Consider the following 57671-nt stretch of genomic DNA (forward strand, 5'->3'; position numbering starts at 1 on the left):
TGCGTTATCGATGATTCCACTTGGCGGCTATGTCAAAATGATGGACAGCAAAGCCGGAGACGTTCCTCTCGAATTGCGTGGGCAAGATTTCAGTGCCAAATCGGTGGCGCAACGTGCGTTTGTGATTGCCGCCGGGCCGTTGGCGAATTTCCTGTTTGCGATTGCCGCCTATTGGCTGATTTATCTGATCGGCGTGCCGGCGGTGAAACCGGTGATCGGCTATGTCGAACCGGATTCGATTGCAGCGCAAGCGGGACTGCAACAAGAAATGCAAATTCGGACGGTTGACGGAAAAGCGGTGGAAGATTGGACCGCACTTAATATGCTACTGACCACTAAGGTCGGCAGTCCGGAAGTGATTTTGGGTGTTTCCGAGTTTAATCAACCGCAACAGCCGCTTCAACAAAAGCGCTTGAATCTCAGTCATTGGCAATATGATCCGCAGCAGCAAAGCGCATTCGGTTCATTGGGGATGATGCCAAAGAGCGGAGAAGTGGAGTTAACGGTCTCGAAAATCAGCGCCGATTCGCCAGCCGCGTTAGCCGGATTACAGGTTGACGACACGATTTTATCGGTCAACGGACAGACTTTAGAATGGCGAGAGTTAGTTTCCGTGATCCAAAATAATTTGCAACGTCCGCTGAATTTTTTGATTGCGCGCGGTCAGGGGCAAACGAGCCAACAGATCGAACTGTCGATTACGCCGCAACAGAACAAAGAAGGGCGGGTTTATATCGGATTTTCGCCGACTTTCCAACCGTTGCCGCAACAGTACCGCACCGAATTAAAATATGATATTCTAAGCGCCTTGCAGCAGGGAGTTGAAAAAACGTTCCAATTGAGTGGCGTGATTATCAAGTTGGTCGGGAAATTGTTGAGCGGCGACATTTCGCTAAATAATATCGGCGGGCCGATTTCGATTGCGCAAGGCGCGGGCATTTCGCTGGACAGCGGATTAGTGTATTACTTGAGTTTTATGGCGTTGATTAGTGTCAATTTAGGCATTATGAATTTATTTCCACTGCCGGTGTTGGACGGTGGACACTTGGTATTCTTGGCGCTGGAAGCGATACGCGGGCGCCCGGTGACGGAACAGGTGAGAGAGGTCTTTTTCAAAATCGGCGCGATGTTATTGCTGTTCCTAACATTTTTTGCTGTATTTAATGATATTATACGCTTTATTTGATTTTGAACGACCGTCAGACAATTAAACGAACTTTTATTTAACCCTATTGATTGAACAAAGGCTTATTAAACAGGAAAGCTACAATGAAAAAACTCCTAGTGATCAGTTTACTTTTAAGTAGTGCCGGCGTGTTGGCTGCGCCTTTTACCGTACAGGATATTCGCGTAGAAGGGACGGATCCGGTAACGGCTAACAATATTATTGCCGGATTGCCGGTTAAAGTCGGACAACGGGCAACCGATCAAGATTTGTCCCAAATCGTCCGTACGCTGTTTTTGCGCGGCGGCTATGAGAACGTGGAAGTGGTGCGCGAAGGAAACGCATTAGTATTGCGGATTCAAGCGCGTCCTTATATCACTTCCTTAGATATCGAAGGGAATAAACAAATTCCAAAAGACGCATTAGAAAGCAATTTGCGCGATAACGGAATTGCCAAAGGTGAAATTCTGGAACGTGAGAAATTGGCGTCTTTCCGTCAGGAATTGCTGAAATATTATCACTCGGTCGGTTATAGCAATGCCGAAGTGAATACCATCGTTGATGACTTGGGCGAAGGCAGAGCAGCCTTAAAACTGGAAATTAAAGAGAATGATCCTGCACTGGTGAAAGAGATTAAATTTGTCGGCAATAACGCATTTAGCGACAGCAAATTGTTGGATCAAATTGAAATTCAGCCGGATGTGTCTTGGTGGAATATTTTCTCTAGCAGCAAATTCTCCGAGCCGAAATACGATAAAGATTTAACCACGTTGCGTGATTTCTATTTAAATCAAGGCTACGCTAAATTTAAGATTGTGAACAACGACGTTCAATACAGCGAAGATAAAAAAGAAATCAGTTTAACTCTTACGTTGGACGAAGGTGAAAAATACACCATTAACGATGTGCGGATTATCGGTGATACCGCGGGCATGAGTGCCGATTTAAATCAGCTATTGGTGAATGTTAAATCCGGCGAGCAATTCCGTGGCAACACTGTACGCATGATTGAAGACGGCATTAAAAGCACCTTGGGTGCTCGCGGTTATGCCAATCCGCAAATCAATATCCAGCCGGAATTCAACGATGCCGAACATACCGTAGATCTGATTGTGGTGGTTGACGCAGGTCGTCGTTATTATGTGCGTTCAATTCGTTTTGAAGGCAATGACGTCAGCGCGGATTCAACATTGCGCCAAGAAATGCGTCAGCAGGAAGGCACTTGGTTGTCTACCGCCCTAATCGAACAAGGCAAATTGCGTTTGGAAAGAACCGGTTTCTACGAAACGGTTGAGAGCCAAACCTTAGCCGTACCGGGTGTTAATGATCAATTAGACGTGTTATACAAAGTGAAAGAACGCAATACCGGCAGCATTAACTTCGGTATCGGTTTCGGCAGTGAGAGCGGATTAAGCTATCAAGCCAGCGTAAAACAAGATAACTTCCTTGGTATGGGCTCATCAGTCAGCTTATCCGGTGTTAAAAACAAATACGCCACCAGTATCAATCTGGGTTATAACGAGCCGTACTTTACGCGCGACGGCGTGAGCTTGGGCGGAAATATTTTCTATGATACCTATGACTATAAAAACAGTGACACCACGGCATCTTACGCGCGGACGAGCTACGGTATCAACGGCACTTTAGGCTTCCCGGTTAACGAAAATAACTCCTATTATCTTGGCGTCGGTTATGTGTATAACAAACTGAAAAATATGTATCCGGAATACAACCGTGCGCTTTATTTACGTTCGATGGGCGCTGACGAGTGGCGGATTAAGAGTGATGATTTCGAATTCAGTTTCGGCTGGAATTACAACACCTTGAATCGCGGCTTCCTGCCGACCAGCGGCACTCGCGCCAGCATCGGCGGTAAAGTGACGATTCCGGGATCGGATAATAAATATTATAAACTCAGCGCAGATTTTGCGACCTATCAGCCATTAAACTACGATCAAACTTGGGTGTTGTCAGGGCGTGCCGGCTTGTCGTATGCCAACGGTTTTGGCGGCAAGAAATTACCGTTCTATCAAAACTATAGTGCCGGCGGTATTGGCAGCTTGCGTGGTTTTGCTTACGGTGCGGTAGGTCCGAGAGCGATTTATAACAATAAAGCCGGGGCGTCGATCAATGATCCGGCGAGCAGCTATGACAACATTAATTATGATGTGGTTGGCGGTAATGCCATGGCGACAGCCAGTATTGAACTGATTATGCCGACACCGTTTGTCAGTGATAAAAACCAAAACAGCGTGAGAACCTCACTGTTTGTGGATGCTGCAAGTGTATGGAATACCGAATGGAATAAAGATAAAGCCAAGTTATTTACCCAAGGCAATATCCCGCAGCGAATTGTGGATTACAGCGATCCAAGCCGCGTGCGCGCCTCTGCCGGGTTGGCATTCCAGTGGAATTCCCCGATCGGACCGTTAGTGTTCTCGTATGCTAAACCGCTGAAAAAATATGAAGGCGATGAAATTGAACAATTCCAATTCAGTATCGGCGGCAGTTTCTAATAATCGAATAATCAATGGACGGATTAACGGTTAATCCGTCAAATTTAATGACATCAAGGATATTTACATGAAAAAAGCATTAAAAATCGCAGGCCTTTCTTTAGCATTGGCGTTGACTTCTTCATTGGCAAGCGCGGCGGAAAATATCGCCTTTATCAATTCTGCCTATTTGTTCCAAAACCATCCGGATCGTGAAATTGCCGCTGCGAAAATCGATGCGGAATTAAAAGCGCCGGCAGAGAAATTGCAAGCTAGCGAAAAAGCGATCGTCGCAAAAATCGAAGCATTACAAAAAGAAGCACCTAAATTACGCGCGGCAGATATTCAAAAGCGCGAAGATGAAATCAATAAAATGCGTGACGCTTACCAAAAACAAGCGGAAGAGCTGCAAATCAAAAATGAAGAATTGCAATATCAAGAACGCGCTAAATTATTGGCCGGCATTCAAACGGCAACCAATGAAGTGGCAGCCAAAGCGAATTACAGCTATGTGATCGACGCCAATGCCGTGGTATACGCCGCTGCCGGTAAAGATATTACCGAAGAAGTATTAAGAGCGATTAAACCGGCTGCAGCCGCACCGGCAACCGAAGCTAAAAAATAAGTATATGGCACAGTATTCATTACAACAACTTGCCGAGCAGGTTGGCGGCGAGTTACGCGGCAATCCGAACGCGACGGTGGAGAGCATCGCCGCGTTGGATAAGGCGCAGGCGCAGCAATTGAGTTTTATCTCAAACGCGAAATTCCGTGAGTTGTTGGCAACCTCAGCCGCCGGCTGTTTATTGGTGAGTTCAAGTGATGTCGATTTTTGCCACCCAGACAGCAATTTGATTATCGTTAAAGATCCTTATATTGCTTATGCGTTGATTGCACAACTGATGGACGACACGCCGAAAGCGGCGAGCGGAATTGCCGCAAGTGCGGTCGTCTCCTCCTCGGCAATTGTCGGCAATAATGTCTCGATCGGGCATCATGCGGTGATTGAAGAAGGCGTTGAGTTGGGCGATAACGTGATTATCGGGGCGGGCTGCTTTATCGGCAAACACAGCAAAATCGGCGCCGGCACGCAATTGTGGGCAAACGTCACTGTTTACCATGAAGTTGAAATCGGGCAGAACTGCTTGATTCAATCCTCGGCTGTGATTGGTTCTGACGGTTTTGGCTATGCCAACGATAAAGGCAAATGGATTAAAATTCCACAGCGCGGACAAGTTATCATCGGCAATAGCGTTGAAATCGGCGCCTGCACTTGTATCGATCGTGGCGCGCTAGACGCCACGGTGATCGAAGATAATGTGATTATTGATAATCTGTGCCAAATCGCACATAACGTACATATCGGCACCGGCACCGCAGTCGCGGGCGGCGTGATTATGGCGGGCAGCCTGACGGTCGGCCGCTACTGCTTAATTGGCGGTGCGAGCGTGATTAACGGGCATATGGAAATCTGTGATGGCGTAACGGTCACCGGCATGAGCATGGTGATGCGTCCAATCACCGAACCGGGGGTGTATTCTTCCGGCATTCCGCTACAAACCAATAAAGAGTGGCGCAAAACCGCGGCACTTACGATGAATATTAATGAGATGAATCGTCGTTTGAAAGCATTAGAGCGAAATTACGATAAATCATAATTAACAGAACATTTTGCTGCCAACCGTTTTCGGCGGCAATGGGTACAATACTAAGGGAACTGACAACCGTGACAACTGAAAACAACCAAACCGAGTCGCAGACAAGAGAAGCGAAAATTGTTGATATTAACGAAATTATGCAGTTATTACCGCATCGTTATCCGTTTTTATTAGTGGATAGAGTGATTGATTTTGAAGAAGGCAAATGGCTGAAAGCCGTGAAAAACGTCAGCGTCAATGAGCCGTGCTTCACCGGACACTTTCCGCAAAAGCCAATCTTCCCCGGCGTGTTGATTTTGGAAGCGATGGCGCAAGCAACCGGCGTGTTGGCATTCAAAACCCTTGAACTGCCAAAAGACGAATTGTTCTATTTTGCCGCAATTGATAATGCACGCTTCAAACGTCCGGTTGAACCGGGTGACCAGATGGTTCTGGAAGTTCACTTCCTGAAAGAACGCCGCGGCGTAACGCGTTTCACCGGTGTTGCCACCGTGGACGGCAAAGTGGTGTGTGAAGCCGAATTAATGTGTGCCCGCCGTCCAATGTAACCCTCTTAACCCAGGATAGAACATGATTAATCCAAGTGCAAAAATTCATAGCCTCGCGATTGTTGAAGACGGCGCCAAGATTGGTGCGGATGTTGTTGTCGGTCCATTTTGTATTGTTGGTGCGGATGTCGAAATCGGCGAGCGTACCGTATTGCATTCCCATGTGGTGGTTAAAGGACACACCAAAATCGGGCGTGATAATCAGATCTTTCAATTCGCCAGCATTGGTGAGGTCAACCAAGATTTGAAATATAACGGCGAGCCGACCAAAACCATCATCGGTGATCGTAATCGTATCCGCGAGAGCGTGACGATTCACCGAGGTACGGTGCAAGGCGGCGGCGTAACGCGGATCGGCGACGACAACTTGTTGATGATCAACACCCACGTTGCTCACGATTGCCAGATTAAAAACCGTTGTATTTTAGCCAATAATGCCACTTTGGCAGGCCATGTCGAGCTGGATGATTTTGTGATCGTCGGCGGAATGTCGGGGATTCATCAGTTTGTGGTGATCGGTGCGCACGTGATGCTGGGTGGCGGTTCAATGGTCAGCCAAGATGTGCCGCCATACGTGATGGCGCAAGGCAACCATGCGCAGCCGTTTGGTGTGAACTTGGAAGGTTTGAAACGTCGTGGCTTTGACAAACCGGCAATGCACGCGATTCGCAATGTATATAAACTGATTTATCGCAGTGGAAAAACGTTGGAAGAAGTGATTCCGGAAATTGAGCGGATTGCCGAAACCGAAGCGTCAGTGAGCTTTTTCCTGTCGTTTTTCAAACGTTCAACCCGTGGAATTATCCGCTAACGGTGTGATTCCCTGCCCGCAGCTTATGCGGGAATGTGTTGTCACCAATCTAACCGCACTTTCAAAGTGCGGTTATTTTTTAAGGTATAGCTGATGAAAGCAGAAACAAACTCACCGCTTATTGCGTTGGTTGCCGGAGAAGTATCGGGGGATATTCTTGGTGCCGGCTTGATGAAAGAGTTACGCCAAATTTATCCGAATGCACGTTTTATCGGTATTGCCGGGCCGCTGATGCAAGCGCAAGGCGCAAAAAGTTATTTCGATATGGAAGAGCTGGCGGTGATGGGGCTGGTGGAAGTGGTGAAACACTTGCCACGCTTGCTGAAGATCCGTAAACAATTGATTCAGCAACTGTTGGCAGCCAAACCCGATATTTTCATCGGCATTGATGCGCCGGATTTCAATCTTGGCGTGGAACGCATTCTGAAAAAAAACAGGATCAAAACCATTCACTACGTCAGCCCGTCGGTTTGGGCGTGGCGTCAGAATCGGATTTATAAAATTGCTAAAGCGACCAATTTAGTGCTGGCATTTTTGCCGTTTGAAAAAGCGTTTTATGATCGCTTCAATGTACCGTGCCGTTTTATCGGACACACCATGGCAGACGCGATTCCGCTCAACGTGGATAAAACCGAAGCACGCCAAGCGCTAGGTTTGGATCCGGCGGCGCGCTATTTGGCAATTCTGCCCGGTAGTCGTGGTTCGGAGCTGGAATTTTTAAGCGAACCATTTTTACAAACCGCACTTTTGCTGAAACAGCGTTTCCCCGAATTAGAATTTTTAGTGCCGTTAATTAATGCTAAACGTCGGCAACAATTTGAACGTCTCAAGGCGCAAATCGCACCGGATTTGGCGCTACATCTGTTCGACGGACAAGCGCGCAATGTGATGATCGCCGCCGATGCTACGCTACTCGCATCCGGCACCGCCGCATTGGAGTGTATGCTGTGCAAATCGCCGATGGTGGTGGGCTACCGTATGAAACCGTTCACTTACTGGCTGGCAAAACGGCTGGTGAAAACGCCGTATATTTCGCTGCCGAATCTGCTGGCAAATGAAATGCTGGTGCCGGAATTGATTCAGGAACAGTGCAATCCTGAGAGCTTAGCGCAGGCATTGGCGGTCTATTTTGACGACAGTGAGAGCGCGCAAAACCGCACTTTAGCACTCAAACAGCGTTTCACCGAACTGCATGATCAGATCCGCTGCAATGCCGATCAACAAGCGGCACAAGCGGTGGTCGAGGTGTTAAATGGATAAGTTTATCTATCCGGAAAATGTCGGTTTGATTGCCGGTGTAGATGAAGTCGGGCGCGGGCCGTTAATCGGCGCAGTGGTGACCTCCGCAGTGATTTTAGATCCCGCTCGCCCGATTGCCGGGCTGGCGGATTCCAAAAAACTGTCCGAGAAAAAACGGCTGCTGCTGGCTGAGGAGATCAAACAAAACGCACTGGCATGGAGTTTGGGACGGGCGGAAGCGGAAGAAATCGATCAACTGAATATCTTGCAAGCCAGCCTGTTGGCAATGCAAAGAGCGGTTGAAGCACTTACCATTCAACCGCACTTCGTATTAGTGGACGGTAACAAACTGCCGCACTTGGCAATGCCGGCGCAAGCGGTGGTGAAAGGCGATAGCTTAGTTGCAGAAATCAGCGCCGCCTCAATCTTGGCAAAAGTCGCTCGCGATCTGGAAATGGCGGAATTAGACAAGCAATATCCGCACTACGGCTTGGCGCAACATAAAGGCTACCCGACCGCACTTCACCTCGAAAAATTACAACAATACGGCGTTTTGCCTCAACACCGCAAGAGCTTCGCACCGGTGAAAAGGTGTTTGCTGCAAGGGTAATTGGCACAGAAAACAGAGCCATAGTAGGAAATTGTTGATACTAATTTAATTAGTATTTTATATTTACTAGAAAGGCTCTATGATTCCTTTAATTCAAAATCATCACATCATTCGGCATTTCGCGGATTTTTTTCGGCAGATCACCGTTGATGCCTAGGGCTTGTGCTATCAGTTGATCTTTTACGAACGGTAGTTGATCGGTGAGGTTCATGCCGACGCCGCGCAGCAGTTTTTTCAGCGGGTTGCTGTCATTGAATAGCGATTTGAAGCCTTGCATTGCCGCCAGCATTTTTGTCGCTTCACTTTTACGCCAGCGTTCATAATGGCGCAGGTGGCGTAATTCACCAATATCGTTGCCTTGTTGTAGATTGTTTTCAATCGTTTCCGCCAGTGCCATAGCGTCCATAAAGCCGAGGTTAACGCCTAAACCGGCTAACGGGTGAATGGTGTGGGCGGCATCGCCGACTAGGGCGATGCGATTTTTCGCAAAATCACGCGCATAGCGGGCGGTGAGTGGAATGGTTTGGCGAGCACCGACCACGTTACATAAACCGAGCCGATTATCGAAAGCGATGGTTAACGCTTTATTGAATTCCGCTTCATTCATTTGTTGATGTTTTTCCGCCAGTTCCGGTGGCTGTGACCAAACAATTGAACACAAGTGCGGTTGGTGTAACGGCAAGAAAGCCAGAATCGAATCGTGACTAAAAATCTGACGGGCGCAATGTAAGTGCGGTTCAGCAGTTTCCACATTGCACACTAAGGCGCTATGTCCGTAGTCGCGGAAGGTCAGTGGAATATCTGCTTGTTGCCGTAACCATGAATTCGCACCGTCAGCACCGACCAGCAGTTTGCCCATTAATAACTCACCGTTTTCTAATGTCAGTAAGGCGCATTGTGTGTTGCAAACCGCACTTTTCGGCTTGCTATTGATGATTTCAACATTGGCTTGTTGCGCTACTTTTTGCCACAGTTGTGCGCGAATCAGGTTATTTTCGATAATATAACCCAGTTGATCCAAACCGAGTGATTGGCAGTCAAAGCTGATTTTGGCGAAGCTGTCTCTCTCCCACACCTGCATTTGTTGATAGCCGCAGTTGCGCCCCTGTTTTAATCCGTGCCATACGCCGAATTGATGCAGCATTTTTTGGCTGGCAAGGGTTAGTGCGCTCACGCGGTTGCTGACCGTTTCATTGGCTTGTTCGGTCGGTGGATAGGCTTCGATAATCGCAATTTGAATCGGGCTGTGTTCCAAGGCAGCTGCCAATGCCAGCCCCACCATGCCGCCGCCAATAATGATTATGTCTGTAGTTTTCATCTTATCTCCAGCCTAAAGTCGGTTTAATAATCTGTTGTCGTAACGCACGTTGATTGGCGAGCCCCAATAAGCCGAGATTGCGCCCGATTTGTAACGGCAGCAGATCGTTGGCAAAAGTATTGACCAAACTGTCGGTCAGATTGATGATATTTGCCTGATCGGCTTGGCGCCGCTGTTGGTAGCATTGCAATACCGCACTTGCGCCGAGATCTTGCTGTTGAGTTGCCGCTTCGCTTAACACCGCGGCTAAATCGGCGACATCACGCAGCCCTAAGTTAAAGCCTTGTCCGGCGATTGGGTGCAGCGTTTGTGCCGCATTGCCAATTAGTGCTAAACGATGATGAATTGTGCTAGTGGCTTTTTGCAACACGAGCGGATATGCCGCTCGTTTGCCGACGTCAAGAAAGCGCCCTAAACGCCAGCCGAATTGCTGTTGCAGGCGCTGTAAAAAGGTTTGGTTATCCAGCGCCATCAGTTCGTCCGAATCTCGAACGCACCAAACTAACGACAGTAAGCCGTTTTTTAACGGCAGTAGGGCTAGCGGCCCTTGCGCGGTGAAACGCTCAAACGCTTCTCCTTGGTGAGGCTGTGAGCTGCGCACATTGGCGATCACCGCACTTTGTTGATAATCGTTAATCATCTGATATTGAATACCGCACTGTCGGGCAATCATCGAATTTGAACCGTCAGCGGCAACCAGAAGTGCGGTTTGCAACCATGTTTGATTACTTAATTGTAGGCTAACGTGCTGCGTTGAACGCTGGAGCTGAATTACGCTTAGCGGTGCAATATAATCAATATTCTGCTGCTGTGCTATCGCAGTAAGTAAAATTTCACCCATTGCCGACAGTTCGACCACTGCGCCCAAACGGCTTAATTTCATTTCTTGCGCCGAGAGATTCACCAGCCCGGAATGCCCGCGATCGGAAATATGAATGCGTTGAATGTTTTCGGCGCACGCTTCGATTTTTTGCCACAGGCTGTGTCGGCTATCAAAGGCAATTTGTTGTAAGGTTTGGCAGCTGCCTTGCGCTAAGGCAATGCTGCGGCTGTCGAAACCGCACTTTTGTTCGTAGCGCTGAGAAGGGGAAGCATCTTGACGTTTGCGTTCGATAATCGCAATTTTCAATTCAGGGGAGCGCTGTGCCAGTGCCAGTGCCAGACAGCAGCCGCTCATCGCGCCGCCGACAATCACCACATCATAATTTTGAGTTTGCATTCTGTTTTCCCCTGACGTATTGGTTTAACCGAATTACTGTGCCTGTTGCATCACCGCTTCAATTTCATCAATTTCTTTCGGTACAGCACTGGTCAGCACTTTGTTGCCGTATTCGGTGATCAAAATATTATCTTCAATTCGTACACCGATGCCTTGGTATTGTGGCGGAATATCCAGCTTTTCGCTGAGGTATAAGCCCGGCTCGACTGTCAGCACCATGCCGACTTCTAACTTACGATCGCGCTGATTGCCGTAATCGCCGACATCGTGCACATCCAATCCTAGCCAATGCCCCAAGCCGTGCATATAAAACGGTTTATAGGCTTGTTGTTCGATTAACTGTTCAACCTCACCGTGCAAAATGCCGAGTTGCACCAAGCCTGCGACTTTAATTCTCAGCACCGCTTGATTGACTTCCGCAATACTAGCACCGGGTTTTAACAGCTCAAGTGCATGCTTTTGTGCTTGTAGCACCAGCTGATAAATCTCGCGCTGTTCCGGGCTGAATTTACCGTTCACGGGAAACGTACGAGTGATGTCACCGGCATACATTGAAAACTCACAACCGGCATCAATCAGCACCAAATCGCCGTCTTGCAGCAGCTGATCATTTTCGGTGTAATGTAAAATACAGGCGTTTTCGCCGCCCGCTACAATGCTGTTGTAAGCGGCAAAACGTGCGCCGTGGCGGCTAAATTCATGCAGTATTTCACTTTCCAGTTCGTATTCATAACGATTTGGGCGAGCCTGTTTCATTGCGCGCAAGTGTGCCAACGAGGAAATTTGCCCGGCTTGTTGCAATAATGCGACTTCATACTCAGATTTGAACAGTCGCATTTCATCGAGCAACGGGCGCCAGTCATGCCGTGGCGTAGCAGCGTCGGTAATCACTTGCAGGCGTTCATCGCCCCAGGGTTGCAAGCCGTCAGCGTGGTAAAGTGCGGTGGAGGCGTTTAGCCAGTTCAGTAATTCGGCTTGCAGCTTCTCAATCGCATGCGCCTGATCGACCCCAAGCACCTCCGGCGCGTTTTCTACGCCGAGGCGGCGGCCGTTCCAGGTTTCCATTAACGGATCGGACGGACGCACAAAAACCGCACTTTCAAGGCAGCCTTGTTGTTTACGCAATAACAAGGCCGAATCGGGTTCGTTAAAGCCGGTGAGATACCAAAAATAGCTGTCTTGCCGGAACGGATAGTGGCTGTCGGCATTGCGCTGTTTTTCTTGCGCTGAAAATACGATCAGTATGCTGTTGTCCGGCAGTTGTGCCGCCAGCTGTTGGCGGCGTTGCTGAAATGCTTCGGCGGGCAGTTGCGCTAAATAGGTTAAATCCATTGGCGATACCACACTTAGTGTAAGGTGGTTTGTTGCGGCTGTTGTTTGCGATTGAAATCGGAGTAGAAAAACATCGCAATCGCGCGCACATATTCGCTGATTTCGGTCAGCGCCACGTCTAATTCTTCTTGATCGTCATCTTCGTCATAGCCCAAATTGGCGATGTCGTTCAGATCGCCCACCGCTTCGCGGATTTCCTCGCTTGCTTGATCCAAGTGCGGTTGTGCCAGCCCAAGCCCCAACAGAAAATGGCTAACCCATTCCGACAGCGAATCGGCACGGCTGAACAGCGAATTTTCGTCCAACCAAAGTTCAAATGAGAAATCTTCGTCGTCGCCCAGTTCGTGGTTAATGGTTTGGTGCAGCTGTTCGACTTGCTGCATTAACGCCACCGGATAAGCGTGGCCGTCGTTGGTGAATTGATAAGTCAGGGTTTTCCAGCTGTTATCTTGCACACCGCCGCACAGCAAGCCGCTGAGAAAACCGTGTAATTCGGCGGCGTTCATGCCGATTTGATGCGAATGCAGTGCTTGGTTAAGGGTTTGATAATCGAGATTTGTTGTCATGTTCGGCTCCTGAATAGTTGCCGTTTATTTTAGCATTCAATCGGAATCACGACCAATAAAACAATCTTTGGCTATGGTGAAAATCACAGACTGTGGCATAATAATCAATACTTTTTACAAAATGGGTTACAGTCAGCACGGGGTCAGCAGATGTCTAAAAATATTGAATTACATATTTTTGGTCAGGTTTTACGATTAAATTGTCCTGAAGAACAACAAGATGCCCTACGGGCAGCCGCCTCTCAGCTGGAACAGCGAGTCGGCGAACTGAAAGAGCGCACCGGCATTCTGCAAATGGATCGCGTGTTGTCAATTGTGGCATTGAACCTGACATTTGAGTTGCAGCAAGAGAAACAAAAAAGCTCCGAGCAAGATTCGCTGATCAGCCGAATCCAGCAACTTGATGCTTCTTTAAGCAGCGCACTGGCGGAAATCGGCACGGACATACAAATTTTAGCCAGATAGGGCTAAAAATGTGCGGACGGGCACATTATCATTTTGTAACGCTGGCGCTTTTTCTGAAATTGAGCTAGTATTTAAATAACAAATTTCCTGGGGTGTGCGTCAGCGGATTAAGTCCCTGAGCCGATACTTTAAACTTTTAGAGTCGGTCCCCCACTGTCGGTGTGCATGCTCAGCTCGACTGAGAAGCCTTAAGGCGGTATGACTGGCTCCCTTGAACCGTAGGGTTCAAGGACCGATTATTCGCAACGGCACTCCGGGTTCCTCTCATTTTCGTCAGCAAGTCAGAACCGCACTTATGACAACTCTCAATCACACGCTTTCTCAACACGTTCAACAACAGCGCCAAGCATTGCGCAAAGAGATGCGCTTGAAACGCAGCCAACTCAGCGCGCAGCAACAGCAATTTGCCGCGCAGCAGATCACCCAACAAGCGCTGCAATTGATTGATCAGCATAATGTACAAACCATTGCGTTATATCTTGCATTTGACGGAGAAATTTCCACCGTACCGCTAATTGAATGGCTTTGGGCATTGGGTAAAACGGTTTGTTTACCGCGTTTGCATCCGTTTGCGGAAGGGCATCTGCTGTTTTTTCGTTACCAGCCGGATTCGGCGTTGCAGCCGAATCCGTTTGCGATTCCCGAGCCGCCGCTGGACATCACTATGCTGGTGTCGCAAAATGAGTTGGATATGATTTTCACCCCGCTGGTGGCATTTGACCGACAAGGCAATCGTTTGGGCATGGGCGGCGGCTTCTATGACCGCACTTTGCAGCATTCCATGCAAACGCCGCGTGAGAAAACCTTTATTTCGGTCGGGCTGGCACACCGCTGTCAGCAGGTCGAACAGTTGCCGATTGCCGAGTGGGATGTGCCGCTCGATCTGATTTTATCGGCATAACTGTGCCGTTTGCCGCTATTTTTCCCAAGACAGAAAAGCCCAGACTTTTTCGTTTGGACGAGCTTGTGCAGGCTGTTGCTGTGCAAAATAGGCTTTGAGTTTTTGTATTTCCTGTTCGCGGAGCTGCCCAAGCGACCACGCCACCGAGCGGATGAACGCCTCTTCGTTCCATTCACTCACGCGGCTCATGCCAGTTTGGGTGCAGATAAAATCCACGCTGACTCGATAGCCTTGTTGGTGCAAAATATTCAGCGCATAAATATAGCTGGGAAAGCCGATGCTGTCGCGCCCGATATGGCGTAAGACATCTTGTGCGATAAAATCTTTTTCGACCGTCATCGTCATATAAACCGCTCTTTTGGCTTTGGCGTTCAGTTTGTTCAACGCCGCTTCCAGATCGTCGACCATTGAGGAGCGCGACGACACGCAGACATCACATTCCGGCACCTCGTCCCAGTTGTCATACCACGATTTCAGTAGCGGTTGTAGGTTGTTGATTCCCAATTGCTGCGCGCGCTGTTGCACCACTTGCAGCATTTTGGGGCTGAAATCGAGCGCATAAACCTGCCGAATTGTCGGGGCGACCGATAACCCGATCGCACCGCCGCCACAGCCGATATCGAGCAAACTGTCGCTTGGCTTTAACGCCATTTTTGCGACGAATGCACGGCTGTAGTCGTCTTGAAAATCCGAACCTTGCGTCAACAGATTTTCCGCTTTCGAATCCCAATCTTGCGCGGTTTTCGGCTCGCGCGTCGCCAGTTGGATATGGTTGCGGTAGAGTGCAGCAAAATCAATATCGTTAATAATCGGGAAACCAGGCATCGTTCGCTCCAAAGTAAAATGAGAGTAGTGCTAATTTAGTGCATTAGGCAGGATTCACGAGTGCCAGAAAATCCGCTTCGGACAAAATTTGCACGCCCAATTCCTGCGCCTTGGTCAGCTTCGAACCGGCTTTTTCGCCGGCGATCAGGTAGTCGGTTTTGACGGATACGCTGCCGCTGACTTTGCAGCCGAATTGCTGCAGATAGGCTTTTGCCTGATCGCGCGTCATTTGGGTTAAGCTGCCGGTCAGCACCACACTTTTGCCTTTTAACGGATTGTCATCGATTTGGGTGTCTTCAATAGGATCCCAGTGAATACCTTGTGCCAGCAGATCGTCCATCACGCTGACGTTATGCTCTTCTTGCCAGAACAGGTAGATACGCATCGCGACCACTTCGCCGACATCTTGCACCTGTTTAAGCTGCTCTTGATCGGCACTGCGGATCGCATCTAAGGTTTTGAAATGGTTGGCAAGGTTAAGTGCGGTCGCCTCGCCGACATCGCGGATCCCTAACGCAAAAATAAACCGCGCCAAGCTGGTTTTTTTCGCTTTTTCCAGGCTGTCTAACGCATTTTGCGCCGATTTTTCGCCCATGCGTTCCAAACGCATCAGGCTGAGTTTATCCAGTCGGAACAGATCGGCGGGGGTGTGTAACAGTTTGCGATCGACCAGTTGCTCAATCAGCTTGTCGCCGACGCCGTCGATATCCAGCGCTTTGCGCGAAACGAAATGCTTTAACGCCTCTTTGCGCTGTGCATCGCAGAATAAGCCGCCGGTGCAGCGCGCCACGGCTTCGCCGTCAATCCGTACGATTGCCGAGTCACAAACCGGGCAATTTGCTGGAAATTCGATCGGTTTGGCGTCGGTAGGACGGCGTTCTAAAATCACGCCGGTGATTTGTGGGATCACATCACCGGCGCGGCGAATAATCACGGTATCGCCGATTGCAATACCTAAACGCGCAATTTCATCGCCGTTGTGCAGGGTGGCATTGCTGACAGTGACACCGGCAACAAACACCGGCTCCAGTTTGGCGACCGGGGTAATCGCGCCGGTGCGCCCGACCTGAAATTCCACGCTGTTTAACACGGTTAATTGCTCCTGAGCCGGAAATTTGTACGCAATCGCCCAACGTGGTGCTTTGGCGACAAAGCCTAACCGCACTTGTAGTTCGATGTCATTGATTTTCAGCACCGTGCCGTCGATGTCATAGCCCAGTTGGTCGCGTTTTTGCGCGATCGCTTGGTAATAATGCAGCACCTCTTGTTCGCCGTGGCAGAGGCGAATTTCCGGATTGATCGGAATGCCGATCGATTCCAGCCAGCGCAAGCGTTCATAGTGCGTCGGCGGCAGTTCGACGCCTTCGGAAATGCCGATACTGTAAGCATTCAGCTTCAAATGGCGTTGGCGGGTGATTTTCGGATCCAGCTGACGCAGCGATCCTGCCGCGGCATTGCGTGGATTGGCAAAAGTTTTTTGCCCGTGTTGCAGCGCGTCTTGGTTCAGTCGTTCAAAGGCTTGGTGCGGCATAAACACTTCGCCCCGAACTTCCAGCCGGGCGGGAGGATTGTCGCTCAACAGTTGCAGCGGAATGTTGCGAATGGTGCGGATATTGGCGGTAATGTCCTCGCCGGTGGCACCGTCGCCGCGTGTCGCCGCGCGGGTTAATACGCCGTTGACATACAAAATACTGACCGCCAGCCCGTCGAGTTTCGGTTCACAGCAAAATTCAAGCGGCTGCGCCGAACCTAACCGCTCTTGAATGCGGCGGGTGAAAGCGGCAAAGTCCTCGTCGGAAAACGCGTTATCCAGCGAGAGCATCGGCAGTTCATGGATGATTTGCTGAAAGCCCGCCAACGGTTTGGCACCGACGCGCTGGGTCGGAGAGTCGGGGCTGACAAATTCGGGGTGATCCGCTTCCAAGCGCTTCAGCTGGTTTAACAGACGATCATATTCGCTGTCGGGAATTTGCGGTTGATCCAACACATGGTATTGATATTCATGGTGGCGAAGTTGTTGGCGAAGCTGCTGAATGTGTTGGGAAACAGTTTGTGTAGTCATGGTTTGTCTGATTCTAAAAAAGACCGCACTTTGTGGTTAAAAGTGCGGTTTTGGTTAAATGCGGGATAGCCTGTTCGAGCTTAATTAATCAATTGTAAATAGTTGTTTTTGGAATTTTCGTCGAACGGCTGACGTTTGTCGTTTAAAACCTCTCCGCCTAGTTGCTGTGCCAGCGTTTGTGCGGCGCGCAGTAGCAAGCGGAAGTTAGCCAGATCACTGCCCGGTGACGGCAGGTGCATAAACAGCACCAAGCCGGCGGTGCGGAAATCTGCCAGATTCTCCGGATCAAAAATGCCCGGTTTCATCATATTGGCGGCGCTGAACAGGATCGGCGAGTTGCCGTCCAGATCCAGATGGCGGTGATATAAGCTGTGTTGTCCGAACAGGAAACCAAGCCCTTCCAACGATTGTACCACTTGCGAGCCTTGAAAGCCGTGGCTGCTAGGCGCAACAATATACAGCATTAAAGTTTTCGGTTTTTCTTGGGTATCGCTGGCGGCTGCCGGTTTTTCGTTTTTCGGCTCAAGGTGGTCGGCTTGCGGTTGTGGCTCCGGATTCAACTGCGCACGCATGCTTTCGGCGGCGCTGGTTGGTGCGGCAACGACTTCACTGTCGATAGTCGTTTCGGAAACGTGAATTTTTGCTTGTTGAGTGGCTCGCGCCAGTTCTTCGCGTAGAATACCGGACGAGGTGTTAATCCCTTCTTCGCTGTCGATTTCTTGCTCTAAATCGGCGATGGTGCGATTTAATAATGAAGAACGGGAAAGCGATTCGGTGCGGTTGGCTGGCTCGCTGACCGCACTTGGTGTTGCAGGCGAGGTGTAGGCGACGTGGCTATCCGTGCTTGCGGCGTCCGCTTGTTGCGGCAGCGTGATCCGAATATTGCTGACCGCCTGTTCAACCGAAACCGGTGTGCTAACCGGCTGTTGTGGCACTTGCGGAATCGGTTGTGTTTCAGGATAGTTGTGATTTGCCGCCGGCGGAGCGCTGCCATGATCGAGCGGCTGCGACGGAGACACGATTGGCTCAATGTCGCGATCTAACAGATCTTGCCCCTCGGTGCGGGAATCGTAAGTGAAGGTATTGGCGGATTTAAACATCTGCGACTTTTCCCGACGGCTCGACCACAGTCCGTGAGCCACCAGAATAAGCAAAATAAGTACGATGAGAATGATTAAAATAATATGTAAATCCATTATGAACCTATTCTTTTTTAACGTTGTTCCGGGTACATAAACGCTTGCGAACATCGGATGAAAACAGATAACGCTCACAACCAGAGATTGGTTTCGCTAGCTTATCATATTTTTTCGGCAAAGAAATCTAAAAGGCGGAGAAATTGTCGCGCCGAACAATATTTGCTTTAGCGCTAACAGTCACTTATAGTGAGCGGCATTAGGTTAGATGAACAAGTGAATAGGCAAAGGTTGTGAGTATGTTTGCATCGGAATTTAAGCAAGGTTTGGAATATTTTTTGTGCGGTTGGCACTTGATCACCCGTCCGGGATTGCGTCGATTTGTGGTGATGCCGATTTTGATTAATATCGTGTTGTTAGTCGTTATTTTTTGGCTGATGTTGGGGCAAGTCGGCGGCTTTGCTGCTTGGGCGGTGAGCTTTGTGCCGTCGTGGTTAGACTGGCTCAGCTATCTGATTTATGCGCTGGCGATCATCACGATTTTGCTGGTTTTTTTCTTTATTTTTAATCTGGTCGCCGGTTTTATCGCCGCGCCGTTTAACGGGATTTTAGCCGAGAAAGTCGAGCGAATGCTGACCGGAGAAGATCTCGATGAAATGGGAATGCTGGATTTGCTGAAAGATACGCCGCGGATTTTACTACGCGAATGGCAAAAATTTGTCTATTCGTTTCCGAAATTTATCGGGCTGTTTGTGCTGAGTTTCGTGCCGGGCATCGGACAAACCTTGATTCCACCGCTATTTTTCTTATATGGCGCGTGGATGGCGGCGATTCAATATTGTGACTATCCGTTTGATAACCATAAAATTTCCTTTATGCAAATGCGTTACCAACTGGCGGAAAAGCGCAACCTGAATTTGACATTCGGCGGGCTGGTGTCGATTTGTACCTTTATTCCGTTTTTGAATTTTATCATTATTCCGGTTGCGGTATGCGGCGCGACCGCACTTTGGGTCGATCACTACCGCGCCTTGTAAAATCAGGATTTCAGCGATTGGACGCAGCCTGGCAGCGAAGTGGCGAACCGCACTTCAACTGATGTTGCGCCACGTTCCGGAACGGATTTACAGGGTAAATAACCGCAGGTTATAAAGTATAACGATAAACCATTAATTTTTTATGCGAAAAGCGATTATGCTTTATTCATCAGGTTTATCACATCGGTTTATGACAACAGCAAGAGGTTAATATGACAATTTTTGCAGATAATTCCCAAACGATTGGCAACACCCCGTTAGTGCGTTTAAAACATTTCGGACACAATGGCAATCTGGTTGCCAAGATTGAAGCGCGCAACCCGAGTTTCAGCGTAAAATGCCGTATTGGTGCCAACATGGTGTGGCAGGCGGAAAAAGACGGGCTCTTGACTAAAGATAAAGAGATCGTCGATGCCACCAGTGGCAACACCGGCATTGCATTAGCCTATGTAGCGGCGGCGCGCGGTTATAAAATCACCCTGACGATGCCAGAAACCATGAGCTTGGAGCGCAAACGATTGTTAAGAGGCTTGGGCGTTAATTTAGTCTTGACCGAAGGCGCAAAAGGCATGAAAGGCGCGATTGCCAAAGCCGAAGAGATCGCCGCCTCGGATCCGAGTCGTTATATTGTGTTGAAGCAATTTGAAAATCCGGCGAATCCGGCGATCCACCAGCAAACCACCGGCCCTGAAATTTGGAATGCTACCGAAGGTGCGGTTGATGTGTTGGTTGCCGGTGTCGGCACCGGCGGCACAATCACCGGCGTAAGCCGTGCGATTAAGCAGGATTTCGGCAAAGCGATTGTATCGGTGGCAGTTGAGCCAACCGAATCACCGGTGATTACCCAAACCCGCAACGGCGAGGAAGTGAAACCGGGCCCACACAAAATTCAAGGCATCGGCGCCGGTTTTATTCCGCAAAATTTAGATTTAAGCTTAATCGATCGGGTTGAAACTGTGGACAGTGAAACCGCACTTGCAACGGCTCGCCGTTTAATGGCGGAGGAAGGCATTTTAGCCGGAATTTCATCCGGTGCGGCAGTGGCGGCAGCAGACAAAATTGCAAAACTGCCGGAATTTGCTGATAAATTGGTGGTGGTGGTTCTGCCTTCCGCTTCGGAGCGCTACCTCAGCACCGCACTTTTTGATGGAATTGAAGCCTAATTCGTTCCAGTTGAATGATGTTATTGAGCCCCGAATGGTCATTTGGGGTTTTTTATTATCTGAAGTTGTAAATAAGGTGAATAAATTGATCTGCATTGGTTAATGATATGTAACAAGTTGTGTTATTTGACTGTTTTTTTTGTTTTTTAATGATTGACTGTGTCAAAATTAGGTATAAGATTACAAACGATTTATATCATTTTGATAATTAATTTTATCAAAAAAATTTAGGGCATTTTACCCTATTCTTTGTATCAACCAAACCAATCAGGAACACGTTATGTCAGGTTTATTCACTCAAACTGATCCGGCTCGCCGCCGCTATGGCGTTGCCGTTTTTGTCGGTATCGTTGCCGGTATCATCTCTGCTTTTGTTAAATGGGGGCGGAACATCCGTTTCCACCGCGTAGTCCAATCGATCTTTTCGTTTCGGCTTGTCAAGATCCGTCACAAGCGTTGGAAGTTTGTTCACGCGCATTTTTGAATCCGCCGCACGTTTTCTTGCGCGACTATATCGGCATTGATCCGACAGAAGCGGTGTTCACCTTTGCCGACCACGGTTTTAACTGGATTGGCGTGACTCACATGATTTTCTCTTTGGTGTTCGCGATTGGTTATTGCATCGTGGCAGAACGTTTCCCGAAAATCAAATTCTGGCAAGGTATCGGCGCCGGTATCATCTCCAACATCTGCGTTCACTACATCACCTTCCCGATGTTAGGCTTAACCCCGCCGGTTTCCGAATGGCCGTTATATGAACACATTTCCGAATTGGTCGGTCACATTTTCTGGTTCTGGACTATCGAGGTGATTCGTCGCGATCTGCGCAACCGCATCACGAATGAGCCTGATGCTGAAGTGCCATTAAACTCGCCGTCTCGTTAAGCAATACAGTTGATTGCGCCGAATGGTATAAAAAATCCGAGCTTAGACTCGGATTTTTTATTGCGGATTTCGCGAACGACTTATGGCAAATAGTGGATAATGTTAAAGAAAGTAACGCCCATAGTAATGCCAAATAGTGCGCCTAGTGTTGCTAACTCTGCGAGAATGCCTTTAGTTTTTTGTGACATGAATAACTCCGATAAAAATAATTTCGGGGCTATTATGCTCATTTTTGTGACGTAGATCACACTTTTATTTAATTGGTTTTAGTAATTGCTGCGAATATGTCGGTTGGGTCAAATAATCTTGAATCGCCTCAATCACTAACGGACTGCGTGCGCCTTGTCCCGGTTGTCGGATATAGGCTTCAAATTCATCAACTGTCAGCCAAAGCCCGCGGGTAATATCGCTGTCGTGCGGAGTGATTTCGCAACAGTGATCCAGCTCCAGTACAAAGGTGAAACGCAGAAAATCCAGTTGAGTGGTCGGGGCGCGCCATTGGTAGATTTTCAGCAGTTTGCCGATATTGACTGCGCGGATGCCGGTTTCCTCCCATAATTCACGTTGCATTCCCTCGATGAGGGTTTCATCTTTTTCCAAATGCCCGCCGGGTTGGTTCAGGGTTAAAATCCCATTATCCCACTCCTCGACAAACAGAAATTTATGTTGGCAATGAACCACACAAGCTAGAGTAACATTCGGTTTATGCACTTAGTTTTGCTCGTTGTTATCAGTTGAGCAGTTGGAATAAACGCGCTTTTTCTTGCGCATTGAGAACGCGATATTCACCGTTGGCTAAGCCTTGCAAATCAAACCCGGCGGTGGCTGCGCGGATTAAGCGTAACGTTGGAAAACCGATATGTGCGGTCATACGTCGCACTTGGCGGTTGCGCCCCTCGTGAATTTGCAGCTCCAACCAGCAGGTCGGAATCTGTTGGCGCTCGCGAATCGGCGGAACGCGCTGCCACAAGTTCGGCGGCTCGGCGATTAACCGCACTTTAGCCGGCAAGGTTTTGCCGTCATTTAACATCACGCCGCGGCGCAACGCCTCAAGTGCGGTTTCATCGGGAATATTTTCCACTTGCACCCAATAGGTTTTCGCCATTTTAAATTTCGGATCGGTCAAACGGTGTTGCAACTTGCCGTTATTGGTCAGTAGCAATAAACCTTCGCTGTCGCGATCCAATCGTCCGGCAGGGTAAATATCGCGAATCGGAATAAAATCTTTCAGCGTTTTGCGTTGCTGCTCGTCGCGAAATTGGGTTAACACGTCGAACGGCTTGTTGAATAGAATGACCTGGGTTTCCGCAAGCGTCAGCGCCACTGCGGGCTTGGTGCGAGCGCTTGGTTTGCGCAAAGTGCGGTACGATGTAGGGGATTTAGCCATAATGTTAAAAAATTATTAATAATTTTGTTAAAGTGTGATATGAATAAAAGAAATAATCCTAGAAAAACTATACTATTCTCATGCTTAAAGATACAGTATATTTTTATCGACGATAAATCCCACACGCAAAAGGAGCTGATATGCAAAGTAAAGTCGTTGTCCCTACTCAAGGTAGTAAAATCACACTGGAAAACGGGCGCTTAAACGTGCCGAATAATCCGATTATTCCTTTTATCGAGGGCGACGGAATCGGGGTTGATGTTACGCCGGCAATGCGTTTGGTGCTGGATGCTGCGGTAGAAAAAGCCTATAACGGCGAGTGCAAAATTGAATGGATGGAAGTCTATACCGGTGAAAAATCCACCAAAGTTTACGGCGAAAATGAATGGCTGCCACAAGAAACCTTGGATTTAATTAAAGAATACCGTGTAGCGATTAAAGGCCCATTGACCACTCCAATCGGTGGCGGCATTCGTTCGTTAAATGTGGCGCTGCGTCAATTGCTGGATCTCTATATCTGTCTGCGTCCGGTGCGTTATTATGACGGCACGCCAAGCCCGTTGAAACACCCGGAATACACCGACATGGTGATTTTCCGTGAAAACTCTGAAGATATTTATGCTGGCGTCGAATGGCAAGCGGGTACGCCGGAAGCGGAAAAAGTGATCGACTTCCTGACCAAAGAGATGGGCGTCACCAAAATTCGTTTCACTGATGATTGCGGAATCGGGATTAAACCGACCTCAAAAGCCGGTACGCAACGTTTAGTGCGTGCGGCGATCCAATATGCGATCGATAACGATCGTGACGTGGTGACGCTGGTGCATAAAGGCAATATCATGAAATTTACCGAAGGCGCATTCAAAAGCTGGGGCTACGAAGTGGCACAACAAGAGTTCGGCGCCGAATTGCTGGACGGCGGCCCGTGGATGAGCTTTAAAAATCCGAAGAGCGGTAAAACCATTACCGTCAATGATGTGATTGCCGATGCGTTTTTACAACAAATTTTGTTGCGCCCGAAAGAATATGATGTGATCGCGACCATGAACTTGAACGGCGACTACATTTCTGACGCACTGGCGGCACAAGTCGGCGGCATCGGCATCGCACCGGGGGCGAATATCGGCGACGAATGTGCGATTTTCGAAGCCACCCACGGCACTGCACCGAAATACGCCGGACAAGACAAAGTCAATCCTGGCTCTTTGATTCTGAGCGGCGAGATGATGTTGCGTCACCTCGGCTGGATTGAAGCGGCGGATCTGGTGGTGAGCGGTATGGAAAAAGCCATTTCCAACAAAACTGTCACCTACGATTTCGAACGCTTGATGGACGGCGCGACCCTGCGCAAATGTTCTGAATTTGCAGCGGATATCGTTGAGAATATGTAATCGTTAAATCGCGTTCGATCACGCAAAAAACCACAACCTCGGTTGTGGTTTCAGACTGCAGACAAAGGTCTAGTAAAATGTTTATCCCTTTGTCTGCGGTATCCGAGGATACCTTTTCACGCAACTATCAATACTACTGCCGATAATTACTCAAGAAGCGTGCAATCTTGTGGATCGCGTCTTCTAGCTGGGTGACGTAAGGCAGGGTGACAATTCGGAAGTGATCCGGCTGGTGCCAGTTAAAACCACGGCCGTGTACGATCAACACTTTCTCTTGGCGCAGTAAGTCCAGTACCATTTTTTCGTCGTCATACAGATTGAATTTTTTCACATCCAGTTTTGGGAACATATACAGCGCGCCCATCGGTTTGACACAACTCACACCCGGGATGTCGTTCAGCAGCTCATAAGCAAGATTACGCTGTTCCAGCAAACGTCCGTTTGGCAAAATCAACTCATTAATGCTTTGATAGCCGCCAAGTGCGGTTTGGATTGCGTGTTGCATCGGCACATTGGCACACAGCCGCATCGACGCCATCATGTCCAGCCCTTCAATATAGCCTTTGGCTTTATCTTTTGGCCCGTTCAAAATCATCCAACCTTGACGGAAGCCGCAGCTGCGATAGGCTTTGGAAAGGCTGTTAATCGTGATGGTTAATAAATCGGGCGCCAGTGCCGCGATATGGTGGTGCACCGCATCGTCATATAAAATTTTGTCATACACTTCATCGGCGAAAATCAGCAAGTTGTTTTGGCGCGCTACTTCGGCAATGTCTAACAAGACTTCTTTGCTATATACCGCACCGGTCGGGTTATTCGGGTTAATTAGCACAATCGCTTTGGTGCGCGAGGTGACCTTGCTTTTAATATCGGCAATATCCGGGAACCAGTCCGCTTGTTCGTCACACACATAATGCACCGCTTTGCCGCCGGACAGCGTGACGGCGGCGGTCCACAGCGGATAATCCGGCATTGGTACTAATACTTCGTCGCCGTCGTTTAACAGCGCCTGCATTGACATGGTAATCAATTCGGAGCCGCCGTTGCCGATGTACACATCATTGACGGTAGATTCGGTCACCCCTTTCGATTGGTAATATTGCACTACCGCTTTTCGCGCGGAATACAAGCCTTTGGATTCGCAATATCCCTGGGCAGTGGGCAAGTTGCGGATAATATCGACCAACACCTCATCCGGCGCATCGAAGCCGAACGGGGCGGTGTTGCCGATATTCAGTTTTAAGATTTTGTGCCCTTCCTCTTCTAAGCGAACCGCTTCTTTATGCACTTTGCCGCGAATATCGTAGCAAACGTGTTCTAATTTATTGGATTTAGGAAAAATATCCATGTTGAACCTTTAGATTTTCGGTGTGGTAAAGTTAATTTGTTTACTCTACGCTGATTTAGCAAAAATGAAAAGATTTCGGTCAATATTTCTTTTAAAGTGCGGTAAAATGAAGGTTTCTCATTTATCAGCTCAGAATATAAAATAGGTCATTGAGATAATGGACTGTTGGCAACAGATAAAACAACAATTATTCCAACTGTTGAAAAATCATTCATTTAGCGCGCACGATACGATCACGCAGTATCAATTCAGCCTTGAGGGCTGCGATAATCTTTTGGCGTGGTTGAAAGGGCAGCCGCACTATCCGCGCTTTTTTTGGCAGGCTCGCGGCGAGTCGGCGCAATCGGTTGCGCTCGGGCAGGTGAAAACCTTCACCGCACTTGCCGTCGCGCAAGACTTTTTAGCACAGCAGTGCGAGCGCCCGATTCGCTTGGTGGGGGGCTTAACCTTTGAAGGCGAAGCCTGTTTCTATCTGCCGCGTTTATGGTTAGTGCAGCAAGACGATCGGTTGAATGTGACGTTGACGCTATCCGCCGACGATCATGCCGCTGCAATCCACGATTTCATAGCACAATTAAATTCAGCTCAGCCGTTAGCCGAGGTGAAAGCGCATCTTGAATTAAGCCGTCAAGCCTATTCGCAAACCGAATGGCAGGATTTGGTACAAGAGGCGCTTGACGGCATTGAACAGGGGCGCTTTACTAAAGTCGTGCTAGCGCAGCAAAAGGAATTTGTATTGAGCGAAACGGTTGATCCGCACGATTTATTAGCGCACGCCCGATCGCAGCAGCCGACGTGTTACTACTTTTTATGGGCACAATCGGCAGCACAAACCTTCTGGGGTGTTAGTCCGGAGCGGCTATATCAGCGCCAACAGCAACAACTGTTTACCGAAGCTTTAGCGGGCACAGCGGAAAATGGCGGCGATCAGCAGCAAAACCAACAGCAGCAACAATGGCTGCTGCAAGACGGCAAAAATATCCATGAAAATTGGCTGGTGGTGGAAGATATTTGCGCCAAGCTCTCCAATTTAAGCCAACATTTGGATATTAACGAGCTGAGCAGCCGTAGTTTGCGCTATGTGCAACATTTGGTGCGCAATATCGGCGCAAAGTTATATCCGGACGTGAACGATCAAGCCTGTTTAACTGCGATTCATCCGAGTGCCGCAGTGGGCGGTTTACCGTATGCGGCTGCGCTGAAATTTATTGCCGAGCGGCAAAACTTCAAACGTCATTGGTATGCCGGCACCTTGGGCGTGATGTCGTTGGCGAACAGCGAATTTTGTGTGGCGATTCGTTCCAGTTTGCTGACGAAAGATCCGCAAAATTCGGATAAAATTGCGATTTTCGCAGGAGCGGGTATTGTTGCCGGTTCTGTTCCCTTGCTAGAATGGCAGGAGATTGAAAGAAAAGCTGCCGGCATTTTATCCCTGTTTCCGGCACAACAAAATGGAGAAAAGTGATGTCAGTTGCGGTATTTAATCGCTGTTGGGCGAGGGTGGTTCTGGAAAGTTTGGTGCGCAACGGCGTGCAGCATTTTTGTATAGCCCCCGGTTCCCGTTCGACCCCGTTGACACTGGAAGCGGTTCGCTTGCAAGACAGCCATCGCGCGACTTGTCACAGCCATTTTGATGAGCGTGGTTTGGGTTTTTTCGCCTTAGGCTTAGCCAAAGCCAGCCAAAGTGCGGTCGCGTTGATTGTGACATCCGGCACTGCGGTCGCCAATTTATATCCGGCAGTGATTGAAGCGGCGCAAAGCGGGTATAACTTGATCGTATTAAGTGCCGATCGTCCGCCGGAATTGATCAATAGTGGAGCGAATCAAGCGATTGTGCAAACCGGCATTTTCGCGGACTATCCTGTCGCTAGCATCAACTTCCCTCGTCCAAGTGAAGATTACACTAGTGCGTGGTTGTTGAGCCAGATCGATCAGGCTTGCCAGAAACAGCGCCAAACATCAGGCGTGTTGCATTTTAATTTACCCTTTGCCGAACCGCTATATCAAGCTGATGAAAGTGCGGTGCAACAGCACGGCTGGCTGATTGAATTTAACCGTTGGTTAAGCAAAAAACAGCCGTGGATTGCTTATGCTGAACAGCAAAGTGAGGTGTTGATCCATGAGCATTGGGATTATTGGCGCACCAAGCAAGGGGTGATTGTGGTCGGCAAATTGCCGCAAGAACAAAGCATGGGCATTTCCGCCTGGGCGGCAACCATGGGCTGGGTGGTGCTGAGCGATGTGCAATCGGGCTTGGAATCGCCGTTGCCGTACGCCGACATTTGGCTTGCGAATGAACTGGTACAGCAAAAATTATTACAAGCGGAAATTGTGTTGCAGTTTGGCAGCCAGATTATCAGCAAACGCGTGAACCACTTTTTACAGCAATTTAAAGGTGAATATTGGCTGATTGAAGCCTCGAATAAACCGCTTGATCCGTATTATCATCAACAAACCCGTTTTAACGTGAAAGTGCACCACTGGCTGCGTGCGCACCCGCCGTTGCGCCAGCGCCCGTGGTTGCTTGAACCGTTGGCGTTATCACAATTTTGCGCTTCGTTTATTGAGCAACAAATTGGGGGTAACTTAAATGAAGCCTCGTTGGCGCACCACGTCAGCCGCGTGTTGCCGAGCAACGGCGCACTATTTTTAGGCAACAGTCTGTTTGTGCGGTTGGTTGATGCGTTGTGTAAATTGCCGGAAGGTTATCCGGTATATACCAATCGTGGTGCTAGCGGCATAGATGGTTTACTGGCGACTGCCGCAGGGGTGTCGGTTGCGAGCAACCAGCCATTGGTGGCGATGCTGGGCGATATATCGGCTTTATATGATTTAAACTCTTTGGCGCTGTTTAAGCAGGTGCGCCAACCGACAATTTTATTCGTGATTAATAATAACGGCGGTGCGATTTTTGATATGTTGCCGGTCGAAGAGAGTGTAAAAGAGCAATATTATCGCTTGGGGCACGGATTAGATTTTTCACCGGCTGCCACTATGTTCGGCATTAATTACAGCCGCCCCTACACTTGGGCGGATCTGAACTCGGTGTTGAAACAAGCATACGGACGCAAAGAAACCACGTTAATTGAAATTAAAGTAAATCCGAACGACGGCAGCAAAATTTATAAGTCGCTGATTGAGCAAATTGCAGGAGCGATGATTGGCGGTTAACTACTTAAAGGGAATATTAATATGAAAATGATCTCACTATTTAATAACAAAGGTGGCGTTGGAAAATCGACATTAGCTTTTCATCTAGCTCATATTCTATCAGCTATGGGACATAAAACGTTAATTATTGATTTGGATCCTCAATGTAATTTAACAATTTTTGCAATGGAAGAAGAAGAGTTGCATAAAATTTGGGAGGATGAAAATGATTTTATTGAAGATTTAGAGCAGGCAAAAAAAAATACACCTGGTGAAAATTATAATAGCCTTCTAAAAAGTCCTCGAACTATTCACTTTTTATTAAAACCAGCTGAAGATGGTTTGGAGAATTTTGAACCTTTACCCCCTCCTATAGAAATTAATAAAAATCTAGGTCTAATTCCAGGTAGGCTAACAGTTAACCAATATGAAAGTAAAATTTCTGAAAGATGGAATGGTTTATATAGAGGGGAGCCTCTTTCCATCAGAACTGTTACTAATATTAGAGCCATAGCGGAGTCTTATTCAGAAGAATATAATTATGATTTTGTTATTGTTGATACATCACCTAGTCTTGGTGATTTGAATAAAGTTATTATATCAACAGTTGATGGTTTTATTATTCCTGCATTGCCAGATATGTTTTCTCTTTATGGTATAAGAAATATTGGTAATTCTCTTAAATTATGGAAAAAGGAATTTGATACTATTTATGGATTGATTTCTACTGATAAAAGAAAGCGATTTCCACGGAAGTTTGTAAGATTTTTAGGATATACCATTTATAATGCAAAAAAATATAGTAAAGAGAAAAAAGAAAATAACGGAAATAATGAAAATAAAGAAAAGGAATTAGCTAGAGCTCATGAGTATTATGCCCAGCAGATACCAAAAACTATAGAAAAATTTATAAGTATTGAAGTTCGAGAACACCTGTCAGATACAGTGGCACATTTACCTATTGGAAGGGATGCGTTGATGTATTCGCATAATACATTACCAAATATGGCTCAAAAATATAAAACTCCAATGTGGCAAGTGCCAATGTTACCGAATTTAAATCCTAAGGATAAATCAACTATATCAGGAAATAAAGCTAAATACATTGATACTAAAAATAAATATAAAGAATTTGGAGAGGACTTTTTAAGAAGAATTGAAGCGTTGGATTGAGAATATCGTGATGAATACTAAAATAATTACCTCTTATGAGGAGAGGAAACATGCATATCAATCATTTATAGATGCAATATCGGGTTATTTTTTAGGTCACCCAAAACTCAATAAGCAGCCTTTGCCGATTGTACACTCTATTAAAAGCAGACTTAAGGATTCAGGGCATTTAAACGAAAAAATAGATAGAAAAAACAAAGAGGGTAAGGAATGTATTACCGAAGAAAATGTGTATCTCAGGATTACAGATTTTGCCGGAGTTAGAATTTTGCACTTATATCAAGAACAGTTTATTGATATACATCGAGCAATCATAGAACAGATAAGTAATCAGGAGTGGGCATTTGTTGAACCTCCCAAAGCGTATACATGGGATCCAGAATATAAAAAACAATATGAATCATTAGATATACATACTGAAATTAAAGATACTTTTTATACAAGCGTTCATTATATTGTAAAAGCTAATAATAATAGAGAAAAACCTATTTGTTGTGAAATACAGGTAAGAACATTATTTGAAGAGATTTGGGGGGAGATTGATCATACAATTAATTATCCCAATAAGACTAATAGTATAGCTTGCGGAGAACAATTAAAAGTCTTGGCGAGATTAATATCTACAGGAACCCGTTTGGCGGATTCCATTTTTAAAAGTCATGAGGAACATAAAGCGCAAGATGGCTGAGCAGTATCATTTGATTTTCTTGCACGGCTTGCTCGGCACATGGCAAGACTGGCAGCCGGTGATTGCGCGGCTACCGCACTTTGAGTGTGTCAGCCTCGATCTGCCGTGGCACGGACAAGAAAAAGCCACAAAAGTGAATGATTTTGACGAAACCAGCCGCTATCTTGCAAAAAAAATCCAAAGTGCGGTTGGCAATGCGCCGTATTGGCTGATTGGCTATTCGTTAGGTGGGCGTTTGGCGCTGCACTATGCTTTTCAAACTCAGCAATCGCTCGGCAATTTAAAAGGGCTGATATTAGAAGGTGCAAATTTGGGTTTGAACAGTGAAACAGAAAAGCAGGCGCGTTGGCAGCATGATCACGCATGGGCGCAGCGCTTTGCGACCGAAACGCCAAGTGCGGTGCTGGAGGATTGGTATCAACAGCCGGTCTTTGCCGATTTAACCGAAACACAGCGGCAAGAGCTGATTGAAAAGCGTTCACCGAATTGTGGTGAGAATATTGCCCGAATGCTCTTGGCGACTTCATTAGCGAAACAACCCAATTTTACAGCCGAAGTGCGGTCAAGCAGATTGCCGATTCATTATTTTTGCGGCGAGCAGGATCAAAAATTTCGCCGAATGGCAGAAGCGAATCAACTAAATTTAACCTTAATCAAGCAAGCCGGACACAATGCGCATCAAGCCAATCCGGACGAATTTGCGGCGCAGCTGACCGCACTTTTAACCTCGTTTTACGCAAACTAAAAAGGAAATATTATGTTATATCCAAGTGAAGAATTCTTATACGCGCCGGTTGAGTGGCAAGATTGCAGCACCGGCTTTGAGGATATTCTGTATCATAAATCCACTGACGGCATTGCCAAAATCACCATTAACCGTCCGCAAGTGCGCAATGCGTTTCGCCCGCAAACGGTGAAAGAGATGATCACCGCATTTGCCGATGCGCGTTTTGATGAAAAGGTGGGGGTGATTGTACTAACCGGCCAGGGTGAAAAAGCCTTCTGTGCAGGCGGCGATCAAAAAGTGCGCGGCGATTACGGCGGTTATCAAGACGACGCGGGCGTACATCACTTGAACGTATTGGATTTCCAACGCGATATTCGCAGCTGTCCGAAACCGGTTGTGGCGATGGTGGCAGGCTATGCGATTGGTGGCGGTCATGTGTTGCATATGTTGTGTGATTTGACGATTGCCGCTGAAAATGCGGTGTTCGGGCAGACCGGACCGAAAGTCGGTTCATTTGACGGCGGCTGGGGCGCATCTTATATGGCTCGGATTGTAGGGCAGAAAAAAGCGCGTGAAATCTGGTTCTTATGCCGTCAATATAATGCACAAGAAGCTTTGGATATGGGCTTGGTGAACACCGTTGTGCCGTATGCCGATTTGGAAAAAGAAACCGTGCGCTGGTGTCGTGAGATGTTGCAGAACAGCCCAATTGCCCTGCGTTGCTTAAAAGCCGCACTGAATGCGGACTGTGACGGACAAGCCGGGCTGCAAGAACTGGCGGGCAATGCGACGATGCTGTTTTATATGACCGAAGAAGGCCAAGAAGGACGCAATGCGTTCAACCAAAAACGTGAGCCTGATTTCAGCAAATTTAAGCGTAATCCATAGTCTTAAGCGTATTCAAAGTGCGGTTTAATCCTTTTAAGAGGATAATTTGATAATTATCCTTTTATAGGGATAAGTTTGATTTTACCCTTATAAAGGGATAGAATGGGTTTTATCTGTTATGGAGGATAAAATCATGGCGATTACCACAGCAAAAATGCTTGCTCATACTTTGAAAGAGTACCGCTATAACCATCAATTGTCACAGGCGCAAGTTGCCTTGCAAGCCGGGGTGAAACAAACCACGGTGTCGGCATTTGAAAATAATCCGGAACGTAGTAAGGTTGAGACGTTGTTTAATTTGTTGGCGGCATTGGAATTGGAAATCACCTTGTCGCCGAGAAAGCAGGTCGCCGTGAAAACGACTGAAACCGCTTATCATCAAGTTCAAGAGCTGCCGGCTGAATTTGGCGAGGATTGGTAATGCAGACGTTAGCGGTTGCGATGAACGGCATCGAAGTGGGGCGCTGGACGAAAGATTCGGCTGGCGCCAGTCTATTTCGCTATGACGAGAATTGGTTGCAACACCCCAAATCACGCCCGATTTCGCTCTCTTTGCCGCTGTCGGCAAAAGAGTATAAAGGCAGTGCGGTCTATAATTTTTTTGATAATTTACTGCCGGATAACGATGTGATTCGCGCCCGTATTCAGCAACGATTTCAGGTGGCGACCAAACATCCGTTTGATCTGTTACGCGCTATCGGGCACGATTGCGTCGGCGCCATTCAGCTCTATTTTATCGGAGCTTACGCCAAACGAGTTCAGCAAATTGAAGCGGTTCCGCTTTCTGATGATTATATTGCAGCACTGTTGCAAAATTATCGAATGTCGCCGCTGGGTATGGATTCGGAACATCAGGATTTCCGTATCTCACTCGCTGGCGCTCAGGAAAAAACTGCTTTTTTATATTATCAAAATCAATGGTGCAAACCGTTAGGCACTACGCCGACCAGCCATATTTTCAAATTGCCTATCGGTGTTGTCGGACAGGGGCAGCTGGATTTATCGGAAAGTTGTGAAAATGAATGGCTTTGTTTGCAGCTCTTGCGTGCCTTTGAGTTGCCGGTGGCAGAAGCGGAAATTTTACATTTTGATGAAGCCAAAGTATTGGCAATTAAACGTTTTGATCGCCGTTGGTCGGCCGGCGGCACATGGCTGGTTCGGTTGCCGCAAGAGGATATGTGTCAAGCGCTCGGTATTGCGCCCGCTTTGAAATATGAAGCGGACGGCGGGCCTTCGATTTTGAATATTTTAGATTTACTCAAAGGTTCAACGGAAAATACCATTGATCGTCGGCATTTTTTCAAAGCGCAGATTATTTTCTGGCTGATGGCGGCAATCGACGGCCATGCCAAAAACTACAGCGTATTTTTGGAAAAAAACAACCATTATCGACTGACGCCGTTTTATGATGTGATGTCGGCTTTTCCGCTAATGACCCCACAAGGCTTGCAGAAGCAAAAAGTGAAAATGGCGATGGCGTGGCAAGGCAAAAATAAACATTATCAATGGAACACCATTCAACCGCGACATTTTATTGAAACCGGCAAAAAAGCCGGGCTGCGGCAGCCGATTGTGGAGGATATTTTGCATGAAATCGCCATTCAGTATCAAAGTGCGGTTGAGCAGTGCCAGCGGACGCTGCCTGCGGGTTTTCCGTCGCATATCAGTGATGCGATTTTGAGTGGTGTATGGCGACAAGGCATGAAATTTTTGTCTTGATTTAGGATTAATTAGGTTAATTAGGGTTAAAGTACGGTAAGATTTTCAAATCTTGCTGTTTGGCATTTATAAGGTGGCTTATGACAATCAGAACTTATCATCTTTATCGTTATTCAATCCCTGTGGATTCGCAGGTGGTACTGCGCAATCGTTTTTTGAAAAAGCGCGAAGGCTTGCTGGTGCAGGTTAAGTGCGGTCAGCATGAGGGCTGGGGAGAAATTGCGCCGTTGCCGGAATTTAGTCAAGAAACGCTGGAACAAGCACAGGCGCAAACCGCACTTTGGTTGCAACAGTGGGACGAAGCGCGCAGTCGCAATGAAAAATTGCCGTTGGACGGCTTGTATCCTTCGGTGGCATTCGGGCTGAGTTGTGCATTAGCAGAGTTGAAAGGCGAATTGGGCGAAGCAGGCAATTATCAAGCGGCGTCACTGTGTTATGGCGATCCTGATGAATTATATGATCAGCTGGAGCAAATGCCGGGCGAAAAAGTGGCAAAAGTAAAAGTCGGATTATACGAAGCCAATCGTGACGGGCTGATTGCCGATATGCTGTTGGAAGCCGTGCCGGATTTGAAATTGCGCCTTGACGCAAACCGCTCTTGGACACCGGCGAAAGCGCAGATGTTTGCCAAATATGTGAAACCGGAACATCGCAGCCGGATTCAGTTTTTAGAAGAACCGTGTAAAACCCAAGACGAAAGCCGCCAGTTTGCAGCGGAAAGCGGCATTGCGATTGCCTGGGACGAAAGCGTGCGAGAAGCGGATTTCGAGGTTAAGGCCGAACCGCACTTGGCGGCGATTGTGATTAAACCGACATTGGTTGGTTCGCTACAGCGTTGTATTGAGCTGATTCAACAAGCGCAGCAACAAGGTATCACTGCGGTGATCAGCTCCTCAATTGAGTCTAGTTTCGGCTTGAGCCAGTTGGCACGGATTGCACAGCAATATACACCGAATGTAATTCCGGGTTTAGATACTTTGGATTTAATGGACTTTCAATTAGTGCGTCCATGGCAAGGCTCTGAATTGCCGCTGGTAGATTTAAACAGCGAATGGGTAGAAAAAGTGCTATAAAGCACTGCTATTTGAAAAAATATTGTTATAATGATGTGATAATAACTTTTGGTGATTACTCTTGGGTTACTGAATAAGGCGCAAAAAATGGCGAAAAAAATTCTGTTATTAAACGGTCCGAACCTGAATATGCTCGGCAAACGCGAGCCGCAACACTATGGTAGTTTAACGCTGGCGGATATTGAGCAACAGCTGCAACAGCAAGCGGCAGCACTAGGGTTGGAGCTAGACTGTTTTCAGAGCAACAGTGAAGAAAAATTAATTAATAAAATACATCAGGCGTTTGAGCAGATCGATTTTATTTTGATTAATCCCGCCGCATTCACTCACACCAGCGTGGCGTTACGCGATGCGCTGTTGGCGGTGAATATTCCGTTTGTGGAAATTCATCTCTCGAATGTCCACGCGCGCGAACCGTTTCGTCACCATTCTTACCTGAGCGATAAAGCAGTCGGCGTAATTTGCGGACTGGGTGCTAGAGGTTATCAATTCGGGCTGGAATTTGCGCAAGACTACTTAATGAAAAAAGAGTGATTTTCGACAAATTTGAGCCAAAAATGCAGATTTTTATCGCAAAAAAGCGAGAATTCAGGTAATCTCTGCGTTTAATGTAAACCAGTATAATGTTACTGCGTATTCATCGTTGTTTCGATAGTGTACTTGCAGTAATGACATTTAAATTTCAATCAGCGGAATCAAAACATGGATATTCGTAAAATCAAAAAATTAATTGAATTGGTAGAAGAGTCGGGCATTATGGAAATTGAGATTTCCGAAGGTGAAGAATCGGTTCGTATCAGCCGTGGCACACCTGCACCGGCAGCCGTTCAATACACCTTACCGGCAGCTGCACCAGCCGCAGCCCCAGTTGCCGCTGCACCGGCAGCAACAGCGCCAGCCGCAGCTCCGGCAGTTGCAGAAATTTCCGGCCATGTTGTGCGTTCGCCGATGGTGGGCACTTTCTACCGCAGCCCAAGCCCGGAAGCGTCTCCGTTTGTGGAAGTGGGCAGCAGCGTGAAAGTCGGTGATGCGCTGTGTATTGTCGAAGCGATGAAAATGATGAACCGTATCGAAGCGGATAAAGCCGGTGTGGTGAAAGCGATTCTGGTGAACGACGGCGAAGCCGTGGAATTTGATCAATCCCTGATCATTATCGAATAATTTGATTATCAACAGGCTGTTGACCGCACTTTGTATGATTGCGGTTGCGGCAACGAAATCTTAAATCATAAACGGATAATCGTATGTTAGAAAAAGTTGTAATTGCCAACCGTGGTGAAATCGCGTTGCGGATTTTGCGAGCCTGTAAAGAGCTGGGCATTAAAACCGTTGCAGTACACTCCACTGCAGATCGTGAATTGAAACATGTTTTGTTGGCTGATGAAACCATCTGTATCGGGCCCGCTCCGTCGAGCAAAAGCTACTTGAATATCCCCGCTTTAATTGCAGCGGCAGAAGTGAGCGGCGCAGACGCTATTCACCCGGGCTATGGTTTTTTATCGGAAAATGCCGATTTTGCCGAGCAAGTTGAGCGTTCTGGTTTTGTGTTTATCGGCCCAACCGCAGATGTGATCCGCTTGATGGGCGACAAAGTTTCAGCGATCAATGCGATGAAAGCAGCTGGCGTGCCTTGCGTACCGGGGTCAGACGGTCCGGTCGGCAGTGATGTGAAGAAAAATAAAGAAATTGCCGAACGCATTGGTTACCCAGTGATCATTAAAGCCTCCGGCGGCGGCGGTGGACGCGGAATGCGCGTGGTGCGTTCTGCGGCGGAATTGGAAGAATCGATTGCGATGACCAAATCCGAAGCAAAAGCGGCGTTTAACAACGATGTGGTTTACATGGAAAAATACCTAGAAAACCCACGCCATGTTGAAATCCAAGTATTGGCAGACACTCACGGTAACGCGGTTTATTTAGCGGAACGTGATTGCTCGATGCAGCGTCGCCACCAAAAAGTGGTGGAAGAAGCACCTGCGCCGGGCATCAGTGAAGAACTGCGCCGTGATATCGGTAGCCGCTGTGCTAAAGCTTGCGTTGAAATCGGCTATTGCGGGGCGGGTACGTTTGAATTCTTATATGAAAATGGCGAATTTTATTTCATTGAAATGAACACCCGTATTCAGGTTGAGCATCCGGTGACAGAAATGATCACCGGCATCGACTTAGTTAAAGAACAGTTGCGTATTGCGTCAGGCTTGCCGCTGTCTTTTAGCCAAGATGATGTGAAAGTGCAAGGTCATGCGATTGAATGCCGTATCAATGCGGAAGATCCGCGCAACTTCCTGCCGTCACCGGGTAAAGTTACACGCTTACACACTCCGGGCGGCTTTGGGATTCGTTGGGATTCGCATATTTATGACGGCTATACTGTGCCGCCACATTACGATTCGATGATCGCCAAACTGATCAGTTACGGTGAAAACCGTGCAGAAGCGATTAGTAGAATGCGCAATGCGCTATCTGAAGTGATTATCGAAGGCTTAAAAACCAACATTCCACTGCACGAACTGATTATGGAAGATCCAAATTTCCAACAAGGTGGCACGAATATTCACTACCTTGAGAAAAAATTGGGAATGCACGATTAATTCAGTGCAAGATACAAAAAGTAGGGGCGGATTTCTATATCCGCCCGTTTTTATTTAAACGCTTCATTTGAATTGAGGTATAAATAATGACTTTGCAGCAAAAGTATCAACAAGCAACAAAAGAAGCTCGCTGGGCATTAGGATTAACGGTTTTGTATGTGGTGGGATGGTGCTTGTGCGCCTATCTGCCGAGCGGAACACCCGGGCCAATCGGTTTCCCATTATGGTTTGAACTCGCCTGTATTTACCTGCCGATTTTATTTATTGTGGTTGCCTATTGGGTGATCCGTATCATTTATCAAGACATTGATCTGGAAAATCACGATGATCAGCCGTCGTCCTCGACACAAGAGGTGGTGAAATGAATCTAGGGATTGTTTTACCGTTAGTGATTTATTTGACATTTGTGTTTGGCGCGGCGATTTATGCCTACACAAAACGTAGTAAAGGCGATTTTTTGACCGAATACTATGTTGGCAACCGCTCAATGACCGGTTGGGTGCTGGCGATGACCACCGCTTCTACTTATGCCAGTGCCAGTTCATTTATTGGTGGGCCGGGGGCGGCGTATAAATTCGGACTGGGCTGGGTGCTGCTGGCGATGATTCAAGTGCCGGCGGTATGGTTGGCACTGGGTGCTCTGGGCAAAAAGTTTGCCTTGCTGTCGCGTGAAAGTAAGGCGCTGACGATTAATGATCTGTTACTACACCGCTATAAAAATAAATACCTGGTGTGGATTGCCTGCATTGCGTTATTAATTGCCTTTTTTGCCGCTATGACTGTGCAGTTTATCGGCGGGGCGCGGCTGTTGGAAACCACAGTCGGTATCAGCTATACCAATTCGCTGCTGATTTTTGCCTTAACCGTTGGGATTTATACCTTTATCGGTGGTTTCCGCGCGGTGGTGTTGACCGACACCATTCAGGGCACGGTGATGATTTTCGGCACTTTGATTTTGTTGGTGGCGGTGATTTATGCCGCAGGTGGGGTTGAAAGTGCGGTTGCGGCATTAGCTGTGCAAGATCCACAATTGATAAGCCCCTACGGACCGAATGAGATGCTGGATTTTCAATTTATGGCGTCGTTTTGGATCTTAGTTTGCTTTGGCGTGGTCGGTTTGCCGCATACCGCTGTGCGCTGCATGGCGTTCAAAGACAGCAAAGCGCTACACGGCGGAATGTTGATCGGCACTATTGTGTTGAGTATCGTCATGCTTGGAATGCACTTATCGGGCGCACTGGGGCGTGCAATTTTGCCTGATCTCACGATTCCGGATCAGGTGATCCCAACATTAATGCTACAGGTTTTGCCGCCGATTGTCGCTGGGATCTTCCTCGCTGCGCCAATGTCAGCGATCATGTCAACTATTGATGCCCAACTGATTCAATCATCAGCGATCTTCGTCAAAGATATTTATTTAGCCGCCAAACCGGAAAAGGCGCACGATCAAAAGAAAATTGGGTTGTTTTCCTCAATGGCGACCTTGATTCTGACCGCACTTTTAGTGTTGGCGGCACTCAATCCGCCGGATATGATCATTTGGTTGAATCTATTTGCCTTCGGCGGATTGGAAGCGGCATTTTTATGGGTGATTGTGCTTGGCTTATATTGGGAAAAAGCCAATGCTTGCGGCGCGATCGCCTCGATGAGCGTCGGCTTACTCAGCTATGTCTTGCTGACCACCGCCTCGCTGAAATTATTCGGCTTTCATGCTATCGTGCCGTCATTGGTATTCGGCTTGATTGCTTTTTTAGTCGCCAATAAATTTGGCGAAAAACAGATTGATACAACGGAAAAAGAGTATGCCTTGGGTACAAATTCGAATTAATAGTAGTGATAAACAAGCGGAACAGATTGGCGAGGCGTTGGAAGCGCTAGGCTCGGTTTCCGTCACCTTTGTTGACAGCCAAGATACACCGGTGTTTGAACCGCTGCCTGGGGAAACCCGCCTTTGGGGCAACACCGATGTGATTGCACTGTTTGATGCTGAAACTGATATGCAACGGATTGCTGAGCAGATGAGTGAGCAGCATATTTTGAACGACGACGTCAGTTACAAAATCGAACAAATTGAAGATAAAGATTGGGAACGAGAATGGATGGAAAACTTCCACCCGATGCAATTCGGCAAGCGGTTATGGATCTGTCCGAGTTGGCGACCTGTGCCGGATGAAAGTGCGGTTAATGTGATGCTTGATCCCGGTTTGGCGTTTGGTACGGGAACACACCCGACAACCGCACTTTGCCTGCAATGGCTGGACGGATTGGATTTGAACGGTAAAACCGTGATTGATTTTGGCTGCGGCTCCGGCATTTTGGCGATTGCGGCACTGAAACTCGGCGCGAAACAGGCTATTGGTATCGACATTGATCCGCAAGCGATCCTTGCCAGCCGTGATAACGCCGAACGTAATGGCGTGGCAGACCGACTGGAACTGTTTTTAGCCAAAGATCAGCCGCAAAACCTGCAAGCCGATGTAGTGGTGGCAAATATTCTTGCTGGCCCGCTGAAAGAGCTGGCAGAACCGATTATTGCCTTGCTTAAGCCTAATGCTGATTTAGGGCTGTCTGGCATTCTAGCCAATCAAGCAGCATCAGTTTGTGAAGCATACCAAGCCCAAGTGCGGTTAGAGCCGGCTACCGAACGTGAAGAGTGGTGTCGGATTACTGGGGTTAAACGCGCTTAGCGCTATTTTCTGTTTTAAAAGCATTAAAACAGGCGAATTGTCAATGGTTATTCGCCTGTTGTTTTTACGTTTCAGCGATTATTTTCGCTGTTTTTTTAACCAGATCAAAAAAATGCAAAAAAACGCATTTTGTATAAAAATTGTGCTTCCCTAATGGCAAAAAAGTGCGTATTATAGCCCCCCTTGTTCGATGATGGTTCTGTTTCGATTCTGTTTATTGTTGTTGTGGTGAGCTGGTGCGCATTGGAAAATTTCAATTAAAAAATCGCGTATTGCTTGCGCCTATGGCGGGAATAACCGATTTGCCGTTTAGAAGAATCTGTTCTCGCTATCAAGCGGGGCTGACCTATTCTGAAATGATGTCGGCGAATCGTGATGTATGGCATACGGAGAAATCCCGTTTGCGAGTGGCACACCATGCAGACATCGGAATTAATGCCGTGCAGATTGCCGGCAGCGACCCGTTGGAAATGGCTCAGGCGGCAGCGTTGAATGTAGGGTGTGGCGCACAGTTGATTGACATCAACATGGGGTGTCCGGCTAAAAAAGTGAATCGCAAAATGGCGGGTTCGGCATTATTGCAATACCCTGATTTAGTTGAACAAATTCTACAATCTGTTGTGTCGGCAGTGAATGTTCCGGTCACCTTGAAAATTCGAACAGGGTGGGATAAAACCAATAGAAATTGTGTTGAAATCGCTAAAATAGCGGAGCAATCCGGTATCGCGGCGCTCACAGTGCACGGGCGAACCCGCAGTTGCTTATATGAGGGTGAAGCGGAGTATGAGCATATTCGCGCGGTGAAACAACAGGTTTCTATTCCGGTGATTGCAAACGGTGATATTACATCGCCGAAAAAAGCGAAATATGTTCTGGATTATACCGGAGCAGATGCCGTGATGATTGGGCGGGGTGCACTTGGTCAACCATGGCTGTTTCGACAGATTGAGGCTTTTTTGCAGTCGGGGCAACTTATCGCCGAACCTGATTTGGCAGAAAAGTGTCAGGTGGCATTCGAGCATATTCAAGGCTTGCACGAATTTTATGGCGAGCAGAAAGGCTATCGAGTGGCGCGCAAACACGTAAGTTGGTATTTGGACAACATCAAGCCAGATGCATCTTTTAAATGTACTTTCAATACGATTACTGATCCTAAACAACAGCTGAGCGTATTGAAGGAGTTTCTTGACTCAATCCAATAGGGGATTGGGGTGATTTTTTTAGTTAAATGGAACACATAACAATGTTAGAACAACGTAGCAATTCAGAAGCATTAACCGTTTCTACTTTAAATGCGCAATCTCAACTTACCAATAAACCATTAAGAGATTCCGTTAAACAAGCGCTAAAAAATTATTTGGCTCAATTGAACGGACAAGATGTGAATGATCTTTATGAGTTGGTATTATCCGAAGTGGAACACCCAATGTTAGACATGGTGATGCAATACACTCGCGGCAACCAAACCCGTGCGGCGAATATGCTGGGCATTAACCGCGGCACGCTACGCAAAAAACTGAAAAAATACGGCATGGGCTGATTTTAGGTTTTAAAATCGATCGATGAAAAACGGCTATTGAATTGTTTCAATAGCCGTTTTGTTTTGCTGCCGCTTTATAAAATCGACGGTTATTGCTAAAATTCTCACCCGTTTTCCATTCTATTTGAGATGATTTATGTTAAGAAAAATTTTGCTGCCAGCGGTTGTTTTGCTGAGTGCTGCATGTGTGTCGGAATCGCAACCAAACGCTTTCCCGGCGGAGTTTGCCAATGCGGATTATGTGCTATCCGATAAAGATGCTCGACAATGGGTGATCGCCAGCCACCAAGCGGAAAAGTGCATCTACCCTAATTTAACCCGAATTCAACAACAACATTTTTCACAGCAAGATGCCTATATTCATTCGCAATATGTGTTTTTCTATCCGTTGGAAAACATTATCGGCGCAGACTATCTGAAAATGGTACGGGAAGACGAAAAATCAATGGGCTACGCGCAGTATCAGTTTAAAAAATACAAAGACCTGACAGCAAAGTCACTCTCTCACGCCCAATGTGAATCCTTACGCACCAATGCTCGTGATGATCTAGCGGTTGTAAAAGGGCAATACAAAAACGGCATGGCAGAAGAAACCAAAACCGACACCAGCGAAAGCAACGACAACGTCGCTACCAATGACAACAAATTTTTCTTTGATATTATTAAGTGGGGAGCAGCATTGGTGTTGTAGGAAAATACTCAATGAAAAAAGCTCAAATAGTAAAAACCGCACTTTGGATAATACCAAGTGCGGTTAAAATGCCGTTCAGCCGCTGAAAATTAGCGAGTGCTGGTGCTGGTTGTACTGCGGGTGGCGCGTTTACGATCCACTTCGGTCAGCAATTTTTTACGGATGCGTACTGAAACCGGGGTTACTTCGACCAGTTCATCATCATCAATAAATTCCAACGCTTGCTCTAGCGTGTAACGCACTGGTGGCACAAGCACCACGGCGTCGTCTTTACCGGAGGCACGCATATTGGTGAGTTTTTTGCCTTGCAAGCAGTTGACGGTTAAGTCGTTGCCGCGGCTGTGGATGCCGATCACTTGTCCTTCATAGACTTCGGTACCGTGGTCGATCATCAATTTACCGCGCTCTTGCAAGCTGAATAGTGCGTAGGCTAATGCTTTACCGGTGGCGTTTGAAATCAATACGCCGTTGATGCGTTGTCCGATTTCACCCGGTTTCACATCATCATAGTGGCTGAAGCTGGAGTACAGCAGACCGGTTCCTGACGTCATGGTCATAAATTCATTACGGAAGCCGATTAAGCCACGGCTAGGAATGATGTATTCCAAACGGGTGCGGCCTTTGCCGTCCGGCACCATGTCGCGCACTTCACCTTTACGGATCCCTAACGCTTCCATTACTGAACCTTGATGTTGCTCTTCAATGTCGATAGTCACTTGCTCAAATGGCTCTTGTTTGCGGCCGTCGATCTCGCGGAAGATAACTTTCGGACGGGAAACAGCCAATTCGTAGCCTTCACGACGCATATTTTCGATCAAGACCGATAAATGCAATTCACCACGACCGGACACACGGAACGCGTCCGGATCTTCGGTTTCTTCCACACGCAATGCCACGTTGTGAACCAGTTCTTTATTTAAGCGTTCTAAAATTTGGCGTGAAGTCACAAATTTGCCTTCTTTACCACAGAACGGCGAGGTGTTTACGCAGAAAAACATGGTCACGGTCGGTTCGTCCACGCTTAGTGCCGGAAGTGCTTCCACGCTGTTAACGTCACAAATCGTATCGGAAATATTCAATTCACCTAAGCCGGTAATCGCGATAATGTCGCCCGCTGTCACAATATTGGCTTCATAACGTTGCAAACCTAAATGTCCCAACACTTGTCCGACTTTGCCGTTGCGGGTTTTGCCTTCGCTGTCGATAATCGTCACTTGTTGGTTTGGTTTCACTGCGCCACGTTTGATGCGACCGATGCCGATAACGCCCACATAGTTGTTATAATCCAGCTGTGAAATCTGCATTTGGAACGGTTTGTCGCTTTCCACTTTTGGTGGTTCAACGTATTTCACCACCGCCTCAAATAACGGGGTCATGTCTTCCGCCAGATCTTCGTGTTCCACACCGGCAACGCCGTTTAATGCGGAAGCATAGATGATCGGGAAGTCGAGTTGTTCGTCAGTCGCGCCCAAGTTCACAAACAGATCGAATACTTGATCGACAACCCAGTCAGGACGTGCGCCCGGGCGGTCAACTTTGTTGATCACCACAATCGGTTTTAAGCCGTGCGCGAACGCTTTTTGCGTAACGAAACGGGTTTGCGGCATCGGGCCGTCAAACGCATCAACCAACAACAACACCGAATCGACCATTGACAACACACGTTCCACTTCACCGCCGAAGTCGGCGTGTCCCGGGGTGTCAACGATGTTGATACGGTAGTCATTCCAATTAATGGCGGTGTTTTTTGCCAAAATGGTAATGCCGCGCTCTTTTTCCAGATCATTGGAGTCCATCACGCGCTCATCGCTGTCGCCGCGCGCATTTTCTAGCGTGCCGGATTGTTGTAACAGTTTATCAACCAAGGTTGTTTTGCCGTGGTCAACGTGAGCAATAATCGCAATGTTGCGCAATTTGCTGATATCTAATTCATTATTCATGTGAAAATCTTCGTCGTAGTAAAAGAAAAGTGATTCCAAAAAACCGTCAATGCGGTGGCTTTGAGATAAAATTCATTGGAAGGTGGCGAATTATAACGTTTTTCAAACAAAACGGCTATTAAATATTGAAAATTTAACGAAAGTGCCGCTTTAATGAAAATCTAACAAAATAATCAAAAAATGTGTTGATTTTTTATTTTTATGGATTATATTTTAGTTACGTTTCAAACAAACCCTGATATCTTTATATTTTTTCACATTAAACCATAGAGGATTTAGTTATGTCGCAAGCAGCTATCGCTAACGTATTTAAGCTCATTGAGGAGCACGATGTCAAATTTGTCGATCTTCGTTTCACCGACATTAAAGGCACCGAGCAACACGTTTCCATTCCTAAAAGTGCGGTAGATGAAGATTTTTTTGAAGACGGAAAAATGTTCGACGGTTCTTCTATTGCCGGTTGGAAGACCATCAATAAATCTGACATGGTGCTTATGCCGATTGCAGAAACCGCGATTGTTGATCCGTTCTTTGCGATCCCGACTTTAAGCATTCGTTGTGATGTATATGAGCCGACCACCATGCAAGGCTACGATCGCGATCCGCGTTCAATCGCCGAGCGTGCGGAAGAGTATCTGAAAGCCTCCGGCATCGCGGATACCGTGTTAGTCGGGCCTGAACCGGAATTTTTCCTGTTTGACGACGTGCGTTTCCAAGTCGGCATGGACGCAAGTTCGTTTGCGATTGACGATATTGAAGCGGCATGGAACAGCAATACCGAATATGAAGGCGGCAACACCGGTTATCGTCCGGCGGTGAAAGGCGGTTATTTCCCGGTTCCGCCAGTCGATTCGTCACAAGATATTCGTTCTGAAATGTGTTTGTTGATGGAAGAGTTCGGTTTGGTGATCGAAGCGCACCACCATGAAGTGGCGACCGCGGGGCAAAATGAAATCGCTTGCCGTTTCAATACCTTAACCCTGAAAGCCGACGAAACCCAAATCTATAAATATGTGGTGCGCAATGTGGCGCATGAACACGGCAAAACCGCTTGCTTTATGCCAAAACCATTGTTTGGTGATAACGGATCAGGTATGCACGTGCATATTTCATTGAGCAAAGACGGCGTAAACCTGTTCTCCGGTGATAAATATGCCGAGATGTCCGAAACCGCACTTCACTTTATTGCCGGTGTGGTTAAACATGCGAAAGCGCTGAATGCGTTTACCAACCCGACCACCAACTCTTACAAACGTTTGGTGCCGGGCTATGAAGCGCCTGTACTGTTGGCGTATTCTGCCAGCAACCGTTCGGCTTCAATTCGTATTCCGACCGTGAGTAGCCCGAAAGCACGCCGTATTGAAGTACGCTTCCCGGATCCGGGTGCGAACCCATACTTAGCGTTTTCAGCGATTTTGATGGCGGGTCTGGACGGAATCATCAATAAGCTGAACCCGGGCGATGCAATGGATAAAAACCTGTATGACTTGCCGCCGGAAGAGCTGAAACAAGTGCCGCACGTTGCCGGTTCACTGGAAGAAGCGTTGCAAGCATTGCAACAAGACAATGATTTCTTAACTCGTGGCGGTGTATTCAGTAAAGATTTCATTGATGCCTATGTGGAACTGAAATCTAAAGACGTACAACGTTTAAGAATGTTACCGCACCCGGCTGAATTTGAAATGTATTACGCGATGTAATCACACTTTCGATTGGCTTACGATTCCCGCTTTGGCGGGAATTTTTTTATTTGCGCTTGCCTAAGCGATTGTTTTCTGAATAATGGAATTATTGATTCCCTTATCCTGACGTCTATGCCATTTTTCGATACTCACACCCATTTTGATTATTTGCTTAATCAGCTGCAACAATCGGTGCCGCAAGGCGTCGAGGAGGCACGAGCCGCCGGCGTGGGCAAAATCTTGATCGCTGCAGTGATGCAAACGCAATTTGAAACGCTGGACGCAATCTGCACACAAGCGCCGACGGCACTGTGTTACGGGCTGGGGCTGCATCCACTGTATATCGAACAACACCAGCAAGCGGATTTAGACGAGCTAAACCGCCGATTGCAGCAAAAACCGCAGTTGTGCAAAGCCGTGGCGGAAATTGGTTTGGAAAGAGCGGTTGACGCCTTGATCTCCGCTGAAATGTGGCAAAAACAGTGCGATTTTCTGGAAAGTCAGCTCTATTTTGCCAAACAGTTTAACTTGCCGGTTAGCCTGCATTCCCGCCGCAGCCATGATCAGCTGTACACCTTTTTAAAACGAATCTCTTTATCCAAAACCGGCGTGGTGCACGGGTTTGCCGGCAGTTATCATCAGGCAAAGCGCTTTGTTGAGTTGGGTTATTTTATCGGTGTTGGCGGCACAATCACTTATCCGCGCGCCAATAAAACCCGCGAAGCGATTCGTCAATTACCATTAGACTGCTTGGTGTTAGAAACGGATAGTCCGGATATGCCGGTGAACGGTTATCAAGGGCAACCGAACCGACCGAAGCGCATCATACACAGCTTTCAGGCATTGTGCGACTTACGCCCTGAGCCGTGCGAGCAGATCCAAACCGCACTTTGGCAAAACAGTTGCGCTTTATTTGATTTTTAGCCCGATTTGTTAGTGGTTTTAGGCTTAAGTTATGTTATCTGGTTCTAAGTCGGATAGGACGGCGGTTAGTTTTTTGTTTACATTAATGTTATTATAATCCCATTCTCACAACCGCCGAAATGGCGCACAACCCTGTGAATCACTATGCGAATTCCACGAATTTATCACCCCGAACCATTAACAAACCGAACCGACTGCGAACTGAGCGGTGATGCGGTCAACCACGTTGCGCGTGTGTTGCGCATGAGTGTCGGGCAGCAACTTGAATTATTCGACGGCAGCAACCATATCTATCCTGCGACAATTGAGGAAATCAGTAAAAAAGCGGTGAAAGTGCGGTTAGACGGTGCGATTGAAGATGATCGAGAGTCTGCGTTGAATATTCATTTAGGACAAGTGATTTCTCGCGGTGATCGCATGGAATTTACCATTCAGAAATCGGTGGAACTGGGGGTGAATGTGATCACGCTGTTGTGGTCGGAGCGCTGTGGCGTGAAGCTTGATGCGGAGCGAATGGAAAAGAAAATTCAGCAATGGCAGAAAATCGTGATTGCCGCCTGCGAGCAGTGCGGGCGCAACCGAATTCCTGAAATCCGCCCGATGATGAAGCTGACTGACTGGTGTGCCGAAGCGACCGACATGCTGAAATTGAATCTGCATCCGCGCGCCGATTTCGGCATCAGCCAATTAACACAACTTCCGCCGCAAGGCGTGCGCTTGCTGATCGGCTCGGAAGGCGGCTTGTCGGCACAAGAAATTGAGATGACCGAACAGCAACAGTTTCAACCGGTGCTGCTCGGCAAACGGGTTTTGCGCACCGAAACCGCATCATTGGCGGCGATTACCGCACTTCAAGTCTGCTTCGGCGATTTAGGTTAACCAGAAGGAACATAACATGATTAAACTCGGCATTGTAATGGATCCGATTCAGTCCATTAATATCAAAAAAGACTCCAGCTTTGCGATGTTGGAACAGGCGCAAGCGCGCGGTTATGCGCTGTATTACATGGAAATGAATGACCTTTTTTTAGAAAAAGGCGTGGCTAAAGCGCGAATGCGACAACTGAAAGTGCGGTATGACCAACAGAATTGGTTCGAATTTATCGGTGAAGAAACTTGCGAGTTGGCGGAATTAGACGTGATTTTAATGCGCAAAGATCCGCCGTTTGATACCGAATTTATCTACGCGACCTACATTTTAGAACGAGCCGAGGAGCAGGGCTGCCTGATTGTGAATAAGCCGCAGAGCCTGCGCGATTGCAATGAGAAATTATACACTGCGTGGTTTGCCGAATTGACGCCGGAAACCTTAGTTACACGCGATGCGGCGCGGATTAAGGCTTTTCATCAGCAACACGGCGATATTATTTTAAAGCCGCTGGACGGCATGGGCGGCAGTTCGATTTTCCGTGTGAAACAAGGTGATCCGAATTTGTCGGTGATCATCGAAACTCTGACCGCACTTAGTACTCGCTACTGCATGGCGCAGACTTATATTCCGGCGATCGTCAATGGTGACAAACGGATTTTAGTGGTGGACGGCGAGCCGGTGCCGTATTGTTTGGCGCGGATCCCGCCACAAGGTGAAACCCGCGGCAATCTTGCCGCCGGCGGCAGCGGCGAAGCCGGTCCGTTAAGCGATCACGATTGGGCGATTGCCAAAAGCGTTGCGCCGTATTTAAAACAAAAAGGCTTGATTTTTGTCGGCTTGGATGTGATAGGTGATAAACTGACCGAAATTAATGTGACCAGCCCGACCTGCATCCGCGAAATTGAGGCGGCTTTCCCGCAGGTATCGATCACGGCGATGTTAATGGACGCGATTGAAAAACGATTACAACAAAAAACTGAGCAGTAACCCAAAACAGGAGGTGACGGTTATGATGAAGCTACAAGACCATTTTCTGTTGGCAATGCGGGGCATGGACGATCCGTTCTTCAAAAATTCGCTGATCTATCTTTGCGAACACAATGAGGAGGGCAGCATGGGCATTATGTTAACCCGCTCGACGGACATCAGCGTGGCGGAAATCGTCGCCAAGATGAACTTCCTGATTGCCGATCAGCGTGAATATCGCAGCGATGACGTGGTGCTGATCGGCGGACCGGTCGGCGTGGAGCGCGGCTTTATTTTGCACAGCAAATGTATCCCGCCGTTTCAACATAGTTTTGCGGTTTCGGATCAAGTGTGGCTGACCACCTCTGCCGATGTGTTGCAAACCGTCGGACGAGCGGATGCGCCGGAAAAATATTTGGTGGCGTTGGGTTGCTGCACTTGGCGGCCGGAGCAGCTGGAGCAGGAAATTGCCGATAATGCTTGGCTGGTGCTCGAACCGAGCGAACACCTGCTGTTTGATGTGCCGCATGATCACCGCTGGTTGGAAGCCAACCGCTCTTTGGGCTTTGAACCGACTAATCTGACTGCACACGCAGGGCACGCCTAATGGGATTTACCGCACTTGCCTTTGACTACGGCGTGAAAAGTATCGGCTGTGCCGTAGGGCAGAGCATCACCGGCACCGCGCAAGCGCTGGCGGCATTTAAAGCCAATGACGGCATCCCAAATTGGGATTTAATTGAGAAATGCCTGAAAGAGTGGCAGCCGAAAATCGTGGTTGTCGGTTTGCCGCTGAACATGGACGGCACGGAACAAGAGATCACCCAACGGGCGCGAAAATTTTCCCAGCGGATTCACGGGCGCTTCGGCGTGGCAGTGGCACTGCATGATGAACGGCTCAGCACCGTGGAAGCCCGTGCGGAAATTTTTTCACGCCGCGGCTTTAAAGCCTTAGAAAAAGGCAAAGTCGACTCAATCTCGGCGTGTATTATTTTAGAAAGCTGGTTTGAAGCACAATTTTTAGATAACGGTTAGTATTATCTATCAAAAAGATGACCCACTATTAAAATCAGGCATAGTAGCCAAAAATGTGGCTGATTTTGAGATCTAAGCTTCTATTAGACATTTTTGTGGCTACTCCTCTTAAAGCGCTAGTTTTTCTAGCTCTTTTTATTCAAAAAATCCTGTATAAACATAATCTTATTCCTTCGGTTTAGTCCATTATGAACGGATAATTTCTGCTTTAAATCCTTAAACAGCCCTTCCAGCCGATTTGTCGTTTTTTCTATCCGTAACTCCGGGTATTTTTCAAAGACAAACAAGTAATCCATATAGCGTTTAATACTGGCATAAGCCCCTCTCAATTTGCGATGTTTATAAGGAAATTTACCCTGATTATCGGGTATATCAGACCGTTCTTCTAAGTAAGCTTTATGCTGCAAAAACCAGTGATGCAAACGGACATAAAAGTCATTTTTGTGACTCTGCTTGAGTGTTTTAACCATTGTTTTCAGTTCCTTTCCGGCAACGGATTTAGGGTTTCTCGTCAGCTTGCGAATCACCATTGCAACAAGGTGAAATTGGCACATTTGGGTTGGCGTATTAAATATATCTTTCAATAAGCCCCGTCGCCCATCGCAAGTAATAGATTGAATAATAAATCCTTTTTTACGCAATCGATTGATGGCTTTGGTATAGTAAATGTCCTTTTCGGTACGAACGATTTGGTGGTAAATCACCTTTTTTGAGCGGGAATCCATTATGACTAATACGCCGAATTGTGGCCCGAAAAAAGTGACATCCATAATAAGATTCAACATTGTGGTTTGCGGTGTGCTGAGTGGCGTTTTAGGGGCTTTTTTCAGGTGCCTTTGGATAGTCCTGACCGAACAATCATAGGTTAACGCAAGCTGCTTATACGTCTGTTTTCCGACGGTGTAATCGTGCCAGATTTGGGCGGATTGAAGGTAATTTGTGTGAGAATATGTCCGTAAACAATCCAAGCATTTATAGCGTTGCTTGCCTGAATTTTTACCGTGTTTTTTAATGTGTTCTGAACCACAGAAATAGCAATTTTTTGGTCATTTTAAAAAATCTCACTTAACGCCTTATTCTATAAGGGATTAAGCGAGATTTCAGCCACATTTTTGTCTACTATGCCTATTTTTGTCTATTATGCCTGTTGATAAGGGGCTGATTGAACATTGCCCCTCTCACTACAATTTCTACTACAACCCAAACGAAAACCCTTTGCTGTTCCATTTTGTTTCAGATTTTTCGACTGTTCGGGTCTGTTTTTCTGTCGGTGTATCTTTCAAAACTTCCGTGGTTTTATGGCTAGTGGTGTTGCGCTGTGTTGTGCCTTGTTCGTAAATCGGGCGTTTGTATTGTGGCAGATTTTGCCAGATAGTCGGGTTATGCACCGACACTGGTGCTGCGGCAGGCACGGTTTTAGGCTTGTGATCGCTGGCGTTTAATGAAATGTCATGGTTGCTTGTTGTCATGGTGTTGCCGCTCATCACCTGCTTGTGATATTGCTCGACAGTCTTCATATCCATGGTCGGCATTTCCGGCTGATTATGATTGAGCGGATGTACACAAGCGCTTAACGTTAGCGGCAATAAAAAAATACTCAGGTGTTTTTTCATCTGATTTTTCCCGTAAAACAAACCGCACTTTGAAACAAAGTGCGGTTGAGAATGAATTAAATTAGGCGCTCAATCTACAGCGTTTTCATTTCGTCTGCAATAATTTCCGCTTCAGGTCCCAAGATAACTTGTAAAGCATTGTCGCCCAGTTTGACATTACCTTTCGAACTTAACGCTTTTAGTTGATTTTCATTGATTTTGCTTCGGTCAACTAAAATTAAACGAAGGCGGGTGATACAAGCATCAATACTGCTGATGTTCTCTTTTCCACCTAATGCGGCAACAAATTGCTGCGCTTTTTCGCGTCGGCTGCCGGTTGCTTTTGCAGCAGTGGCAGTTGAGATGGTGGCAAGATTGTCGTCTTCCATTTTGTCTTCACGCCCCGGTGTTTTTAGGCGGAACATTTTGATGCAGGCGATGAAGATGACATAGTAAATCACTGAGAATACAATGCCTTGGATTAACAACATATACCAGCTTTGCGCCAATGGGTTTTGTGAGGAAAGCACCATGTCGACCAAACCGGCGCTGAAACCGAAGCCGGCAATCCATTGCATTGATGCGGCGAAAAATACGGAAATCCCGGTCAGCACGGCGTGGATAACATACAACACCGGCGCAACAAACATGAATGAGAATTCAAGCGGTTCGGTGATCCCGGTAAAGAAAGAGGCTAACGCAGCGGCAATCATCAAGGAAGCCACTTTGGTTTTGTTTTCCGGTTTCGCCATGTGGTAGATTGCCAGTGCTGCACCCGGTAAACCGAACATCATAATTGGGAAGAAACCGGCTTGATACATTCCGGTCACGCCGATAACCGCTTTCCCTTCAGCAAGAGATTGCGCGCCTCCTAAGAAGTTAGGAATGTCGTTAATGCCGGCAACGTCAAACCAAAATACGGAATTCAGGGCGTGGTGCAAGCCGATTGGGATCAGCAGGCGGTTAAAGAAGCCGTAGATCCCGGCACCGACTGTGCCCATATCTTTGATTGATTCGCCGAAGCTGACTAATCCGCCGAAAATAACCGGCCAGACGTATAACAGAATGAAAGAAAGCACAATTGCGGCAACCGATACCAAAATCGGCACTAGGCGTTTTCCACTGAAGAACGCCAACGCTTTCGGCAATTCGACTTTGTAGTAGCGATTATATAACGCGGCGGAAATCACCCCGACTAAAATCCCAATGAATTGGTTATTGATTTTGCCGAATGCGGCTGGGACTTGGTCAACCGCAATCCCTTCTAATTGAGCAACCGCTCCCGGTGAAAGCAGGGTGGTGACCACTAAAAAGCTGACCAAACCGGACAATGCGGCGGAGCCGTGTTTATCTTCCGACATACCGAATGCCACACCGACGGCAAACAGTAATGACATATTATCAATAATGGCGGCGCCGGACTTAATCAGCAAAGCGGCTAACTGACTGTTGGCTCCCCAGCCGTTCGGATCTAACCAGTAGCCGATCCCCATCAGAATGGCGGCCGCCGGTAGTGCTGCGACAGGCACCATTAAGGCTCTGCCGATACGTTGTAAATAACCTAGGATAGACATAAGTTACCTCTCTAAGGATTAAGTGAATGATTAGTAATTTATTTTTTAGCAAAAAATATCTAGTGATTCATGCAGGTTAATATTGAACTTTTCACCTTTCGTTTGCAAGTTTTTTATTCTAAATCTGTGATCGAAATCAATCTTGATTTTCATTAAAAAAAATGATTAAATCACTTCAGTTTAGATTGTATGTGTGATGTCCACTAAAAAGGAGAAATAAAATGAGATTAATTCCATTAAAAAGTGCAGAACAAGTGAGCCTTTGGGCGGCGAATTATATCGTAAAAAAAATTAATGCGTTTCAACCGACCGCAGACAAACCGTTTGTGTTGGGCTTGCCGACAGGCAGCACCCCGCTGCAAACCTACAAAGAGCTGATCAAGTTGTACCAACAGGGCGAAGTCAGCTTCAAAAATGTGGTGACTTTCAACATGGACGAATATGTCGGTTTGCCGAAAGAACATGAGCAAAGTTACTACACCTTTATGTGGGAAAACTTCTTTAACCATGTTGATGTGCAAGAACAGAACGTGAATATTTTGAACGGCAACACTGCCGATCATGATCAAGAGTGCCGCCAATACGAAGAGAAAATCCGCTCTTACGGCAAAATTCACCTGTTCATGGGCGGGGTTGGCAGTGACGGACACATTGCTTTTAATGAACCTGGCTCGTCTTTAAGCTCCAGAACGCGGATCAAAACCCTGACCGAAGACACGCTGATTGCCAATTCCCGTTTCTTCGACAATGATTTAACCAAAGTGCCGAAATATGCCTTGACCATCGGCGTGGCGACCTTGTTGGATGCGGAAGAAGTATTGATCTTGGCAACCGGTCACAATAAAGCGTTGGCATTGCAAGCCGGTGTCGAGGGCTGTGTGAATCATTTATGGACCATCAGTGCGCTGCAAATGCACACTAAAGCGGTGTTAGTGTGTGATGAGCCGGCAACACAGGAATTAAAAGTGAAAACCGTGAAATATTTCACTAATTTGGAAGCGGCGGAAATTGCCAGCGTGGCATAAGCGAGGGGAAATATGCGTTATGCATTAACTAACGGCGTGATTTATACCGCCGAAAAAGTGCTGTATCAGCACGCACTGATCGTGAATGACGGCTTGATTGAAGCCGTTGTTCCACAGCAGGATTTACCCGCTAAAATCGAACAAGTTGATTTAGCAGGTAAAAATCTGACCGCAGGCTTTATTGATCTGCAATTAAATGGCGCAGGCGGAGTGATGTTCAATCTGGATACTACCGTTGAAACCCTGCACACCATGCAGCAAACCAATATGCGCTACGGCTGCACCAGTTATCTGCCGACTTTCATCACGGCGCCGGACGAAGGCATGAAAAGTGCGGTTGCGGTGATGCGTGAATATTTGCAAGACAGCAACAATGCCAATCAGGCTCTGGGTTTGCACTTGGAAGGTCCGTATCTCAGTCTTGAGAAAAAAGGTGTACACCGTCCGCAATATATCCGCCAGATCTCTCCGGAAATGGCAGAATTTTTATGCGCGAATGGTGATGTGATCACTAAGTTGACGATCGCCGCCGAAAATGAAGCCGGCAATTATGTGAAACAATTCACCGACAGCGGAATTTTGGTGTCGTTGGGACACTCGAATGCGACTTATGAGGTGGCAAAACAACGGATTGCTGACGGCATTGGTTTTGCTACCCATTTGCATAATGCGATGTCACCGATTAGCTCAGGACGCGATATGGGCGTAGTCGGCGCGGTGTTGGATTCTGATATTTACACCGGCATTATCGTCGACGGCTTGCACGTCACTTGGTCAAATATTCGCTTCGCCAAACAGATTAAAGGCGAAAAACTGGTTGTGGTGACAGATGCGACCGCTGCCGCTGGTTCGGATATCGAATGGTTTGACTTTGTCGGCACTAAGGTGATTGTGAAAGACGGCAAGTGTTACGACGAACAAACCGGCAGCCTTGGCGGCTCGGCGATCACCATGATTGAATCGGTACAAAATCTGGTTGAACAGGTGGGGATCGAATTGCCGGAAGCGTTAAGAATGTGCTCGCTGTATCCGGCAAAAGCTATTGGCGTTGACCGCACTTTGGGTTCAATTGAAGCCGGCAAAGTGGCGAACTTGACGGTATTTGATCACAACTTCAAGGTTTCCGCCACGGCGGTTAACGGCATTTTTCAACACTATGTCTGATAAGCGTTGAGAGACTCGAAAATGAGACGAGAAAGTGCGGTATGTCTAATGAATACCGCACTTTTTTATATTGAATTGTAAACGGCGTGACAACAATCGTGTTAAAATACGGCGCAATAAAACGATCAATAAGATAGCAAGGATCAGCGATGAGTAAGTCAATACAGATAGTGAATGTCGATTTTGTCAAACAGGCAAATGGTGCGCTGGTATATCGTTTGATCGATCAGTACGGTCCGATTTCGCGGATTCAAGTGTCGGAAATGAGCGGACTGGCGGCGGCGAGCGTGACGAAAATCACCCGCAATTTATTGCGTTTCGGACTGATTAAAGAGCTGGAACAGCAGGAGTCAACCGGCGGCAGACGCGCAATTTCCATTGTGGCGGAGCGTGAAAAATTTGTCTCGATTTTGATTCGTTTAGGCAGAACCACGCTCACGGTTGCCGCGATGGATTTGGCAACCGAAGTGCGGTTTAAGCAGAAATACCAGCTGAAAACCGAACAATCGCTGGCAAAATTGGAACAATATGTGCTGAATTTGATTCAACAGGCGCTAACGATGTTGACGGAATCAGGCTATCAAGTGATCGCCTGCGGCGTTACCGTGCCGGGATTTGTCGATCAAAAAACCAATACCATTCAATTTATGCCACAATTTAACCTGAAAAAGCCTTGGAAGCTGGCGGAAAAAATTCAACAAACCATTCGGCTGCCAGTGTTTATCGGGCATGATGTGCGAGCGTTGGCGCTGGCGGAATCTTATTTCGGTAAAACACAAGCGTGCAACGACTCGATACTATTGCGGATCCACCGTGGGGTTGCCGCCGGGATTATTTTAAATAAAGAGCTGTTTAGCGGCAGCAAAAACAATCTGGGTGAGATCGGGCATACGCAAGTCGATCCGCTCGGCAAACCGTGCAAGTGCGGTAATTTCGGCTGTTTGGAAACTTTAATCAGCAATTCGGCGATTGAGGAAAGCGTGCGTCAGCTGTTGCAGCAAGGACATCAAAGCGAATGGGTGTCGCTCGAACATTGTGATTTAGCTGCGATTTGTCATGGCGTGAATCAGGGCGATCCTTTGTTGGTCGAGCTGTTCCAAAAAATCGCCAAACATATCGGACAAGTGCTGGCGGTGTGTATTAATGTGCTGAATCCGGAAAAAATTATTCTCTCCGGGCAAATCACCCAAGCACAGCAAGTGCTATTTCCGGCAATTGAAAAAGCGTTGCAAGCAATGGCGCTGAGCGATTTTGTCAATCATACCGCACTTGAGGCTTCGGAATTGGCACATGATGACATTATCGGCGCATTCGCCTTGATTAAGCGGGCGCTATGGCGCGGCGAGTTATTGGTGCAATTACTGGAGCAACCGTTGGCGCAGTAATTCCGTTTTGTCGATACGCAAAATCACGGCGGATAACAATTTTCGGTTGTAAATTGTGCGTTCAGCGATTAAACTGGTCAATCTGTGTCCGAATAGATAAAAAAAGCGGTTTTTTAATAAAAAACGGTTGACGAGTAGGGCTGATATTAGCATAATTAGCCCCGCAAAACCGATGAGGTGAACGCAGAAAATAATTGAATGGCTATGTAGCTCAGCTGGTTAGAGCACAACACTCATAATGTTGGGGTCACAGGTTCGAATCCCGTCATAGCCACCATATTTTCCACGCGGGAATGGCGAAATTGGTAGACGCACCAGATTTAGGTTCTGGCGCCGCGAGGTGTGTGGGTTCAAGTCCCTCTTCCCGCACCATTCATTTGAGGTTTGCAATTGTCATGTAGGTGGGGTATCGCCAAGCGGTAAGGCACTGGGTTTTGATCTCAGCATTCCTAGGTTCGAATCCTAGTACCCCAGCCATCGACTTATCTATTCAGAACATTGAATTTCCAAGATTTTATTGGGGTATCGCCAAGCGGTAAGGCACTGGGTTTTGATCTCAGCATTCCTAGGTTCGAATCCTAGTACCCCAGCCATCAAACTTGAAAATTCAAACACAAACTGCGGAAGTGGCGAAATTGGTAGACGCGCTAGGTTCAGGTCTTAGAGCCTTAACGGGTGTGGGGGTTCAAGTCCCCCCTTCCGCACCATTCTTTTCTTAATAATTACATTTTCTTATCTCAATAAATTTCAATATATTACTCCTATTGTTATTCCTTAATATCTGTTACTTGCAGAATAGATCGCGTTTGTGATTTCAAAACAAACTTGATTCAGCCCTCATTTCATCAAAATAATGCTTGATTAATACATAAAAAAAGTTCAAATTAGCTAAAATGATTTTTTTGTAGCATATACTTTTTATTTTAAACCGAGTTGAGATTGAATAATGAGTGAAAAAGAGTTTGAATTAAAACAAAAAGGCGAGCTGGCGCGGTTGACTAACCGCACTTTCAAGTTTGATCAAC

The 57671-nt window shown here is 47.3% G+C and carries 55 protein-coding genes, 5 tRNA genes, 1 other RNA gene and 1 pseudogene (2 of these 62 cut by a window edge); 48 read left to right on the forward strand and 14 right to left on the reverse strand.

The genetic code is table 11. The annotated features are described in order from the left end of the window. The 8 genes from rseP to rnhB form a co-directional block, all read left to right on the forward strand. Positions 1-1186, forward strand: the 3' portion of a protein-coding gene (rseP, locus tag ACUHGC_RS05470) for a sigma E protease regulator RseP (RefSeq protein ID WP_446834621.1). It extends 173 nt beyond the left edge of the window; only the last 1186 of its 1359 coding nucleotides appear in the window; its start codon lies off the left edge, out of view; the stop codon is at positions 1184-1186. An 83-nt stretch (positions 1187-1269) separates the two neighbouring features. Beyond that, positions 1270-3681, forward strand: a complete 2412-nt coding sequence (bamA, locus tag ACUHGC_RS05475) for an outer membrane protein assembly factor BamA (protein WP_446834622.1) — start codon at positions 1270-1272, stop codon at positions 3679-3681. Positions 3682-3748: 67 nt separating this feature from the next. Continuing rightward, entirely contained in the window at positions 3749-4285 is a 537-nt protein-coding gene (locus ACUHGC_RS05480) for an OmpH family outer membrane protein (RefSeq protein ID WP_446834623.1), read from the forward strand. Positions 4286-4289: 4 nt separating this feature from the next. After that, positions 4290-5318, forward strand: a complete 1029-nt coding sequence (lpxD, locus tag ACUHGC_RS05485) for a UDP-3-O-(3-hydroxymyristoyl)glucosamine N-acyltransferase (RefSeq protein WP_446834624.1) — start codon at positions 4290-4292, stop codon at positions 5316-5318. Positions 5319-5377: 59 nt separating this feature from the next. Next, positions 5378-5866 (forward strand): 3-hydroxyacyl-ACP dehydratase FabZ, encoded by a 489-nt coding sequence (gene fabZ, locus ACUHGC_RS05490; RefSeq protein ID WP_446834846.1) that lies wholly within the window; start codon positions 5378-5380, stop codon positions 5864-5866. Between the two features lie 22 nt (positions 5867-5888). After that, the gene (lpxA, locus tag ACUHGC_RS05495) at positions 5889-6677 is read left to right on the forward strand and encodes an acyl-ACP--UDP-N-acetylglucosamine O-acyltransferase (RefSeq protein WP_446834625.1); all 789 of its coding nucleotides are present in this window, start codon (positions 5889-5891) and stop codon (positions 6675-6677) included. A 93-nt stretch (positions 6678-6770) separates the two neighbouring features. Next, positions 6771-7937: a lipid-A-disaccharide synthase gene (lpxB, locus tag ACUHGC_RS05500; RefSeq protein WP_446834626.1), complete on the forward strand. Its 1167-nt coding sequence runs from the start codon at positions 6771-6773 to the stop codon at positions 7935-7937. Beyond that, positions 7930-8526: a ribonuclease HII gene (gene rnhB, locus ACUHGC_RS05505; RefSeq protein ID WP_446834627.1), complete on the forward strand. Its 597-nt coding sequence runs from the start codon at positions 7930-7932 to the stop codon at positions 8524-8526. The genes lpxB and rnhB overlap by 8 nt, the downstream gene beginning before the upstream one ends. An 88-nt stretch (positions 8527-8614) precedes the next feature. Here rnhB and ACUHGC_RS05510 read toward each other — a convergent pair whose 3' ends face one another. From ACUHGC_RS05510 to ACUHGC_RS05525, 4 genes are read right to left on the reverse strand one after another with little or no spacing between them, the layout of a single operon-like run. Then, on the reverse strand, positions 8615-9844 hold the full coding sequence (locus ACUHGC_RS05510) for an FAD-dependent monooxygenase (RefSeq protein WP_446834628.1): 1230 nt from the start codon (positions 9842-9844) through the stop codon (positions 8615-8617). 1 nt (position 9845) lies between these two features. After that, positions 9846-11063 carry a 2-octaprenyl-6-methoxyphenyl hydroxylase gene (gene ubiH, locus ACUHGC_RS05515; protein ID WP_446834629.1) on the reverse strand — a complete coding sequence of 406 codons (1218 nt, stop codon included), beginning with the start codon at positions 11061-11063 and terminating at the stop codon, positions 9846-9848. Positions 11064-11096: 33 nt separating this feature from the next. Further along, positions 11097-12395, reverse strand: coding sequence for a Xaa-Pro aminopeptidase (gene pepP, locus ACUHGC_RS05520; protein WP_446834630.1), 1299 nt, complete (start codon positions 12393-12395; stop codon positions 11097-11099). Positions 12396-12409: 14 nt separating this feature from the next. Then, positions 12410-12961: a YecA/YgfB family protein gene (locus ACUHGC_RS05525; RefSeq protein WP_446834631.1), complete on the reverse strand. Its 552-nt coding sequence runs from the start codon at positions 12959-12961 to the stop codon at positions 12410-12412. Positions 12962-13111: 150 nt separating this feature from the next. Here ACUHGC_RS05525 and ACUHGC_RS05530 point away from each other — a divergent pair, with 150 nt between their 5' ends. The 3 genes from ACUHGC_RS05530 (at position 13112) to ACUHGC_RS05540 (ending at position 14327) form a co-directional block, all read left to right on the forward strand. Then, positions 13112-13426 carry a cell division protein ZapA gene (locus ACUHGC_RS05530; protein ID WP_446834632.1) on the forward strand — a complete coding sequence of 105 codons (315 nt, stop codon included), beginning with the start codon at positions 13112-13114 and terminating at the stop codon, positions 13424-13426. 81 nt (positions 13427-13507) lie between these two features. After that, positions 13508-13690, forward strand: a non-coding RNA gene (ssrS, locus tag ACUHGC_RS05535) — 6S RNA. 31 nt (positions 13691-13721) lie between these two features. Continuing rightward, the gene (locus ACUHGC_RS05540; RefSeq protein ID WP_446834633.1) at positions 13722-14327 is read left to right on the forward strand and encodes a 5-formyltetrahydrofolate cyclo-ligase; all 606 of its coding nucleotides are present in this window, start codon (positions 13722-13724) and stop codon (positions 14325-14327) included. 15 nt (positions 14328-14342) lie between these two features. Here ACUHGC_RS05540 and ACUHGC_RS05545 read toward each other — a convergent pair whose 3' ends face one another. The 3 genes from ACUHGC_RS05545 to zipA form a co-directional block, all read right to left on the reverse strand. After that, positions 14343-15152 carry a class I SAM-dependent methyltransferase gene (locus ACUHGC_RS05545; RefSeq protein ID WP_446834634.1) on the reverse strand — a complete coding sequence of 270 codons (810 nt, stop codon included), beginning with the start codon at positions 15150-15152 and terminating at the stop codon, positions 14343-14345. A gap of 43 nt (positions 15153-15195) precedes the next feature. Further along, positions 15196-17214: an NAD-dependent DNA ligase LigA gene (gene ligA / locus ACUHGC_RS05550; RefSeq protein WP_446834635.1), complete on the reverse strand. Its 2019-nt coding sequence runs from the start codon at positions 17212-17214 to the stop codon at positions 15196-15198. An 80-nt stretch (positions 17215-17294) separates the two neighbouring features. Then, positions 17295-18410 (reverse strand): cell division protein ZipA, encoded by a 1116-nt coding sequence (gene zipA / locus ACUHGC_RS05555; RefSeq protein WP_446834636.1) that lies wholly within the window; start codon positions 18408-18410, stop codon positions 17295-17297. Between the two features lie 239 nt (positions 18411-18649). Between zipA and cysZ the strand changes: the two genes are divergently transcribed. From cysZ to ACUHGC_RS05570, 3 genes and pseudogenes are all read left to right on the forward strand, one after another. After that, on the forward strand, positions 18650-19387 hold the full coding sequence (gene cysZ / locus ACUHGC_RS05560) for a sulfate transporter CysZ (protein ID WP_446834637.1): 738 nt from the start codon (positions 18650-18652) through the stop codon (positions 19385-19387). A 212-nt stretch (positions 19388-19599) separates the two neighbouring features. After that, positions 19600-20550, forward strand: coding sequence for a cysteine synthase A (gene cysK, locus ACUHGC_RS05565; protein WP_446834638.1), 951 nt, complete (start codon positions 19600-19602; stop codon positions 20548-20550). A 280-nt stretch (positions 20551-20830) separates the two neighbouring features. Continuing rightward, positions 20831-21435, forward strand: a pseudogene (locus tag ACUHGC_RS05570) (YagU family protein). Positions 21436-21687: 252 nt separating this feature from the next. Here ACUHGC_RS05570 and ACUHGC_RS05575 read toward each other — a convergent pair. Continuing rightward, the gene (locus ACUHGC_RS05575; RefSeq protein WP_446834639.1) at positions 21688-22146 is read right to left on the reverse strand and encodes an NUDIX domain-containing protein; all 459 of its coding nucleotides are present in this window, start codon (positions 22144-22146) and stop codon (positions 21688-21690) included. Between the two features lie 19 nt (positions 22147-22165). Beyond that, entirely contained in the window at positions 22166-22822 is a 657-nt protein-coding gene (locus tag ACUHGC_RS05580) for a pseudouridine synthase (protein WP_446834640.1), read from the reverse strand. A gap of 140 nt (positions 22823-22962) precedes the next feature. Between ACUHGC_RS05580 and icd the strand changes: the two genes are divergently transcribed. Further along, the gene (gene icd / locus ACUHGC_RS05585) at positions 22963-24213 is read left to right on the forward strand and encodes an NADP-dependent isocitrate dehydrogenase (protein ID WP_446834641.1); all 1251 of its coding nucleotides are present in this window, start codon (positions 22963-22965) and stop codon (positions 24211-24213) included. A gap of 133 nt (positions 24214-24346) precedes the next feature. Here icd and ACUHGC_RS05590 read toward each other — a convergent pair whose 3' ends face one another. Continuing rightward, entirely contained in the window at positions 24347-25561 is a 1215-nt protein-coding gene (locus tag ACUHGC_RS05590) for a pyridoxal phosphate-dependent aminotransferase (RefSeq protein ID WP_446834642.1), read from the reverse strand. A gap of 157 nt (positions 25562-25718) precedes the next feature. Here ACUHGC_RS05590 and ACUHGC_RS05595 point away from each other — a divergent pair, with 157 nt between their 5' ends. From ACUHGC_RS05595 to ACUHGC_RS05680, 18 genes are all read left to right on the forward strand, one after another. Next, a complete protein-coding gene (locus ACUHGC_RS05595) occupies positions 25719-27026 on the forward strand; it encodes an isochorismate synthase (RefSeq protein WP_446834643.1) in 1308 nt (435 codons plus the stop codon). Beyond that, complete coding sequence (gene menD, locus ACUHGC_RS05600; protein ID WP_446834644.1) at positions 27026-28732, forward strand: 2-succinyl-5-enolpyruvyl-6-hydroxy-3-cyclohexene-1-carboxylic-acid synthase; 1707 nt, start codon at positions 27026-27028, stop codon at positions 28730-28732. The genes ACUHGC_RS05595 and menD overlap by 1 nt, the downstream gene beginning before the upstream one ends. A 21-nt stretch (positions 28733-28753) precedes the next feature. Next, positions 28754-29884, forward strand: coding sequence for a ParA family protein (locus ACUHGC_RS05605; RefSeq protein ID WP_446834645.1), 1131 nt, complete (start codon positions 28754-28756; stop codon positions 29882-29884). A 10-nt stretch (positions 29885-29894) separates the two neighbouring features. Beyond that, on the forward strand, positions 29895-30572 hold the full coding sequence (locus tag ACUHGC_RS05610) for a hypothetical protein (protein WP_446834646.1): 678 nt from the start codon (positions 29895-29897) through the stop codon (positions 30570-30572). After that, a complete protein-coding gene (menH, locus tag ACUHGC_RS05615; protein WP_446834647.1) occupies positions 30565-31317 on the forward strand; it encodes a 2-succinyl-6-hydroxy-2,4-cyclohexadiene-1-carboxylate synthase in 753 nt (250 codons plus the stop codon). Before ACUHGC_RS05610 ends, menH begins: the two co-directional genes overlap by 8 nt. A 12-nt stretch (positions 31318-31329) precedes the next feature. Further along, the gene (gene menB, locus ACUHGC_RS05620) at positions 31330-32187 is read left to right on the forward strand and encodes a 1,4-dihydroxy-2-naphthoyl-CoA synthase (RefSeq protein ID WP_446834648.1); all 858 of its coding nucleotides are present in this window, start codon (positions 31330-31332) and stop codon (positions 32185-32187) included. Between the two features lie 133 nt (positions 32188-32320). Next, positions 32321-32608 carry a helix-turn-helix domain-containing protein gene (locus ACUHGC_RS05625; RefSeq protein WP_446834649.1) on the forward strand — a complete coding sequence of 96 codons (288 nt, stop codon included), beginning with the start codon at positions 32321-32323 and terminating at the stop codon, positions 32606-32608. Next, positions 32608-33906: a type II toxin-antitoxin system HipA family toxin gene (locus ACUHGC_RS05630; protein WP_446834650.1), complete on the forward strand. Its 1299-nt coding sequence runs from the start codon at positions 32608-32610 to the stop codon at positions 33904-33906. The genes ACUHGC_RS05625 and ACUHGC_RS05630 overlap by 1 nt, the downstream gene beginning before the upstream one ends. An 80-nt stretch (positions 33907-33986) precedes the next feature. Beyond that, on the forward strand, positions 33987-34979 hold the full coding sequence (gene menC / locus ACUHGC_RS05635) for an o-succinylbenzoate synthase (RefSeq protein WP_446834651.1): 993 nt from the start codon (positions 33987-33989) through the stop codon (positions 34977-34979). Between the two features lie 87 nt (positions 34980-35066). Beyond that, the gene (gene aroQ, locus ACUHGC_RS05640; protein WP_446834652.1) at positions 35067-35513 is read left to right on the forward strand and encodes a type II 3-dehydroquinate dehydratase; all 447 of its coding nucleotides are present in this window, start codon (positions 35067-35069) and stop codon (positions 35511-35513) included. Positions 35514-35681: 168 nt separating this feature from the next. Further along, a complete protein-coding gene (gene accB, locus ACUHGC_RS05645; protein ID WP_446834653.1) occupies positions 35682-36140 on the forward strand; it encodes an acetyl-CoA carboxylase biotin carboxyl carrier protein in 459 nt (152 codons plus the stop codon). 83 nt (positions 36141-36223) lie between these two features. Next, positions 36224-37570, forward strand: a complete 1347-nt coding sequence (gene accC, locus ACUHGC_RS05650) for an acetyl-CoA carboxylase biotin carboxylase subunit (protein ID WP_446834654.1) — start codon at positions 36224-36226, stop codon at positions 37568-37570. Between the two features lie 86 nt (positions 37571-37656). Then, on the forward strand, positions 37657-37935 hold the full coding sequence (locus tag ACUHGC_RS05655; RefSeq protein ID WP_446834655.1) for a YhdT family protein: 279 nt from the start codon (positions 37657-37659) through the stop codon (positions 37933-37935). After that, positions 37932-39398: a sodium/pantothenate symporter gene (gene panF, locus ACUHGC_RS05660; RefSeq protein ID WP_446834656.1), complete on the forward strand. Its 1467-nt coding sequence runs from the start codon at positions 37932-37934 to the stop codon at positions 39396-39398. The genes ACUHGC_RS05655 and panF overlap by 4 nt, the downstream gene beginning before the upstream one ends. Further along, positions 39373-40257 carry a 50S ribosomal protein L11 methyltransferase gene (prmA, locus tag ACUHGC_RS05665; protein WP_446834657.1) on the forward strand — a complete coding sequence of 295 codons (885 nt, stop codon included), beginning with the start codon at positions 39373-39375 and terminating at the stop codon, positions 40255-40257. The genes panF and prmA overlap by 26 nt, the downstream gene beginning before the upstream one ends. Positions 40258-40493: 236 nt before the next feature. Then, complete coding sequence (dusB, locus tag ACUHGC_RS05670) at positions 40494-41459, forward strand: tRNA dihydrouridine synthase DusB (protein ID WP_446834658.1); 966 nt, start codon at positions 40494-40496, stop codon at positions 41457-41459. Positions 41460-41500: 41 nt separating this feature from the next. Continuing rightward, complete coding sequence (fis, locus tag ACUHGC_RS05675; RefSeq protein ID WP_208121140.1) at positions 41501-41797, forward strand: DNA-binding transcriptional regulator Fis; 297 nt, start codon at positions 41501-41503, stop codon at positions 41795-41797. A gap of 136 nt (positions 41798-41933) precedes the next feature. Beyond that, the gene (locus ACUHGC_RS05680) at positions 41934-42488 is read left to right on the forward strand and encodes a DUF5358 domain-containing protein (protein WP_446834659.1); all 555 of its coding nucleotides are present in this window, start codon (positions 41934-41936) and stop codon (positions 42486-42488) included. Positions 42489-42577: 89 nt separating this feature from the next. Here the strand turns inward: ACUHGC_RS05680 and typA are convergent, their stop codons facing one another. Further along, positions 42578-44428, reverse strand: a complete 1851-nt coding sequence (typA, locus tag ACUHGC_RS05685; RefSeq protein WP_446834660.1) for a translational GTPase TypA — start codon at positions 44426-44428, stop codon at positions 42578-42580. Positions 44429-44709: 281 nt separating this feature from the next. Here typA and glnA point away from each other — a divergent pair, with 281 nt between their 5' ends. The 6 genes from glnA (at position 44710) to ruvX (ending at position 49906) form a co-directional block, all read left to right on the forward strand. Then, entirely contained in the window at positions 44710-46128 is a 1419-nt protein-coding gene (glnA, locus tag ACUHGC_RS05690; protein WP_446834661.1) for a glutamate--ammonia ligase, read from the forward strand. A gap of 114 nt (positions 46129-46242) precedes the next feature. Further along, positions 46243-47034: a TatD family hydrolase gene (locus ACUHGC_RS05695; protein WP_446834662.1), complete on the forward strand. Its 792-nt coding sequence runs from the start codon at positions 46243-46245 to the stop codon at positions 47032-47034. Positions 47035-47178: 144 nt separating this feature from the next. Further along, a complete protein-coding gene (gene rsmE / locus ACUHGC_RS05700; RefSeq protein ID WP_446834663.1) occupies positions 47179-47913 on the forward strand; it encodes a 16S rRNA (uracil(1498)-N(3))-methyltransferase in 735 nt (244 codons plus the stop codon). Positions 47914-47929: 16 nt separating this feature from the next. Next, positions 47930-48892, forward strand: coding sequence for a glutathione synthase (gene gshB / locus ACUHGC_RS05705; protein WP_446834664.1), 963 nt, complete (start codon positions 47930-47932; stop codon positions 48890-48892). Positions 48893-48917: 25 nt separating this feature from the next. Beyond that, positions 48918-49478 carry a YqgE/AlgH family protein gene (locus ACUHGC_RS05710; protein WP_446834847.1) on the forward strand — a complete coding sequence of 187 codons (561 nt, stop codon included), beginning with the start codon at positions 48918-48920 and terminating at the stop codon, positions 49476-49478. After that, positions 49478-49906 carry a Holliday junction resolvase RuvX gene (gene ruvX, locus ACUHGC_RS05715; protein WP_446834665.1) on the forward strand — a complete coding sequence of 143 codons (429 nt, stop codon included), beginning with the start codon at positions 49478-49480 and terminating at the stop codon, positions 49904-49906. The genes ACUHGC_RS05710 and ruvX overlap by 1 nt, the downstream gene beginning before the upstream one ends. A 125-nt stretch (positions 49907-50031) precedes the next feature. Here the strand turns inward: ruvX and ACUHGC_RS05720 are convergent, their stop codons facing one another. The 3 genes from ACUHGC_RS05720 to nagE all read right to left on the reverse strand — a co-directional run bounded on the left by ACUHGC_RS05720 (position 50032) and on the right by nagE (position 53072). Further along, complete coding sequence (locus ACUHGC_RS05720; protein ID WP_446834810.1) at positions 50032-50919, reverse strand: IS256 family transposase, variant Zn-binding type; 888 nt, start codon at positions 50917-50919, stop codon at positions 50032-50034. A 180-nt stretch (positions 50920-51099) separates the two neighbouring features. Next, complete coding sequence (locus ACUHGC_RS05725) at positions 51100-51519, reverse strand: hypothetical protein (RefSeq protein ID WP_446834666.1); 420 nt, start codon at positions 51517-51519, stop codon at positions 51100-51102. 74 nt (positions 51520-51593) lie between these two features. After that, a complete protein-coding gene (gene nagE / locus ACUHGC_RS05730; RefSeq protein ID WP_446834667.1) occupies positions 51594-53072 on the reverse strand; it encodes an N-acetylglucosamine-specific PTS transporter subunit IIBC in 1479 nt (492 codons plus the stop codon). A 221-nt stretch (positions 53073-53293) separates the two neighbouring features. Between nagE and nagB the strand changes: the two genes are divergently transcribed. The 9 genes from nagB to ACUHGC_RS05775 all read left to right on the forward strand — a co-directional run. Continuing rightward, positions 53294-54097 carry a glucosamine-6-phosphate deaminase gene (nagB, locus tag ACUHGC_RS05735; RefSeq protein ID WP_446834668.1) on the forward strand — a complete coding sequence of 268 codons (804 nt, stop codon included), beginning with the start codon at positions 53294-53296 and terminating at the stop codon, positions 54095-54097. A 12-nt stretch (positions 54098-54109) separates the two neighbouring features. Beyond that, entirely contained in the window at positions 54110-55261 is a 1152-nt protein-coding gene (gene nagA, locus ACUHGC_RS05740) for an N-acetylglucosamine-6-phosphate deacetylase (protein ID WP_446834669.1), read from the forward strand. A gap of 149 nt (positions 55262-55410) precedes the next feature. Beyond that, the gene (locus ACUHGC_RS05745; RefSeq protein ID WP_446834670.1) at positions 55411-56646 is read left to right on the forward strand and encodes an ROK family protein; all 1236 of its coding nucleotides are present in this window, start codon (positions 55411-55413) and stop codon (positions 56644-56646) included. 200 nt (positions 56647-56846) lie between these two features. Next, a tRNA-Met gene (locus ACUHGC_RS05750) sits at positions 56847-56923 on the forward strand. Positions 56924-56933: 10 nt separating this feature from the next. Then, a tRNA-Leu gene (locus ACUHGC_RS05755) sits at positions 56934-57018 on the forward strand. Positions 57019-57048: 30 nt separating this feature from the next. Beyond that, positions 57049-57123 (forward strand) — tRNA-Gln (locus tag ACUHGC_RS05760). Positions 57124-57164: 41 nt separating this feature from the next. Further along, a tRNA-Gln gene (locus tag ACUHGC_RS05765) sits at positions 57165-57239 on the forward strand. A 27-nt stretch (positions 57240-57266) separates the two neighbouring features. Then, a tRNA-Leu gene (locus ACUHGC_RS05770) sits at positions 57267-57353 on the forward strand. A 239-nt stretch (positions 57354-57592) separates the two neighbouring features. Further along, positions 57593-57671 carry the beginning of a nicotinate phosphoribosyltransferase gene (locus ACUHGC_RS05775; RefSeq protein WP_446834671.1) on the forward strand. The gene runs 1049 nt beyond the window's last position, so 79 of the gene's 1128 nt are visible here — the first part of the coding sequence; it begins with the start codon at positions 57593-57595; its stop codon lies beyond the right edge, outside the window.

It is taken from the genome of Testudinibacter sp. P27/CKL/0425 (assembly GCF_052931395.1).

What these genes read in the sequence shown, in the direction of transcription:
- ACUHGC_RS05480 (WP_446834623.1), top strand. Translation starts at nt 3,749, where the DNA reads ATGAAAAAAGCATTAAAAATCGCAGGCCTTTCTTTAGCATTGGCGTTG.
- icd (WP_446834641.1), top strand. Translation starts at nt 22,963, where the DNA reads ATGCAAAGTAAAGTCGTTGTCCCTACTCAAGGTAGTAAAATCACACTG.
- rsmE (WP_446834663.1), top strand. Translation starts at nt 47,179, where the DNA reads ATGCGAATTCCACGAATTTATCACCCCGAACCATTAACAAACCGAACC.
- accB (WP_446834653.1), top strand. Translation starts at nt 35,682, where the DNA reads ATGGATATTCGTAAAATCAAAAAATTAATTGAATTGGTAGAAGAGTCG.
- ruvX (WP_446834665.1), top strand. Translation starts at nt 49,478, where the DNA reads ATGGGATTTACCGCACTTGCCTTTGACTACGGCGTGAAAAGTATCGGC.
- pepP (WP_446834630.1), bottom strand. Translation starts at nt 12,395, where the DNA reads ATGGATTTAACCTATTTAGCGCAACTGCCCGCCGAAGCATTTCAGCAA.
- ACUHGC_RS05580 (WP_446834640.1), bottom strand. Translation starts at nt 22,822, where the DNA reads ATGGCTAAATCCCCTACATCGTACCGCACTTTGCGCAAACCAAGCGCT.
- ACUHGC_RS05745 (WP_446834670.1), top strand. Translation starts at nt 55,411, where the DNA reads ATGAGTAAGTCAATACAGATAGTGAATGTCGATTTTGTCAAACAGGCA.
- panF (WP_446834656.1), top strand. Translation starts at nt 37,932, where the DNA reads ATGAATCTAGGGATTGTTTTACCGTTAGTGATTTATTTGACATTTGTG.
- ACUHGC_RS05510 (WP_446834628.1), bottom strand. Translation starts at nt 9,844, where the DNA reads ATGAAAACTACAGACATAATCATTATTGGCGGCGGCATGGTGGGGCTG.
- cysZ (WP_446834637.1), top strand. Translation starts at nt 18,650, where the DNA reads ATGTTTGCATCGGAATTTAAGCAAGGTTTGGAATATTTTTTGTGCGGT.
- menH (WP_446834647.1), top strand. Translation starts at nt 30,565, where the DNA reads ATGGCTGAGCAGTATCATTTGATTTTCTTGCACGGCTTGCTCGGCACA.
- glnA (WP_446834661.1), top strand. Translation starts at nt 44,710, where the DNA reads ATGTCGCAAGCAGCTATCGCTAACGTATTTAAGCTCATTGAGGAGCAC.
- ACUHGC_RS05655 (WP_446834655.1), top strand. Translation starts at nt 37,657, where the DNA reads ATGACTTTGCAGCAAAAGTATCAACAAGCAACAAAAGAAGCTCGCTGG.
- lpxD (WP_446834624.1), top strand. Translation starts at nt 4,290, where the DNA reads ATGGCACAGTATTCATTACAACAACTTGCCGAGCAGGTTGGCGGCGAG.
- fis (WP_208121140.1), top strand. Translation starts at nt 41,501, where the DNA reads ATGTTAGAACAACGTAGCAATTCAGAAGCATTAACCGTTTCTACTTTA.
- lpxB (WP_446834626.1), top strand. Translation starts at nt 6,771, where the DNA reads ATGAAAGCAGAAACAAACTCACCGCTTATTGCGTTGGTTGCCGGAGAA.
- ACUHGC_RS05695 (WP_446834662.1), top strand. Translation starts at nt 46,243, where the DNA reads ATGCCATTTTTCGATACTCACACCCATTTTGATTATTTGCTTAATCAG.
- typA (WP_446834660.1), bottom strand. Translation starts at nt 44,428, where the DNA reads ATGAATAATGAATTAGATATCAGCAAATTGCGCAACATTGCGATTATT.
- ligA (WP_446834635.1), bottom strand. Translation starts at nt 17,214, where the DNA reads ATGACTACACAAACTGTTTCCCAACACATTCAGCAGCTTCGCCAACAA.
- menB (WP_446834648.1), top strand. Translation starts at nt 31,330, where the DNA reads ATGTTATATCCAAGTGAAGAATTCTTATACGCGCCGGTTGAGTGGCAA.
- ubiH (WP_446834629.1), bottom strand. Translation starts at nt 11,063, where the DNA reads ATGCAAACTCAAAATTATGATGTGGTGATTGTCGGCGGCGCGATGAGC.
- menC (WP_446834651.1), top strand. Translation starts at nt 33,987, where the DNA reads ATGACAATCAGAACTTATCATCTTTATCGTTATTCAATCCCTGTGGAT.
- gshB (WP_446834664.1), top strand. Translation starts at nt 47,930, where the DNA reads ATGATTAAACTCGGCATTGTAATGGATCCGATTCAGTCCATTAATATC.
- ACUHGC_RS05610 (WP_446834646.1), top strand. Translation starts at nt 29,895, where the DNA reads ATGAATACTAAAATAATTACCTCTTATGAGGAGAGGAAACATGCATAT.
- accC (WP_446834654.1), top strand. Translation starts at nt 36,224, where the DNA reads ATGTTAGAAAAAGTTGTAATTGCCAACCGTGGTGAAATCGCGTTGCGG.
- lpxA (WP_446834625.1), top strand. Translation starts at nt 5,889, where the DNA reads ATGATTAATCCAAGTGCAAAAATTCATAGCCTCGCGATTGTTGAAGAC.
- ACUHGC_RS05725 (WP_446834666.1), bottom strand. Translation starts at nt 51,519, where the DNA reads ATGAAAAAACACCTGAGTATTTTTTTATTGCCGCTAACGTTAAGCGCT.
- nagA (WP_446834669.1), top strand. Translation starts at nt 54,110, where the DNA reads ATGCGTTATGCATTAACTAACGGCGTGATTTATACCGCCGAAAAAGTG.
- ACUHGC_RS05605 (WP_446834645.1), top strand. Translation starts at nt 28,754, where the DNA reads ATGAAAATGATCTCACTATTTAATAACAAAGGTGGCGTTGGAAAATCG.
- ACUHGC_RS05625 (WP_446834649.1), top strand. Translation starts at nt 32,321, where the DNA reads ATGGCGATTACCACAGCAAAAATGCTTGCTCATACTTTGAAAGAGTAC.
- ACUHGC_RS05595 (WP_446834643.1), top strand. Translation starts at nt 25,719, where the DNA reads ATGGACTGTTGGCAACAGATAAAACAACAATTATTCCAACTGTTGAAA.
- nagB (WP_446834668.1), top strand. Translation starts at nt 53,294, where the DNA reads ATGAGATTAATTCCATTAAAAAGTGCAGAACAAGTGAGCCTTTGGGCG.
- ACUHGC_RS05710 (WP_446834847.1), top strand. Translation starts at nt 48,918, where the DNA reads ATGAAGCTACAAGACCATTTTCTGTTGGCAATGCGGGGCATGGACGAT.
- nagE (WP_446834667.1), bottom strand. Translation starts at nt 53,072, where the DNA reads ATGTCTATCCTAGGTTATTTACAACGTATCGGCAGAGCCTTAATGGTG.
- ACUHGC_RS05530 (WP_446834632.1), top strand. Translation starts at nt 13,112, where the DNA reads ATGTCTAAAAATATTGAATTACATATTTTTGGTCAGGTTTTACGATTA.
- zipA (WP_446834636.1), bottom strand. Translation starts at nt 18,410, where the DNA reads ATGGATTTACATATTATTTTAATCATTCTCATCGTACTTATTTTGCTT.
- prmA (WP_446834657.1), top strand. Translation starts at nt 39,373, where the DNA reads ATGCCTTGGGTACAAATTCGAATTAATAGTAGTGATAAACAAGCGGAA.
- ACUHGC_RS05545 (WP_446834634.1), bottom strand. Translation starts at nt 15,152, where the DNA reads ATGCCTGGTTTCCCGATTATTAACGATATTGATTTTGCTGCACTCTAC.
- ACUHGC_RS05680 (WP_446834659.1), top strand. Translation starts at nt 41,934, where the DNA reads ATGTTAAGAAAAATTTTGCTGCCAGCGGTTGTTTTGCTGAGTGCTGCA.
- ACUHGC_RS05590 (WP_446834642.1), bottom strand. Translation starts at nt 25,561, where the DNA reads ATGGATATTTTTCCTAAATCCAATAAATTAGAACACGTTTGCTACGAT.
- ACUHGC_RS05525 (WP_446834631.1), bottom strand. Translation starts at nt 12,961, where the DNA reads ATGACAACAAATCTCGATTATCAAACCCTTAACCAAGCACTGCATTCG.
- bamA (WP_446834622.1), top strand. Translation starts at nt 1,270, where the DNA reads ATGAAAAAACTCCTAGTGATCAGTTTACTTTTAAGTAGTGCCGGCGTG.
- menD (WP_446834644.1), top strand. Translation starts at nt 27,026, where the DNA reads ATGTCAGTTGCGGTATTTAATCGCTGTTGGGCGAGGGTGGTTCTGGAA.
- cysK (WP_446834638.1), top strand. Translation starts at nt 19,600, where the DNA reads ATGACAATTTTTGCAGATAATTCCCAAACGATTGGCAACACCCCGTTA.
- ACUHGC_RS05540 (WP_446834633.1), top strand. Translation starts at nt 13,722, where the DNA reads ATGACAACTCTCAATCACACGCTTTCTCAACACGTTCAACAACAGCGC.
- ACUHGC_RS05630 (WP_446834650.1), top strand. Translation starts at nt 32,608, where the DNA reads ATGCAGACGTTAGCGGTTGCGATGAACGGCATCGAAGTGGGGCGCTGG.
- aroQ (WP_446834652.1), top strand. Translation starts at nt 35,067, where the DNA reads ATGGCGAAAAAAATTCTGTTATTAAACGGTCCGAACCTGAATATGCTC.
- rnhB (WP_446834627.1), top strand. Translation starts at nt 7,930, where the DNA reads ATGGATAAGTTTATCTATCCGGAAAATGTCGGTTTGATTGCCGGTGTA.